Source organism: Bradyrhizobium betae (genome assembly GCF_004123905.1).
GTDB classification, from domain to species: Bacteria; Pseudomonadota; Alphaproteobacteria; order Rhizobiales; family Xanthobacteraceae; genus Bradyrhizobium; species Bradyrhizobium betae_A.
Genome location: NZ_MZXW01000020.1, coordinates 57,387 through 113,914, shown reverse-complemented (window position 1 = coordinate 113,914; position 56,528 = coordinate 57,387). Strand labels below are relative to the sequence as shown.

Annotated in this window: 53 protein-coding genes (2 of these 53 cut by a window edge); 17 read left to right on the top strand and 36 right to left on the bottom strand. The window is 64.4% G+C overall.

Going from position 1 to position 56,528, the window contains the following annotated elements; translation table 11 throughout:
* Positions 1 to 1,492 carry the 5' portion of an arginine--tRNA ligase gene (gene argS / locus B5V03_RS17790; RefSeq protein ID WP_129271704.1) on the bottom strand. Its footprint begins 299 nt before the window's first position, so 1,492 of the gene's 1,791 nt are visible here — the first part of the coding sequence; the start codon lies at positions 1,490 to 1,492; the stop codon falls past the left edge of the window.
* A 9-nt stretch (positions 1,493 to 1,501) separates the two neighbouring features.
* Complete coding sequence (locus B5V03_RS17785) at positions 1,502 to 2,710, bottom strand: deoxyguanosinetriphosphate triphosphohydrolase (protein ID WP_129271703.1); 1,209 nt, start codon at positions 2,708 to 2,710, stop codon at positions 1,502 to 1,504.
* Positions 2,711 to 2,820: 110 nt separating this feature from the next.
* On the opposite strand from B5V03_RS17785, the gene erpA reads away from it, so the two are divergent.
* Entirely contained in the window at positions 2,821 to 3,150 is a 330-nt protein-coding gene (gene erpA, locus B5V03_RS17780) for an iron-sulfur cluster insertion protein ErpA (protein WP_129271702.1), read from the top strand.
* Between the two features lie 63 nt (positions 3,151 to 3,213).
* Here the strand turns inward: erpA and B5V03_RS17775 are convergent, their stop codons facing one another.
* Positions 3,214 to 5,544, bottom strand: coding sequence for a hybrid sensor histidine kinase/response regulator (locus B5V03_RS17775; protein WP_129271701.1), 2,331 nt, complete (start codon positions 5,542 to 5,544; stop codon positions 3,214 to 3,216).
* A 132-nt stretch (positions 5,545 to 5,676) separates the two neighbouring features.
* Here B5V03_RS17775 and xth point away from each other — a divergent pair, with 132 nt between their 5' ends.
* A complete protein-coding gene (gene xth / locus B5V03_RS17770; RefSeq protein WP_164988094.1) occupies positions 5,677 to 6,474 on the top strand; it encodes an exodeoxyribonuclease III in 798 nt (265 codons plus the stop codon).
* 61 nt (positions 6,475 to 6,535) lie between these two features.
* Here xth and B5V03_RS17765 read toward each other — a convergent pair whose 3' ends face one another.
* The 9 genes from B5V03_RS17765 to B5V03_RS17730 form a co-directional block, all read right to left on the bottom strand.
* Positions 6,536 to 7,363, bottom strand: coding sequence for a tetratricopeptide repeat protein (locus tag B5V03_RS17765; RefSeq protein WP_129271700.1), 828 nt, complete (start codon positions 7,361 to 7,363; stop codon positions 6,536 to 6,538).
* Positions 7,350 to 9,074 carry a dihydroxy-acid dehydratase gene (gene ilvD / locus B5V03_RS17760; RefSeq protein WP_129271699.1) on the bottom strand — a complete coding sequence of 575 codons (1,725 nt, stop codon included), beginning with the start codon at positions 9,072 to 9,074 and terminating at the stop codon, positions 7,350 to 7,352. Before ilvD ends, B5V03_RS17765 begins: the two co-directional genes overlap by 14 nt.
* A gap of 448 nt (positions 9,075 to 9,522) precedes the next feature.
* Complete coding sequence (locus B5V03_RS17755; RefSeq protein ID WP_129271698.1) at positions 9,523 to 9,921, bottom strand: MerR family transcriptional regulator; 399 nt, start codon at positions 9,919 to 9,921, stop codon at positions 9,523 to 9,525.
* A 175-nt stretch (positions 9,922 to 10,096) separates the two neighbouring features.
* Complete coding sequence (locus B5V03_RS17750; protein ID WP_129271697.1) at positions 10,097 to 10,675, bottom strand: hypothetical protein; 579 nt, start codon at positions 10,673 to 10,675, stop codon at positions 10,097 to 10,099.
* A gap of 87 nt (positions 10,676 to 10,762) precedes the next feature.
* Complete coding sequence (locus B5V03_RS17745; RefSeq protein ID WP_129271696.1) at positions 10,763 to 10,984, bottom strand: hypothetical protein; 222 nt, start codon at positions 10,982 to 10,984, stop codon at positions 10,763 to 10,765.
* A gap of 70 nt (positions 10,985 to 11,054) precedes the next feature.
* Positions 11,055 to 11,252: a hypothetical protein gene (locus tag B5V03_RS17740; protein WP_245502252.1), complete on the bottom strand. Its 198-nt coding sequence runs from the start codon at positions 11,250 to 11,252 to the stop codon at positions 11,055 to 11,057.
* 173 nt (positions 11,253 to 11,425) lie between these two features.
* Positions 11,426 to 11,638: a hypothetical protein gene (locus tag B5V03_RS17735; RefSeq protein ID WP_129271694.1), complete on the bottom strand. Its 213-nt coding sequence runs from the start codon at positions 11,636 to 11,638 to the stop codon at positions 11,426 to 11,428.
* 253 nt (positions 11,639 to 11,891) lie between these two features.
* On the bottom strand, positions 11,892 to 12,068 hold the full coding sequence (locus B5V03_RS41510) for a hypothetical protein (RefSeq protein ID WP_164988093.1): 177 nt from the start codon (positions 12,066 to 12,068) through the stop codon (positions 11,892 to 11,894).
* Positions 12,069 to 12,198: 130 nt separating this feature from the next.
* A complete protein-coding gene (locus B5V03_RS17730; protein WP_164988092.1) occupies positions 12,199 to 13,935 on the bottom strand; it encodes an adenylate/guanylate cyclase domain-containing protein in 1,737 nt (578 codons plus the stop codon).
* Positions 13,936 to 14,259: 324 nt separating this feature from the next.
* Between B5V03_RS17730 and B5V03_RS17725 the strand changes: the two genes are divergently transcribed.
* Positions 14,260 to 16,449, top strand: a complete 2,190-nt coding sequence (locus B5V03_RS17725; protein WP_129271692.1) for a lytic transglycosylase domain-containing protein — start codon at positions 14,260 to 14,262, stop codon at positions 16,447 to 16,449.
* Positions 16,450 to 16,534: 85 nt separating this feature from the next.
* Here B5V03_RS17725 and B5V03_RS42345 read toward each other — a convergent pair whose 3' ends face one another.
* Positions 16,535 to 16,699 (bottom strand): hypothetical protein, encoded by a 165-nt coding sequence (locus B5V03_RS42345; RefSeq protein WP_245502251.1) that lies wholly within the window; start codon positions 16,697 to 16,699, stop codon positions 16,535 to 16,537.
* A gap of 396 nt (positions 16,700 to 17,095) precedes the next feature.
* On the bottom strand, positions 17,096 to 17,494 hold the full coding sequence (locus B5V03_RS17710; protein ID WP_245502250.1) for a hypothetical protein: 399 nt from the start codon (positions 17,492 to 17,494) through the stop codon (positions 17,096 to 17,098).
* A 703-nt stretch (positions 17,495 to 18,197) separates the two neighbouring features.
* On the opposite strand from B5V03_RS17710, the gene B5V03_RS17695 reads away from it, so the two are divergent.
* The 3 genes from B5V03_RS17695 to B5V03_RS17685 all read left to right on the top strand — a co-directional run bounded on the left by B5V03_RS17695 (position 18,198) and on the right by B5V03_RS17685 (position 21,780).
* On the top strand, positions 18,198 to 20,633 hold the full coding sequence (locus B5V03_RS17695; protein ID WP_129271689.1) for a PAS domain-containing sensor histidine kinase: 2,436 nt from the start codon (positions 18,198 to 18,200) through the stop codon (positions 20,631 to 20,633).
* A complete protein-coding gene (locus tag B5V03_RS17690; protein WP_129271688.1) occupies positions 20,630 to 21,307 on the top strand; it encodes a response regulator transcription factor in 678 nt (225 codons plus the stop codon). The genes B5V03_RS17695 and B5V03_RS17690 overlap by 4 nt, the downstream gene beginning before the upstream one ends.
* Before the next feature lie 86 nt (positions 21,308 to 21,393).
* Entirely contained in the window at positions 21,394 to 21,780 is a 387-nt protein-coding gene (locus B5V03_RS17685; RefSeq protein ID WP_129271687.1) for a response regulator transcription factor, read from the top strand.
* Between the two features lie 29 nt (positions 21,781 to 21,809).
* Here B5V03_RS17685 and B5V03_RS17680 read toward each other — a convergent pair whose 3' ends face one another.
* The 11 genes from B5V03_RS17680 to B5V03_RS17630 all read right to left on the bottom strand — a co-directional run bounded on the left by B5V03_RS17680 (position 21,810) and on the right by B5V03_RS17630 (position 33,309).
* A complete protein-coding gene (locus tag B5V03_RS17680; RefSeq protein WP_129271686.1) occupies positions 21,810 to 22,781 on the bottom strand; it encodes a tripartite tricarboxylate transporter substrate binding protein BugD in 972 nt (323 codons plus the stop codon).
* Between the two features lie 85 nt (positions 22,782 to 22,866).
* Positions 22,867 to 24,108, bottom strand: coding sequence for a threonine synthase (locus B5V03_RS17675; RefSeq protein WP_129271685.1), 1,242 nt, complete (start codon positions 24,106 to 24,108; stop codon positions 22,867 to 22,869).
* A 203-nt stretch (positions 24,109 to 24,311) separates the two neighbouring features.
* A complete protein-coding gene (lpdA, locus tag B5V03_RS17670) occupies positions 24,312 to 25,733 on the bottom strand; it encodes a dihydrolipoyl dehydrogenase (protein WP_129271684.1) in 1,422 nt (473 codons plus the stop codon).
* 136 nt (positions 25,734 to 25,869) lie between these two features.
* Positions 25,870 to 27,213: a pyruvate dehydrogenase complex dihydrolipoamide acetyltransferase gene (locus tag B5V03_RS17665; RefSeq protein ID WP_129271683.1), complete on the bottom strand. Its 1,344-nt coding sequence runs from the start codon at positions 27,211 to 27,213 to the stop codon at positions 25,870 to 25,872.
* A gap of 62 nt (positions 27,214 to 27,275) precedes the next feature.
* Positions 27,276 to 27,728, bottom strand: coding sequence for a nucleoside deaminase (locus B5V03_RS17660; RefSeq protein ID WP_129271682.1), 453 nt, complete (start codon positions 27,726 to 27,728; stop codon positions 27,276 to 27,278).
* 2 nt (positions 27,729 to 27,730) lie between these two features.
* Entirely contained in the window at positions 27,731 to 28,033 is a 303-nt protein-coding gene (locus B5V03_RS17655; RefSeq protein WP_129271681.1) for a DUF5076 domain-containing protein, read from the bottom strand.
* A 3-nt stretch (positions 28,034 to 28,036) separates the two neighbouring features.
* Positions 28,037 to 29,419, bottom strand: a complete 1,383-nt coding sequence (locus tag B5V03_RS17650; protein WP_129271680.1) for a pyruvate dehydrogenase complex E1 component subunit beta — start codon at positions 29,417 to 29,419, stop codon at positions 28,037 to 28,039.
* Positions 29,420 to 29,448: 29 nt separating this feature from the next.
* Entirely contained in the window at positions 29,449 to 30,471 is a 1,023-nt protein-coding gene (pdhA, locus tag B5V03_RS17645; RefSeq protein WP_129271679.1) for a pyruvate dehydrogenase (acetyl-transferring) E1 component subunit alpha, read from the bottom strand.
* A 255-nt stretch (positions 30,472 to 30,726) separates the two neighbouring features.
* Positions 30,727 to 32,115 carry a glycerophosphodiester phosphodiesterase family protein gene (locus B5V03_RS17640; protein WP_245502249.1) on the bottom strand — a complete coding sequence of 463 codons (1,389 nt, stop codon included), beginning with the start codon at positions 32,113 to 32,115 and terminating at the stop codon, positions 30,727 to 30,729.
* A 138-nt stretch (positions 32,116 to 32,253) separates the two neighbouring features.
* Complete coding sequence (locus tag B5V03_RS17635) at positions 32,254 to 32,571, bottom strand: FtsB family cell division protein (protein WP_129271678.1); 318 nt, start codon at positions 32,569 to 32,571, stop codon at positions 32,254 to 32,256.
* Between the two features lie 186 nt (positions 32,572 to 32,757).
* Positions 32,758 to 33,309, bottom strand: coding sequence for an NADPH-dependent FMN reductase (locus B5V03_RS17630; RefSeq protein ID WP_129271677.1), 552 nt, complete (start codon positions 33,307 to 33,309; stop codon positions 32,758 to 32,760).
* Between the two features lie 72 nt (positions 33,310 to 33,381).
* Between B5V03_RS17630 and B5V03_RS17625 the strand changes: the two genes are divergently transcribed.
* On the top strand, positions 33,382 to 33,663 hold the full coding sequence (locus B5V03_RS17625; protein ID WP_129271676.1) for a hypothetical protein: 282 nt from the start codon (positions 33,382 to 33,384) through the stop codon (positions 33,661 to 33,663).
* Here B5V03_RS17625 and B5V03_RS17620 read toward each other — a convergent pair.
* Complete coding sequence (locus B5V03_RS17620; RefSeq protein ID WP_129271675.1) at positions 33,647 to 34,780, bottom strand: zinc-binding dehydrogenase; 1,134 nt, start codon at positions 34,778 to 34,780, stop codon at positions 33,647 to 33,649. The two genes, B5V03_RS17625 and B5V03_RS17620, sit on opposite strands and share 17 nt — an antisense overlap.
* A gap of 33 nt (positions 34,781 to 34,813) precedes the next feature.
* Positions 34,814 to 36,097, bottom strand: a complete 1,284-nt coding sequence (gene eno, locus B5V03_RS17615) for a phosphopyruvate hydratase (RefSeq protein ID WP_129271674.1) — start codon at positions 36,095 to 36,097, stop codon at positions 34,814 to 34,816.
* A gap of 126 nt (positions 36,098 to 36,223) precedes the next feature.
* Between eno and queF the strand changes: the two genes are divergently transcribed.
* Entirely contained in the window at positions 36,224 to 36,700 is a 477-nt protein-coding gene (gene queF, locus B5V03_RS17610) for a preQ(1) synthase (protein WP_129271673.1), read from the top strand.
* Positions 36,701 to 36,716: 16 nt separating this feature from the next.
* A complete protein-coding gene (locus tag B5V03_RS17605) occupies positions 36,717 to 37,499 on the top strand; it encodes a substrate-binding domain-containing protein (RefSeq protein ID WP_164988091.1) in 783 nt (260 codons plus the stop codon).
* 34 nt (positions 37,500 to 37,533) lie between these two features.
* Here B5V03_RS17605 and glsA read toward each other — a convergent pair whose 3' ends face one another.
* From glsA to B5V03_RS17580, 5 genes are all read right to left on the bottom strand, one after another.
* Positions 37,534 to 39,408: a glutaminase A gene (glsA, locus tag B5V03_RS17600; protein ID WP_129271671.1), complete on the bottom strand. Its 1,875-nt coding sequence runs from the start codon at positions 39,406 to 39,408 to the stop codon at positions 37,534 to 37,536.
* 141 nt (positions 39,409 to 39,549) lie between these two features.
* Positions 39,550 to 41,643, bottom strand: a complete 2,094-nt coding sequence (locus B5V03_RS17595; RefSeq protein WP_129271670.1) for a methyl-accepting chemotaxis protein — start codon at positions 41,641 to 41,643, stop codon at positions 39,550 to 39,552.
* Between the two features lie 145 nt (positions 41,644 to 41,788).
* Positions 41,789 to 43,000: an MFS transporter gene (locus B5V03_RS17590; RefSeq protein WP_129271669.1), complete on the bottom strand. Its 1,212-nt coding sequence runs from the start codon at positions 42,998 to 43,000 to the stop codon at positions 41,789 to 41,791.
* Positions 43,000 to 43,851 carry a 3-deoxy-8-phosphooctulonate synthase gene (kdsA, locus tag B5V03_RS17585; RefSeq protein WP_129271668.1) on the bottom strand — a complete coding sequence of 284 codons (852 nt, stop codon included), beginning with the start codon at positions 43,849 to 43,851 and terminating at the stop codon, positions 43,000 to 43,002. The genes B5V03_RS17590 and kdsA overlap by 1 nt, the downstream gene beginning before the upstream one ends.
* A gap of 124 nt (positions 43,852 to 43,975) precedes the next feature.
* Positions 43,976 to 44,302, bottom strand: coding sequence for an NIPSNAP family protein (locus tag B5V03_RS17580; RefSeq protein ID WP_129271667.1), 327 nt, complete (start codon positions 44,300 to 44,302; stop codon positions 43,976 to 43,978).
* Between the two features lie 195 nt (positions 44,303 to 44,497).
* On the opposite strand from B5V03_RS17580, the gene B5V03_RS17575 reads away from it, so the two are divergent.
* The 3 genes from B5V03_RS17575 (at position 44,498) to B5V03_RS17565 (ending at position 47,321) form a co-directional block, all read left to right on the top strand.
* Positions 44,498 to 45,172 (top strand): response regulator, encoded by a 675-nt coding sequence (locus tag B5V03_RS17575; protein WP_129271666.1) that lies wholly within the window; start codon positions 44,498 to 44,500, stop codon positions 45,170 to 45,172.
* A complete protein-coding gene (locus B5V03_RS17570; protein ID WP_129271665.1) occupies positions 45,169 to 46,545 on the top strand; it encodes a sensor histidine kinase in 1,377 nt (458 codons plus the stop codon). The genes B5V03_RS17575 and B5V03_RS17570 overlap by 4 nt, the downstream gene beginning before the upstream one ends.
* Before the next feature lie 113 nt (positions 46,546 to 46,658).
* Positions 46,659 to 47,321 carry a class I SAM-dependent methyltransferase gene (locus B5V03_RS17565; protein WP_164988090.1) on the top strand — a complete coding sequence of 221 codons (663 nt, stop codon included), beginning with the start codon at positions 46,659 to 46,661 and terminating at the stop codon, positions 47,319 to 47,321.
* 4 nt (positions 47,322 to 47,325) lie between these two features.
* Here the strand turns inward: B5V03_RS17565 and B5V03_RS17560 are convergent, their stop codons facing one another.
* The 3 genes from B5V03_RS17560 to tpiA all read right to left on the bottom strand — a co-directional run bounded on the left by B5V03_RS17560 (position 47,326) and on the right by tpiA (position 50,405).
* The gene (locus B5V03_RS17560) at positions 47,326 to 48,957 is read right to left on the bottom strand and encodes a CTP synthase (protein ID WP_129271663.1); all 1,632 of its coding nucleotides are present in this window, start codon (positions 48,955 to 48,957) and stop codon (positions 47,326 to 47,328) included.
* Between the two features lie 166 nt (positions 48,958 to 49,123).
* Entirely contained in the window at positions 49,124 to 49,510 is a 387-nt protein-coding gene (gene secG / locus B5V03_RS17555; protein WP_129271662.1) for a preprotein translocase subunit SecG, read from the bottom strand.
* A 139-nt stretch (positions 49,511 to 49,649) separates the two neighbouring features.
* On the bottom strand, positions 49,650 to 50,405 hold the full coding sequence (gene tpiA / locus B5V03_RS17550; protein WP_129271661.1) for a triose-phosphate isomerase: 756 nt from the start codon (positions 50,403 to 50,405) through the stop codon (positions 49,650 to 49,652).
* A 270-nt stretch (positions 50,406 to 50,675) separates the two neighbouring features.
* Here tpiA and B5V03_RS17545 point away from each other — a divergent pair, with 270 nt between their 5' ends.
* From B5V03_RS17545 to moaC, 4 genes are read left to right on the top strand one after another with little or no spacing between them, the layout of a single operon-like run.
* Complete coding sequence (locus tag B5V03_RS17545) at positions 50,676 to 52,574, top strand: peptidylprolyl isomerase (RefSeq protein ID WP_129271660.1); 1,899 nt, start codon at positions 50,676 to 50,678, stop codon at positions 52,572 to 52,574.
* Between the two features lie 14 nt (positions 52,575 to 52,588).
* Entirely contained in the window at positions 52,589 to 53,602 is a 1,014-nt protein-coding gene (gene trpD / locus B5V03_RS17540) for an anthranilate phosphoribosyltransferase (RefSeq protein ID WP_129271659.1), read from the top strand.
* Positions 53,603 to 53,609: 7 nt separating this feature from the next.
* Positions 53,610 to 54,428: an indole-3-glycerol phosphate synthase TrpC gene (gene trpC, locus B5V03_RS17535; protein WP_129271658.1), complete on the top strand. Its 819-nt coding sequence runs from the start codon at positions 53,610 to 53,612 to the stop codon at positions 54,426 to 54,428.
* A complete protein-coding gene (moaC, locus tag B5V03_RS17530) occupies positions 54,428 to 54,940 on the top strand; it encodes a cyclic pyranopterin monophosphate synthase MoaC (RefSeq protein WP_129271657.1) in 513 nt (170 codons plus the stop codon). Before trpC ends, moaC begins: the two co-directional genes overlap by 1 nt.
* 103 nt (positions 54,941 to 55,043) lie before the next feature.
* On the opposite strand, the gene B5V03_RS17525 is transcribed toward moaC, so the two are convergent.
* Positions 55,044 to 55,208, bottom strand: coding sequence for a Flp family type IVb pilin (locus tag B5V03_RS17525; RefSeq protein ID WP_129271656.1), 165 nt, complete (start codon positions 55,206 to 55,208; stop codon positions 55,044 to 55,046).
* A 312-nt stretch (positions 55,209 to 55,520) separates the two neighbouring features.
* On the opposite strand from B5V03_RS17525, the gene B5V03_RS17520 reads away from it, so the two are divergent.
* Positions 55,521 to 56,528, top strand: the 5' end (the start) of a protein-coding gene (locus tag B5V03_RS17520) for a bifunctional diguanylate cyclase/phosphodiesterase (RefSeq protein WP_164988107.1). It continues 1,725 nt past the right edge of the window; the window shows 1,008 of its 2,733 coding nt (coding positions 1-1,008); it begins with the start codon at positions 55,521 to 55,523; its stop codon lies beyond the right edge, outside the window.

Below are 56,528 nucleotides of genomic sequence, written 5' to 3'. Positions count from 1 at the left end.
CCACCGCCGACTCACTGAGCCAGGCGATGCGCTTGTCCGCATCCTCCGGGAGTTCCGGGAACACCTCAGCCCGCGCGTTGCGGAAGATCGAGTGGCCGCGGGCGTGGCCGTACTGGACGTAGAACACCGGGTTGTCGCGCGACTGTTCCATGACCTTGGCGAGGTCGAAGTCGAGCACCGCGTCGTTCTTGCGGTAGAGCATCATGAAGCGGACAGCGTCCTGGCCGACTTCATCCACCACCTCACGCAAGGTGACGAAGTCCCCGCTCCGCTTCGACATTTTCACCGGCTCGCCGTTGCGCAGCAACTTCACGAGCTGGACGATCTTGACGTCGAGCGCGCCCTTGCCTGAGGTCGTCGCCCTCACCGCCGCCTGCATCCGCTTGATGTAGCCGCCATGGTCGGCGCCCCAGACGTCGATCATCTCCGCAAAACCACGGTCGAACTTGTTCTTGTGGTAGGCGATGTCGGAGGCGAAGTAGGTGTAGGAACCATCCGACTTGATCAGCGGACGATCGACGTCGTCGCCGTAAGCGGTTGCCTTGAACAGCAGCTGCTCGCGATCTTCCCAATCCTCGACCGGCGCGCCCTTCGGCGGCGGCAGGCGTCCCTCGTAGATGTCGCCCTTGGCTTTCAGAAAGTCGATGGTCTCGGCAACCTTGTTGTTGCCGGTCTCGATCAGCGATCGCTCCGAGAAAAACACGTCGTGGCGGATGTTGAGGGCGGCGAGATCGCCCTTGATCTCGTCCATCATCATCGCGATCGCCGTGGCGCGCACGGTCGGCAGCCATTGCGCCTCGCTCATCGCGAGGAGCTTGTCGCCATGCACTTTCGCGAGCGCCGCGCCGACCGGCTTCAGATAGTCGCCGGGATAGAGCCCTTCCGGGATCGCGCCGATGTTTTCGCCAAGCGCCTCGCGATACCGCAGGAACGCAGAGCGCGCGAGCACGTCGACCTGCGCGCCGGCATCGTTGATGTAATACTCGCGCGTGACGTCATGGCCGCCGAACTGGAGCAGGCTCGCCAGCGCATCGCCGAACACGGCGCCACGGCAGTGGCCGACATGCATTGGTCCGGTCGGATTGGCCGAGACGTATTCGACGTTGACCTTGGAGCCGCCGCGGACGCGGCCGTAATCGGCGCCCTCGCGCAGCACCGTCCGCAGCGCCTCGGCCCAGGCGGCCGGCTGCAGCGTCAGATTGATGAACCCGGGACCGGCGACGTCGACCTTGGCAATCAGCGCGTCTGCGCGCAGCCGCTCGGCGATCTGCTCGGCGAGGTCGCGCGGCTTTGCCTTTGCCTCTTTCGCAAGCACCATGGCGGCGTTGGTCGCCATGTCGCCATGGGTGGCATCGCGCGGCGGCTCGACCACCACGCGCGAGAAATCGATGCCCTCGGGCCAGTTGGCGTCCGCCGCGAGCGCGCGGCAGGCGGCGTGCACGCGTGCGAGCACGTCGGCGAACAAATGCGGTGCTGAGGATGTGTCGGGCATGGTCGCCGCCTAACGCAAATCCGGGGTCGAGTCAAAGAGCCGCTGGTGCTCGGTCAGGGCGAAACGGTCGGTCATTCCCGCAATGAAATTGCCGATCCGCCGGGCTCGGTCGCCCTCATTATCAACCTCCGCCCCCAGCAACCATTCCGGCGGCAGGTCGGCGGGAGACTTCAGGTATTTTGCGAACAGGTCGAACAGGATCTGCTCCGCCTCCCCCATCACCCGCATCACCCGCTTGTGGCGGTACATGTGCTGGTACAGGAAGCGCTTGATGGCGGCCTCTTCCTCGGCGACGGCGGCCGGGAATGCGACCAGCGCCCGGCTCTGCTGGCGCACGTCCTGGGCCGATTGCGGTTTCACGGCGGCGAGGTTCCTCTCGGCCTCCGCAAACACCGCGCCGATCAGATGCGAGATCAGCTCGCGCACCAGCTCGGCGCCGCGCCTGACATCTTCGAGATCGGGATAATGCGCCGAGGTCTCCGAGATGATCTCGGCGGTCAGCGGCATCACCTTGAGATCGTCGAGATGGAACAGCCCGGCGCGCAGGCCGTCGTCGATGTCATGCGCATCATAGGCGATGTCGTCGGCGATCGCGGCGACCTGTGCTTCGAGCGAAGCAAAACTCCACAGTTCGAGATCGTAGGTCTTGATGTAGTCGGCGATCCCGACGGGAATGCCGTGCTCGCGATAGCGGCCGACCGGCGCGCCGCTGCGGTCGGTCAGCGGACCGTTGTGCTTGACGATGCCCTCTAGCGACTCCCAGGTGAGGTTCAGCCCGTCGAATTCAGGGTAGCGGTGCTCCAGCGAGCCGACGACGCGGAGTGCCTGGGCGTTGTGGTCGAAGCCGCCGAAATCCTTCAGGCAGGCGTCCAGCGCCCGCTCGCCGGCGTGGCCGAACGGCGGATGGCCGAGATCATGGGCGAGCGCCAGGGTTTCAGTGAGGTCCTCATCCAGCCCGAGCTGCCGCGCCAGCGCGCGGGCGATCTGGGCCACCTCCAGCGAATGGGTCAGCCGGGTCCTGTAGTGGTCACCCTCATGGAACACGAACACCTGGGTCTTGTACTTCAGGCGTCGGAACGCGGTGGAATGGATCACGCGGTCGCAATCCCGCCGGAACGGGCTGCGGGTCCGGCTCGGGGGCTCGGCCACCAGCCGGCCGCGGCTGCGGTCGGGATCGCAGGCATAGGGCGCGCGGGGAGCTGCCATTCCGACGGACACGACGAATTTAGTCCCTATCCATTTGATTCTGCGTATTCTTGCACTTAACTATGCCGGACGCGGGCTACCAAATGAATTTGGTATGACCGCGGGCCTATCGGAGACGAGCCATGACGACTGACGTGACCATCAGTGACCGCGCCGCACGCCGGATTGGGGAGATCCTCAAGGGCGAAGGCACAGGCGCGATGTTGCGCATCTCCGTCGAGGGCGGCGGCTGCTCCGGCTTCCAGTACAAGTTCGACATCGACCGCGACCGTACCGACGACGATCTCGTGATTGAGCAGGAGAACGCGGTGGTGCTGGTCGATTCCGCGTCCCAGCCATTCCTGGCGGGCTCTCAGGTCGATTTCGTCGACGACCTGATCGGCGCCTCGTTCCGCGTCAACAATCCCAACGCGACGGCGTCCTGCGGCTGCGGGACCAGCTTCTCGATCTAAACACACTTTAGTTGTGACGCGTTTTCTTTACGCAAACCGGTATCCACTTCGCTCGAAAACGCTCTACGCGCCGGTCATCTGCCTTTCCTCGTCCGTCCATTCCACGTCGACCGGCATCAGCTCCGGCTGAAGCGGCGCGTCCTCTGACATCACGTGGCCGTCCAGCGCGCGCAGCAAGGCTGCGGCCAGCGCCGGCTTGCGCAGGGGCTTTGCCAGGAAGTCGGACATGCCCGCCTCGCGGCAGATCTTGACGTCCTCGGGGAAGGCGTTGGCGGTCAGTGCGACGATCGGCAAGGTTTCGAAGCGGCCGGCTTGCGCGCGGATCGCGCGGGTGGCGGCAAGGCCGTCCATGTCGGGCATGCGCACGTCCATCAGCACGACATCGTAATCGCCCTCCGAGGCCGCCTCGACGACCTGGACGCCGTCGGTCACGACACGAAGCTCGACGTCGAAGGCGCCGAGCATTTTGCTGACGACCATGCGGTTGACGGCGTCGTCCTCGGCGACCAGTACCTTCAGCGGCCGATCGAGGCTTGCGATGCGGGCCTTGAGATCGTCGGCCTCGTCGCGGCCGGCGGACTGGTCCGAGGCCGGCGCCTGGCTCCAGGGCAGCACCAGCGTGAAGCGGAAGGTCGAGCCCTCACCCGGCGTCGAGGTGACGCCGATGGTGCCGCCCATCTGCTCGATGATACGCCGGGAGATCGCGAGGCCCAGCCCGGTGCCGCCGAAGCGGCGGCTGATCGAGGCGTCGGCCTGGGCGAAGTCGCTGAAGAGCTGCCCGACCTTCTCGGGCGCGATACCGATGCCGCTGTCGGTCACGGCCCACTCGACGGTCGCGAGCCGGTCGCGGCGCGCCTGACACGTCGCTGAGATCGTCACCTCGCCTTCGTCGGTGAACTTCACCGCGTTGGAGGCGAGGTTGAGCAACACCTGCCGGATGCGCGCGACGTCGCCGCGCAGCGTCGGCGGCAGGCTCGGATCGAGCTCGACCTTGACCGCGAGCCCTGTGCTCTTGGCGCTCGCGCGCACGACGGTCGCGACCGTCTCGACCAGCGTCTGAGGCGCGAAGTCGATCGCCTCGAACTGGAAGCGGCCGGCCTCGAGCTTGGAGAGATCAAGGATGTCGTTGAGGATGCGCTGGAGATTGTCACCGGACTCGCGGATCGTGGTGACGGCCTCGTGCTGCTCCGGATCGAGTTTTGTCTCCAGCAGCATGCTGGCGAGCCCGAGCACGCCGTTCATGGGCGTGCGGATCTCGTGACTCATCACGGCGAGGAAATCCGATTTGGCGCGGCTCTCGGCCTCGGCCTTTTCGGCGCGCCAGCGCTCGGTGACGTCGCGGCCGAAGCCGCGATAGCCCAAAAATTGCCCGTCGCGGTCATAGGCCGGCTTCGCCGTCAGCGACCACAACCGCGCCTCACCGCCGGCGACGACCTTGAGGTTCATCTCGTGCAGCGGCTCGGCATGTTCCATCAGCCCGACGACGTTGTAGGCGGCCGCCTTGTCCTCGGGACAGAGCATGTCGAGCACGTCGGCGAAATGCGAGCCCTTCAGCAGCGGGAGCGGCAGTTGCGCGACGTCGGCGAAACGTTCGGGCACGTCGACCAGATGCCCTTCGGCGTCGGTCTGCCACAGCCAGTCGCTGGCGTTCTCCTGAAAATCCTTCAGCAGCAGCGAGATGATCTCAGTCTGGCGTTCGAGCTCGAGCTGGGCCTTGAGATTGCCGAGAAACAGATTGCCTTGCGAGACGATGTTGCGCGCCATGAAGAATGCGAACAGCAGCAGGAACACCGCCGTCACCAGATACGGCCCGGTGCCGCACAGCAACAGCGCGCCGGTGCAGGCGACCGTCACGGTGGCGAGATAGACGAGGCCGGCGCGCGGGAAGGTCGAGAGCGTGAAAGCGCCGCCCGACATCATGCCGACCATCAGGCAGGCCAGGATCAGCTGGCTGGTCGGCTCGACCCGGCTGAACAGCGCCAACGGCAGCGTGCCCCAGATCGCTGCGAGGAAAAACGCCTGCCGCATCATCTGCCGCGCGGCGCGCGGCGCGGCTTCCTGCGGCGGCTTTTGGTGCGACCGTCGCCACGCGCGCACCGCGAGCGAGCCGGTGGCGGCAAGCGTCATGCCCCAGACCGCGAGGAAGTCGTTCCAGCCCCTGCCCCAAAACAAGATCAGCACGATGGCGACGTTGAGCATGGTGACGGCCATCGTCACCGGGATCAGTTGCGTCACCGCGTCGATCTGCTTGGCGCGAATCCGGCGCAGCTCGCGCTCGCTGAGATCGGCGGTCAAGCCGTCCTCGATCTCGAAGCCGCCGAGCCAGTACAGGAATGCGCCAACCAGCCCGTCGCGCGGCTCGCTTGGCTTCATGGATTTGTCCGGCCATCCCATTCGAAAAACCTTTTCCGCATCAATGGCCCAGGCCCGGCTTAAGCCGGGTTAATTTTGTGGGAGATTTTGCGGCGTCCTTGACGGGTAGGTTTGCATTTTGTTCTAACGATTGCCCCTGCCGGAGCCTGCGACATGCCCATCAGAGTTGCCACCTGGAACGTCAATTCGGTCCGGCAGCGGATCGACCTCCTGCTGACCTGGCTCAGGGAGTGCCAGCCGGACATCGTCTGCCTCCAGGAGATCAAATGCCTCGACGAGGCCTTCCCGCGGCTGGAGATCGAGGCGCTCGGCTACAACGTGGTCACGCACGGGCAAAAGACGTTCAACGGCGTCGCCCTGCTCTCCAAGCTCAAGTTCGACGAGACCAAATCGGGGCTCGCCGGTGACGACGAGGATGCCCATGCCCGCTTCCTTGAGGGCGTGGTGACGCTCAAGTCCGGCGTGCTGCGCATCGCCTGCCTCTATCTGCCCAACGGCAATCCGGTCGGGACCGAGAAATATCCCTACAAGCTCAAATGGATGTCGCGGCTTCTTGAGTATTCGAAGGAGCGTCTTAAGACCGAGGAACCGCTGATCCTGGCAGGCGACTTCAACGTCATCCCGCATGCCCGCGACGTCCATAATCCCGCCGCCTGGACCGAGGACGCCCTGTTCAAGCCCGAGACGCGGGAGAGCTTTCAGTCCCTGCTCGGCCTCGGCCTGACCGACGCCTTGCGGGCCGTCACCGATGAGCCCGGGCTCTATACCTTCTGGGATTACCAGGCCGGCGCCTGGCAGAAGAACCACGGCCTGCGCATCGACCATCTGCTGCTGTCGCCGCAGGCCAGCGACAAGCTCGCCAATGTCGGGATCGACAGCTATGTGCGGGCCTGGGAGAAGCCGTCGGACCACGTGCCGGTGTGGGCGGATCTGGATCTCGAGGCGGCGTAAGCGGGCGGCGAGACGGTGGGTACGGCGCCGAGGCGCATTTACCCGCCCTGCGGGACCGAGCCTATTCGCGGCGACCCTGCACCCACTGCTCCAGCATTTGCAGGCACATGGCGCGATCGTCGTCGGAGGCCTTGGAGAAGGCGCGGTTGTAGCTTTCCTTGATCCAGATCTCTTCGCTGCCGGCGCTGTCACGGGCCAGCGTCAGCCACATCAGGCCGCGCGCGGCCTGCCGCGGCAGCCGGTCGCCATTGAACAGCATCTGGCCGAGCAGCGCCTGCGCCTCATGCTGGCCCTTCTGGGCCGCAAGGCCAAGCCAGCGCGCGCCATAGCGGAAGTCCTCGCGGGAGGCGTCCGGCGTCTTCAGGTACAGCCGGGCAAGATCGTACTGCGCATCCGCATTGCCGAAATAGGAGGCTGCATAGGAGAACATCTCCCGCGCCCGGTCCTGGTCCGGCTTGATCTTCGAGTTCGGGATGCCGCTCAGATAATAGCGGCCGAGCGCGACGAAGGCGTTGGCCACGACCTGAGCCTGCGGCGCCGACGGGCTGTCATCGGCATGCGCATTGGCGATCCGGTTGAAATAGTCGAACGCGCGCATATCGTCCTGGGCGACGCCGTCGCCATTGGCATACATGCGGCCGAGCTTGAACTGGGCGCCGGGATGACCGCCCTCGGCGGCGTATTGCAGGGCGCTGAGCGAGGTTTCCTGGGGTGCGGTGGCCGGCGCTGTCCTGCTGCGCACGGTCCCCGCAGCGCCCGGCAAGGTCGTCACGACAGGGATGGTGGCGTCCTTGTTGTTGACCGGCGCGCCGTCGAAGGCGACCGCCGGCGCGGCCAGCGCACTGGCCCCCAACACAAACGCGACTATTGTACGCCTAGATGTCCGCATAGCACTGTTTCTCGTGCGCGCCGCCCGGATGGGTCACTGCCCCCCCGACCGCGGGTCCAACCTGTTGAGCATATTTCCAGAGCGCGCCCGTCGTGTGGTTAGTCGCGCGAGCGGTCCATTTGGTCTTGCGTTGGGCAAGCTCCTGGTCGCTCAATTTTACGTTAAGGGTGCCGTTGTCCGCGTCGATCTCGATGATATCGCCGTCCTCGAGCAGCCCGATCGGGCCGCCGACGGCGGCTTCCGGCCCGACATGGCCGATACAGAAGCCGCGGGTGGCGCCGGAGAAGCGGCCGTCGGTGATGAGCGCGATCTTGCCGCCCATGCCCTGGCCGGTCAGCGCCGCGGTGGTCTGGAGCATCTCCCGCATGCCGGGACCGCCCTTGGGGCCCTCGTAGCGGATCACGATGACTTCGCCTTCCCGATAGGTGCGCTTCTGGACCGCCTCGAACGCGTCCTCCTCCCGGTCGAAGCATCGCGCCGGACCGGTAAACTTGAGGTTGGACATTCCCGCGACTTTCACGATCGCACCTTCTGGCGCCAAATTGCCCTTCAGACCGACCACACCGCCTGTCACGGTGATGGGTTTGTCTGCCGGGTGCACCACATCCTGGTGCGGATTCCATTTCACGCTTTTGAGGTTTTCGGCGATCGTTCGACCGGTGACCGTAATGCAGTCGCCGTGGAGAAATCCGTTGTCGAGCAGCGTCTTCATCAGAAGCGGTATGCCACCTACTTCAAACATGTCTTTGGCGACATAACGGCCACCCGGCTTCAAATCCGCGACATATGGTGTCTTTTTGAAGATTTCGGCGACGTCGAACAGGTCGAACTTGATACCGCACTCATGCGCGATCGCAGGCAGGTGCAGTGCAGCATTGGTCGAGCCGCCGGAGGCGGCGACGACGGCTGCGGCATTCTCCAGCGCCTTGCGCGTGACGATGTCGCGCGGCCGGATGTTCTGGGCGATCAGGTCCATGACCTGCTCGCCCGCGGTCATGCAGAAGGCGTCGCGGATTTCATACGGTGCCGGAGCACCAGCCGAGTAAGGCAGCGCCAAGCCGATCGCCTCGGAGACGGTCGCCATGGTGTTGGCGGTGAACTGCGCGCCGCACGCGCCCGCCGAGGGGCAGGCCACGCGCTCGATCTCGTCGAGGTCCTCGTCCGACATGGCGCCGACCGAGTGCTTGCCGACCGCTTCGAACATGTCCTGCACGGTGACCTGCTGCCCGCGGAAATTGCCGGGCAGGATCGAGCCGCCGTAAATGAAAATCGAGGGCACGTTGAGGCGGACCATCGCCATCATCATGCCCGGCAGCGACTTGTCGCAGCCGGCAAGGCCAACAAGCGCGTCATAGGCATGGCCACGCACGGTCAACTCGACCGAGTCGGCGATGCATTCGCGCGACGGCAGCGAGGAGCGCATGCCGTCATGGCCCATGGCGATGCCGTCGGTGACGGTGATGGTGCAGAATTCACGCGGCGTGCCGCCGGCCGACGCGACGCCCTTCTTCACCGCCTGCGCCTGGCGCATCAGCGAGATGTTGCAGGGGGCGGCCTCGTTCCAGCACGAGGCGACGCCGACGAAGGGCTGATGGATCTGCTCGGTGGTCAGACCCATGGCGTAGAAGTAGGAGCGATGGGGCGCGCGCGTCGGGCCTTCCGTCACATGACGGCTCGGCAGCCTGTGCTTGATGTTGGTCTTCGCGTCCATCGCGACCAGTTTCCTTGGCGAACCCTTGTCAGACCCGGAAAATCACACCCAAGATTTGAATCGACCTTGGGATTTCCGTCACCGCCTGGGGACCGCCGCTGCTCTAAAACATTAGAGCGATTTTATTCATGTTCGGGTGTGGCTAAAAAGCGGCGCAGATGCGAACGACCGGTGATGAGGGTTAAAACTGCCGTGAGTGTTGCGGGGACAGCACAATCGTTACCGGGAAGACACGGAGAAGGCTACTGCGATACCGCCGCGAAGATGACAATCCACAACTGAAGATTTCGCGACGGGGGCAGCGCGCCCAACTTGGCCCGATGGAATGCACGGCGAGTGAGTCGCGGCCGACGCACCATCTCTCCCCGTCGCCCTTCGAGGGCCGCTGAAGAAGCGGCCGCCTTCAGGATGACGGTGATAGAGCGGTGCTTCCTCCACGCCGTCCGGGCTATGCGCTTCCACACCCCGGCTGCAAAATCACGCAATCCGGCGCGGCACTGCCGCAGCATGTCGTCTCGCAGCCGCTGACCAGCGCGGCCACGGTCGCTTCCAGCGCGCGCAGCTCCGCGATTTTCATCCTGATCGCGCCGAGGTGCTTCTCCGCAAAACTCTTCGTGTCGCTGCACGGCAGCCGTCGCTGCACCGAGGCGAGGATGTCGCGGATCTCGTCGATCGAGAAATCGAGCTCGCGGCAGTGCCTGACGAGATTGAGCGCCTTGAGGGCTTCGCCGCCGTAGATGCGCTGGCCGCGCTGGCGCGCCGGTGGCGCGAGAAGACCGATGCTCTCGTAATAGCGGATGGTCGGGACCGATACGCCGGCCGCTTTGGCGAGGACGCCAATTCTCATGGAAGCTCTCACTTTGCGCTTGAACCTCAAGTGGCTTGAGGGCGTAGCGATCGCCCTCAGCGCCGTCAAGAAGCCGAAGCCGCCGGCGAGCTGATGGACGCCCTTCAGACCATGACTGGACCTCAGTCCCGTAGCCGGGATGGAGCGCAGCGTAATCAGGGTTACGGGAGGCAGCTCAGGCGCTCTGCACCTTGCGACCGAACGGATCGACGAGCCGCACGATCTCACAGGCGGCGACGAGGCCGGCGAGCCAGATGGCGCTGGTCAACCCGATGCGTGCGACGATGGCCGCAGTGAAGGCGCCCTCTCCGCCAAGAAACGGCGTCGCCGCGAGCAGCGCGAGCTCATAGGCCGCGTAGGCGGCGACGAACGTGATCGCCAGCATCAGCGGCGTGCGGCCTTGCGGCAGCATGCGGAGAACGGTGCACGAAACGGCGGTCGCAAGAAGTGCAGCCGCGCCGATGACAAATCCCCAGGCGATGGTGCTGCCGTCGACGGGATAGTGCAGCACACTGAATCCGATGGTCTGGTTCACGAGCCAGGCGCCGGCGACGACGAGAGCGGCCTGACGCAGCGGCAGCATCGCGGCGGCGACGACGGCGAAGGCCGCGAACGGCGTTGCGCAGGCCAGCGTAAAGCTCGCGAGCGCGCACGCCACCGTCAGCAGCGCAAAGCCAAACATCGGCGCAAGGCGCGGCGTTACCGGGTCAAGGCGGAGACGATCGGCATGAGGCGAAGGCATGTCAGCAGGCATCGTGGATCTCCCGGCTGCGACCCTAGCACACTTGCCTGGCGGCCTCGATATGACATGCGCGCGAGCAGTGCACGCAGCGGATCCTGGCTAGACCGGCTCCCGCTCCCCATGCGTCCGGATCATCGCCCGCTCGCCGGCGTCGACGAGCTGGCCAATTCCGGTCCTGCCGGTGAGCGCGCAGCGGATGATGTTTTCGGCAACCGACCTGCGGAAGCCATGATCCTCGCCGCGGGGGCGACTGCGGCAGACCCGGTCCAGCGCCAGCTTCATGTTGATCCGTGTGCGGGTGTCGAAATGCTCACTGATCATGCGCGCGGCCTTGATACGTTGATGTCGGGGCGGAAACGCTTCGGGAAAGGCAGGGTTCCAAATGGGGATCTTACGTTCGTCCTCGCGGGCGCTGGGCCTGCGCCCAGGCCATGCTGACATCGCGCGGCGGGACGTCCAGGCGCCGGATCGGCGTCAGCTCGCCAGAAGCCGAGACGATCGCGGTCTCCTCGCGGCGACAGCGCGGACATACGAAACGAACCTCGTGCGGGGACGCCGACCAGCTCGAACGCTTCACATTGGCAGCCATGGGCCAAGCCTCGCAATGCGAGCATGACACCAGAAAGCGACCGGGATCGAGCATACCCATTCCATCGGACTCCGCGTCTTGCCCGCTCCCTCAATGATCAAGTCATATGAATCGTTCCGGTGCCCCGGCACCGTCAGCTCACGAGGCAACGGTTCTGGCAACCCGCCGGCCGCTCAACGTGCGCCCTTGAGGGTGCAGGCGGTGGTGCAGGTCACGGTGTTGCCGTGGTCACACGCCTTGCAGGCGGCTACGCACTGGTTCATGTCGCGGGGATTGTAGGCGCTGTAATTCCGCGCCAGGCAGGCTGCGGTCGAGCCCGTGATGTCCTGCTCCTGATTGCAGGCCGCGGTCATGAGCGCGAGGATGAGAACCGCAACGACACGCATGGGATCGCCCTGCAAAAGCCAACGTCAAAACGACGTTTCCAAGGGCACGTTGCGCCGCAACGAGCCCCGGCATTCCCATTGCGAGGAACGACGCCGGATGGCGTGCCCCGCATCCCGATCAAGGATGCGCGCGAAACGTTAAAAACGGCTTTCAACCGCGCGGCTCTGCAATGGTTCCACGCATCGTGCAGCGGTTTGCATGCCCGAGGCTTACGTCACGCCTCGAGCAGCCGCCTTTTAAGCAGCAGCCTTCTCAAGCCGCAGCCCTGGTCGCGATCGCCTGCCGCATGTCCAGCGCAAGCTGGCGATACTGCTCCGAGAGCTTCAGGTAAAATTCGCGCTTGGTGCTGTCGGTGGCGAGCTTGGCGATCAGCTCGCATTCGGCGGTGAGCGTCTCGAACCGTTCCAGCCTGTCCTCAAGTTCTGTCATCGGCGTGTCCCCATCAAACGCCTCAAGGACACCTAACGTAAGCCCGGGAAATAGGTCACGGCCAACATCGTTATGAGGTAGAATCAATTATTCCAGGACATGCTCCAAGACAGCTTCCAAGCCGGCCCGGCTATTTGCTGTCCATCCGCCAGGCGCCGTCCCAATCGGCCGCCGGCCGGTTCGCCTCGAACTGCGCGATACGCGCGAGCATGGTGCGCGACGGACCGTCGCCGGGGACGCTCTCCAACGCCGCGTTGAACGCGGTGCGCGCATTGTCGAAGCGCTGCGCGCGATAGGCAGCAAGGCCCTCGGCGTAGTGCGCGCGCAGGCTTTCCTGCGGGACGCTAAGCCCGTGCGCCTTGCTCATCACCTCGAAGATCGCCTGCGGCACGCTCTGGCCGGCAACCGTCAGGCGATCGATCTCGCGCAGCTCGAGCTGCGAGCCGATCGCATCCGCGGTAGCCTGCGCGATCAGGATGCGGGTACCGTAGACCTTGTTGACGGCTTCCAACCGCGAGGCAAGGTTCACGGCATCGCCCATCACGGTAAAGCTCATCATCAGCTCGGAGCCGATGCTGCCGGTCAGGACCTCGCCGGTGGCGATGCCGATGCGCAGGTCGCACGGCGCGGGCATGGCGCGGATGCCGAGCAGGTCGGGCAATTGCTTCTGCAGCGCGGGCACCTGGTCGGCCATGTCGATTGCCGCGATGCCGGCAAGGAGTGCCGGCTCGTCCTCCTCGATGAAGGGCGGGCCCCAATAGGCCATGATGGCGTCGCCGATATATTTGTCGATGACGCCGCGGTGGTTCCTGATCGGAGCGGACATGACGGTGAAATAGTGGTTCATCACCTTGACGAGGCCGCGCGGCGTCATGCCCTCGCTCATCGAGGTGAAGCCGCTCATGTCCGAGAACATGATGGTCATCACCCGGCGCTGGCCTTCGATGGCGACCTCCGGCCGGTCGATCAACCCCTGCACCACCTTCGGATCGATGTAGCGGCCAAAGGTCTCGCGGATGCGCTCGTTCTGGCGCAACTGCTCGATCATGCGATTGAACGCGGCCGCGAGCTCGCCGATCTCGTCCTGGGTCGAGACATTGATGGCCTTGTCGAAGTGGCCCGCCTCGACCTCGCGGGTGCCTGCGAGAAGCAGCCGTACCGGCCGCGTGATTCCGCTCGAGACCATCAGCGCAAAGACAAAGCCGACGACCGCCGCGAGGACGGTGACGATTCCTGAGATGATGATCGCCTGATGCTGGTGACCGATCACCGTCGACGTGCTCGCGAAGACCTGCTTGAGCATGTCGGTGCGGATCCCGTCGATGTTCTGGTTGAACCGGTCGCGCAGCGCATCGAGATGCTCCAGCGTGCCGCGCGCGTCCGCCATCTGCTTGGCATCGATCTGCTTGAGGAGTTTTGCATGGTCCTCGGTCATGGCACGGCGCAGCTCGGAGACGGCGGTCTCGATTCGGATGTCGATCCGCGCCAGCGCGGCATTGTCGGACGGCGTCCTGGTATCGTCGATGATCGCGTTGATGAGTTTTCGCGCGCCCGAGGTCTCCTCCTCGATCCTGCGGTCGGCCTCCTCGAACTCTTTCAGGCGCGCAGCGTACGCCTCCTCGTCCGAAGATTCCTGCATCTTCATCATCACCATCCGCCGCAGCGCCACGGATCGCTCCAGCGAGCGGATGTTGGCGCGCGCAAGGTCGCCATAGGCCGGGATGTAACGGTTGGTCAGCTCGTCCAGGAGGACGCCGACCTGGCTCGACATCACCATCGACAGGATCGCGGTGACGAGCATCAGGACGATCAATCCGAGGGCGATGCCGACGATCTTGCGCCGGATCGACTGGTTGAAAAGCGGCATGGGTGCCCGGGCAAAGGCTGAAAGGACGGATTGGAACCTCAATACACCGGATTTGACTGCGGGAACACGCGCAATCTGGCCATTTGCGGCCCCTCTGACCGCACACAACCGTTGGGCGAGCCCTCTTCGTTAACAAAGGTTAAGACCCCGCTTCTTCCGCTATTTCGGAAGTTCCCCAGTTCCAATCCGTATTTTGCCGCATTGTTGAAGGAGCGTGAGGAATGGGAAACGATGTCATGGCATCGTTTTGGTGTCGCCTTTGATTCTCAAGCCGCATGTCGTCGCGGACCTTGGTTTGTAGTGGTTTCGCAGGGGGACCATCGAATGAACCAGTGCCTACGCTCGCTCGCGTGTGTCGTGGCCGTGGCCGCATTGGCCCTCCTCCCGACGGAGTTGGCAGCGAAGAGCAGTCACAAATCGTCCGCGTCGAAGAAGACGCATGAGGCGAAAGCCGGCGGCAAGCAGCGTCATGCTGCTTCGAAGTCGCGCCACGGCAAGAATGCCGATGCCAGGCGCAAGTCGAAGAAGCAGGATGACGAGCCCGCGGACAAGCCGGCAGCCCCGCCGCTCACCGGCGACCTCGCCGCGCTGAAGGATGCGATCGATCTCGCGCGCAAGGGCAAGACCGACGATGCGACCGCCGCACGCGAGCGCATTACTGACCCCGCCGCGCAAAAGCTCGCCGACTGGTTCATGCTGCGCCATTCCGAGAGCACGGCACCTTTCAAACGCTACGCCGCCTTCCTCGCCGCCAGTCCGGACTGGCCGAGCAGCGCACTTTTGCGCCGCCGCGCCGAGGCGCGGCTGTGGCAGGAGAAGAGCGACGCGGCCACCGTGCACAAATTCACGATGGACCGCCCGACCAGCGCCAAGGGCAAGTTCGCGCTCGCCCGCGTGCTGCTGACTGAAGGCGACAGCGAAAGGGCTACGCGCCTCGTACGCGAGGCCTGGCGCACGGAGGAATTGTCGGAGCGCAGCGAGGAGGATTCCTACGAGGCGTTTCGCGATCTCCTCACTGCTGAGGATCACCGCGCTCGCATGGACAAGCGGCTCGGCGCCAAGGACTATGCCGGCGCAAGGCGCGCCGCAAAACGGCTCGGCGAGGATGCGCTCGCAATCGTGAAAGCCTGCTCCGCCGTCACCGGCAAGGCGAGCAAGGCCAAGGACTATCTGGATGACGTCTCGACCGAGGCGCGCCGCGATCTCGGCTATGTCCTCTGCCGCGCGCAATGGCATCTTCAAAACGACCGCATCGACGACGCGGCCGAGGTGATCCTGGCCGCCGCACCCGACATGATGGCGGCGCAGGACACCGACGCGTGGTGGCGCGAGCGCCGCCTGCTGGCGCGAAAACTGCTCGACCAGGGTAAGTTCAAAACGGCTTACGACGTGGTGCGCGCCGCAGCGATCCCGGCGATGGAGGTCTACCGCGTCGACTACCATTTCATGTGCGGCTGGATCGCGCTGCGCTATCTCGACGATCCCAAATCGGCGATGGTGCATTTCGCCGCGGTCGACGAAGGCTCGGCCAATCCGATCGCGCTGTCGCGCGCGCATTACTGGCGCGGCCGCGCAGCCGAAGCGATGGGCGCGACCGCCGACGCCCGCATGAGCTATCAGACCGCAGCGCGCTATCCGACCGCCTATTACGGCCAGCTCGCCCGCGCCAGGCTCGGCCTCGACCGGATCGAGCTGCGTCCGCCCTCGCCCGTGCTGGCTGCAGCCGACACGCTGCCATCGGACGAACGCGTGCGTGCCGCCGACATGCTCTACGGCGTCGGCGAGCGCGACATGGTGTTCTACTACGCCGAGGATTTCGCCAAGGAGAGCACCGACGTCGCAGCGCTCGAGGCGCTCGGCGAGCTTGCCGGCCGGCGCAACGATGCGCGCGTGATGCTGGAGGTCGGCAAGTCGGCGCTCGCGCGCGGGCTCGCGCTCGATCATTACGCCTTCCCGACCATCGGCATCCCTGAACACAAGCAGGTTGCGCCCGCGATCGAGACCAGCGTGATCTATTCGGTGGCGCGCACCGAAAGCTCGTTCGACCAGCGCGACAAGTCGGCTGCGAATGCGGTCGGCCTGATGCAGGTGACGCCGGAAGCGGGCCGCGATACTGCAAAGCGCTTCGGCCTGACCTACGATTGGGACAAGATGGTCTCCGATCCCGTCTACAACACGCAGATGGGCGCGGCCGAACTCAGCGCGCTTCTTTCGGAATATCGCGGCGACCAGATCATGACCTTCGCCGGCTACAATGCCGGCCGCGGCCGGGTGCGCGAATGGGTGCAGGCGCGCGGCGACCCCCGCGACCCCAAGGTCGATCCGGTCGACTGGGTCGAGCGCATTCCACTGTCAGAGACGCGCAACTACGTCCAGCGCGTGATGGAGAACGTGCTGGTGTATCGCGCAAGGTTCGAGGGCAGCGGCGTGGCCACGGCGAAGTCCGAGCAGCGCGTCACGACGCATGAAGTGAGCGCGGTGCCGACGGCATCGGCCGCAGCCCCCGCGCCCTAGCCTCGCAACGCCGGGGCTGGACGCCGCGCGAAGCTGGATGCAGTGACTGCGGCCGACTTCTCTGCGCGGCCTGCATTTTGGTCAGCTAGCCGTCACCTCCTTCCGGGGTCAGAAGATCGTGCGCACGCAGATATGCCTCGGTCAGCGAGCGCGACAGCGCGCCCATCTGCATCATCCAGCTCCAGCTCGAAATGGCCACTAACACCGTGATCATTTCGAGCGAACTGCGGTAAGGCCAGAGCGCTTCCATGGTCGTCTGCTGATATCGGCGGTAGCAATCATACTCGCAGTATCGCCGTTGCGTGGACACATGCCGGACGTAACTCGAGCCCAGCGGCTGGGCGCACGCGCTGCAGGTGACGCCATGACGAGGATGGCCCTGATTGACAAGCATGAACCTCAATGTCCTGTCCTCCCGTGCCGGCAGCCGCGTCCGCGATGCGCCTCGCCCACCCGTCTGCTCAAGACGCCGCTTGCGCTCGTCTTCCGATCAACGGCGCTGCTTCGTGATGGAGTTCGTAACACTCGTAGCCGCAGTAGGGCAGCAGCGTCTTCGCGTCGCGCAGATAGCCGCCACTGATCTCCTCGCAGCACCATAGGCAGAAGGTCTTGCGAAAAGGGGTCCTGCCGTTCACCAATATGAATCTCACGTGGCACCTCCCAACGCGAAGCAGTAGACCGTGTCGACCAGAGAGGCGGACGGCGGCGGCGCGCAAAGGTGGTTGCGGCCGTCGGGATTATCCCTGTTTCGCTCCACCTTCTGGGACGGGATGAGAATGTACTTCCCGTCTTCCCGGCGCCGCGCGTGGATCTTGCCGTCGATGTACCGTATCTCGGTCGGATAGCAATCCGCGCTGTTGCAGCAACTCAGCACCGGATTGTCGGGCATGTGCCAGCTTGAATAGAATTTCTCGTGCAGGAGCTGATCCTGGAGCGGATGATGCCGATGCGAACCATCCTGTCCGACCTCATCGGCCTTTGCACCCGTCATCAGTGGAAGCGGCAGCGCGATCATCAGGAGGAGCTTGCAAGCACGGTTCAGCACGCAGCCTCCTGTTCAGAATTGCCGAATGGAGCCGATCGAAGGGCTAATCCTCATGCCGCCTGAAATCGAAACAACCATCGGCGGTCGCGTTCGCGGCGCGCCCTGAAGCGATCGAGACATTTTCGGGAGCACAGCGGCGTTCGCCAGGAGTAATACCGGATCAGGCCGAACTTGCCGCTACAGACGGCACAACCTTTTGCAGCAGGACCACGCTCGGAGTGTTCAGGCGTATCGCACATCATCCTCTCCTCTGGGCTCTCATGATCGTGGCTACGCGCGTACGCTTATGCACGGCCATCCACGCTCGTTATTGAAATGCGGCCTCTCAATCGTGACTCGCTCATCATGCGGCAGTCGGGGCAACGGACGCGGGGTTCGGCGCTCTGAGCTCGAGCTAATCGCCGGCTTATGCCTCGCCATCGCGTCCCTCGATTGATCGTGAGACTAATCCGCATGCAACGGATCGCTCAATTGTACGGAGGTTAATGTGCGCTATGACTAGGAATGCGCGAGCTATACGTAGGTTTGTCCCGTAGTTTTCCGGACCTTCGCCGCGCGCCTTCGCAACGAGACGGCGCAAGGCCGGCAGGCTGCACGGCGACCGCGAGTTTCGGTGCGGAGTTCTACTTTGGTCGCAGGGAATTGCTCCCCTTGTTGCAAAGTGCTCTACTCGCTTCGACCCTAGCGAGCCGGGACGCCTGCGATGATGCCTGGCCAAATCGCGAAATTTGGCAATTCGGCCGCGCAATTGCTGCTCGGCGGCCTCGCGGCGCTACGATCTTTCGGCAACGGCGAGAAGGACAGCCCCGCGGTCGGAGATAACTCGCGACAAGACGCCGTCGGTCTACGCGACGCCGTGAAGCAATGGCGCGAGGTGTTCGAGCACAATCCGGTCATGTACTTCATGGTCGATCCGGCCGGAACGGTGCTCAACGTGAATACATTTGGCGCCGCACAACTGGGCTACACGACGGCCGAGCTGATCGGCAAACCCGTACTGAACGTCTTCTTCGAGGAAGACCACGACTTGGTTCGTCAATGCATCGCCTTGTGCCTTACGACCGTGAACCAGTCGCATACCTGGGAGATTCGCAAGTTCCGGAAGGACGGCTCGGTGCTCTGGGTCCGAGAAAACGCCAAGGCGATGCTGCGCGGCGACGGCATGCCGATCCTGCTGGTCGCGTGCGAGAATATTACCCAGCGCAAGGAGGCAGAGGATGCGCTGCGGCAAAGCGAGGCCTATCTCGCCCAGGCTCAGGAATTAAGCCACACCGGCAGCTTCGGCTTGAGCCTCGCGACCGGCGAGGCCATCTGGTCGCAGGAGACGTTTCGTATCTTCCAATGCGACCTGGCGACGAAGCCGACCCTGAACTTCGTCTTTCAACGCATCCATCCGGAAGATCGCGATATGGTCCGCAGGACCCTCGATCGGGCCTCGCGCCTGGCGGAGAATTTCGACCACGAATACCGCCTGCTGATGCCGGACGGTTCGGTGAAATATCTCCATTCCGTGGCACGCGCGGTCCGACGCGCATCCGGGCATATCGAGTTTGTCGGGGCTATATCCGATGTCACAATTGCGAAGGAATCGGAACAGAGGCTGCGTCGCAGCGAAGCCTATTTGGCAGAGGCCCAACGCCTCAGCCAGACCAGCAGCTGGGCCTGGGACGTTGATCGTCAGCAGTTCGCCTACCGCTCGACTGAACTCTATCGCCTGTTCGGGTTTGAGCCGGACCAGGTCGATGTGCCGGCCCGGGCTTTTCAGCAACGCATCCTCCCGGAGGATTTCCAACGGATCGTCGAGGTGGAACGTCAGGCCGTCCTCCGGAAGGAACCTTTCGAAGTTGACTTTCGTATTGTCCGCCCGGACGGATCGATCCGACGAGTCCATACCGAGGGACATCCCGTCGTCGGCAGCGACGGCGAAGTGAGGGAGATCATCGGTACCCACGTGGACGTCACCGAGCGGGTCGCAGCAAAAGAGGCCCTGCAACGGGCATTTGATGAACTCAAGACATCCGAGCAGCGATTCCGCGACTATGCTGAAACTGCATCGGACTGGTTTTGGGAGAGCGGGCCGGATCATCGCATCACGCAGATATCGGAACACACCGATGCGGCCGGTGCTGCGCCGACGGGGTTGATCGGCCTGACCCGTTGGGACATTCCGCCCGATGCCGAACTCGACCCCGGGAAGTGGGAGCAGCATCGCGCGGCGCTTGACGCCCACCTCCCGTTCCGCGATCTGGTTTACCGCGGCAGAGATCGCAACGGATCTCCCATTTACGTGCGCACCAGCGGCAAGCCGTTACATGACGCGGACGGGCATTTTCTCGGCTATCGGGGCGTCAGCAGCGACGTGACTGCGGCAATCCGCGCCGAGCAGGCTGAAGAAGCGCTGCGCATAGCGCAGGCCGAGCTCGCCCATGTCACGCGCGTCACGACACTCGGCGAACTCACCGCCTCGATTGCCCACGAAGTCAACCAACCTCTTGCAGCCGTGATCTCCAATGCGGACGCCTGCATCGGCTGGCTTGGTCGCGAACCGGCCAATCTGGATGCCGCTCGCCGTTCCGTGGAATGGATTGTCGAGGACGCCAATCGAGCCAGCGAGGTGATCCGCCGGATCCGGGCGCTTGCGAAGAAGACCGAGATCGAGATGGTTCCACTCGACATCAATCAGGTCGTCAGGGAGGCGATGGCCCTCGTTCGGCACGAGCTCGCGACCCATTCCGTGTCGGTGCGAATGGAGTTATCGTCCGGCCTGCCCAGGATTTGCGGCGATCGGATCCAGCTGCAGCAGGTGCTGATCAACCTTGTCATGAATGGGATCGAAGCCATGCAAGCCAATGTCGACCGTCCGCGCGAGCTGGCGATCCGCTCCACTCGGGTTGACGAGGACGGCGAAGGCCATCTGCTCCTCACCGTGAGAGATCGCGGTGTCGGCCTTGGCAGCGACGTGGCGGACCGCATCTTCACGCCGTTCTTCACCACAAAGTCGGGTGGCCTGGGGATGGGACTATCGATCTGCCGATCGATCATCGAAGCTCACGCGGGCCGGCTTTCGGCCCTCTCCGAAGAGGGGAGCGGTGCAACATTCCGGATTGCCCTGCCCTTCCCGCACGAGGACACGTCGTGACCGACCACGCCAAGCCGATACAGGCGCAGGCACAGGCGAGCGCCGATGATCCGATCGTCCTGATCGTCGATGACGATCCGTCGATGCGACGTGCGCTCACCAATCTCTTTCAATCGGTCGGCCTCAGGGTCGAGGCTTTCGGCTCAGCGGCGGAGATCATGGAAGCCAAGCCGCCGGCGGTGCCCAGCTGCCTCGTGCTCGACATCCGCCTGCCGGGCTCAAGCGGCTTCGACATCCAGGCGGACCTCGCAAAGGCCAACATTCACACGCCCATCATCTTCATCACCGGTCATGGCGATATTCCCATGACCGTCAGGGCCATGAAGAGCGGCGCCATCGATTTTCTGACGAAGCCGGTGCGCGACCAGGACATGCTGGATGCGGTTCAGGCTGCGATCGAACGAGATCGCAAGCGGCGCGATGCCGACAAGTCGGTCGCCGGAGTGCGGTCCCGCTTCGAGGGCCTGACCGCGCGCCAGCGCGACATCCTCGCTCTGGTCGCGTCCGGCCTGATGAACAAGCAAGTCGCAGCCGAGCTTGGACTGGCTGAGATTACCGTCAAGATCTACCGCGGGCAGATCATGCGGAAAATGGGCGCCAAATCATTGGCCGATCTCGTCAGAATGACCGAGGCGCTCGGAGTCCCACACCCTAGGGGAAACGTGCAAACCTAAGTATGCTTTTCAACCTCGCTTAGAGGGCCCACTTTCCGATGGGCGCTGCACCATGATCGGCGGCTCCCCGATCAGGAGCGATCATCTTGTCAGTCCCTTCGATCATTTCCGTCATTGACGATGATCCATCAGTCCGCCTTGCGACCGACAATCTCCTGACGTCGCGGGGATACAAGGTCTACATCTTTGGCTCTGCTCGCGATTTTCTCCAATCGGCCGAACTGAAGACCACATCCTGCGTGATCGCCGATGTGCAGATGTCGGCCATGAGCGGCGTTGATCTGTTGATGCATATGCGTGGCCTCGGTCAACGCACGCCGTTCATCTTCATGACGGCCTTTCCCGACGATGCCGTACGCGACCGCGCGCTGAAAGCTGGCGCCATCTGCTTTCTCGCGAAGCCGTTCTCCACGCCAGCTCTGATGCAATGCCTGGAGACGGCCCTGTCGGGGCCCGGTGCAGCTAAAACGTAACGCGGCCGCATACGAAGAGGCATGGTGCCTCAATCCACCTTGATGTTCGCCGCCTTGATCATCGGCCACCATTTTGCGATCTCGGCCTTCTGGCGGGTGCCGAGCGCTTCGGGCGTGAGCTGGTCCTGCGGCGTCATCTCCAGGCCCTGGCTTTCGAGCTGCTTCTTCACCGCGGGATCGTTCAGCGCTTCCACGGCCGCGGCGTTCAGCCTGGTGACGATCTCCTTCGGCGTGCCCTTCGGCACCCACATTCCCGACCATAGCGTCATGTTGAAGCCTTTGAGGCCCGCCTCCTCCGCGGTCGGAATCTCCGGCGCGGAAGCGAGCCGCTTGTCGTCAGTAATAGCGTAGGCGCGGATGGTGCCGGCGCGGACCTGGTTGATGGAGTTGGAAGTCTGGTCGACGATCACGTCGATCTGTCCGGCGATGAGATCGTTCAGCGCGGGCGCGGTGCCGCGATACGGCACGTATTGCAGCTTGATGCCGGAGACGCTCTCGAAATAGACGCCGGCGATGTGGCTGCCGGAGCCTGCGCCGGCGGTGCCGGCGGTCGGCGGCGACGGGCGTGATTTCAGCCATTCGATCAACTCTTTCAGCGAGGTCGCGGGCACGGCGGTCTTGCTGACGACGATCATCGGGTTGCTCGGCAGCAGCACCACCGGCTCCAGATCGGCGACGAGGTCGTATTTGAGCTTGTAGACGGCGCCGTTGGCGACGTGGGTGCCGAGATGGCCGAAGGAGATGGTGTATCCGTCCGGCGGTGACTGCACGGCACGGCCGACGCCGATCGAGCCGCCCGCACCGGTAACGTTCTCGATCACCAGCGGCTGGCCGAGCGAGGTCCGCATTCGCTCGGCGAGCACGCGCGCCATCGCATCCGACGGGCCGCCGGCCGCGAAGGGAACGATGATGGTGATGGGATGCGAGGGATAATCTTCGGCGCGCGCGGCGCCCGTGAGAGCGAGAATACCGACCAGCCCGGCCCAGATGGCCTTCTTCATTGTCGTCTCCCTGCGATGTATTCTTGTTTTTGTCTCTTCCCGCGTACGGGAAGAGGGATCGTTCGTGAAGAGACGAAATGACGCGCTAGAACTGCGTGTAGTCGATCGGCTTGTGGCGATCGAGCGCGCGGTCGACCTTCGGCAGCGGGTACTTCAGCCCGGTCGCGCAGTTGAACAACATCACGCGGTCACCCTTCGAGACGCGGCCGTCGGCGAGGCTGTCCTTGTAGGCGGCGTAGGTCGCGGCGCCCTCGGGGCACAGCAACAACCCCTCCTCGCGCGCGACCTCGCTCAGCGCCTCCGAGATCTTGTCGTCGTCGACCGCAATGGCAAAGCCCTTGCTCTCGCGCACGGCGCGCAGAATGAGAAAATCGCCGATCGCCTGCGGCACGCGGATGCCCGACGCAATGGTGTGAGCGTCCTCCCAGCGCGTGGCGTGCTCGGTGCCGGCGTCATAGGCGCGCACCATCGGCGCGCAGCCGGAAGCCTGGACAGCGACCATGCGCGGGCGCTTCGAGCCGATGAAGCCGATCTTCTCCAGCTCGTCAAAGGCCTTCCACATGCCGATCAGGCCGGTGCCGCCGCCGGTCGGATAGAAGATCACGTCGGGCACATCCCAGCCGAGCTGCTCGGCAAGTTCGAGGCCCATCGTCTTCTTGCCTTCGATGCGGTACGGCTCCTTCAGCGTGGACGTATCGAACCAGCCGACCTTGGCCTTGCCCTCGCCGACGATCTTGCCGCAATCATCGATATAGCCGTTGACGCGGTAGACGGTCGCGCCCTGCAGCTCGATCTCGCTGACGTTCACCTCCGGCGTATCGGCCGGGCAGAAAATCGTGGTCTTGATGCCGCAGGATGTCGCATACGCCGCGAGCGCCGCGCCGGCATTACCATTGGTCGGCATCGCCATGTGCTTGATGCCGAGCGCCTTGCCCATCGACACCGCCATCACCAGGCCGCGCGCCTTGAACGACCCGGTCGGCAGCCGTCCCTCATCCTTCACGATGATCTCGCCGCCGCCGAGCTTCTTCCCGAGCTTGGGCAGCCGGATCAGGGGCGTCGTGACCTCGCCGAGCGAAACGATGTCCGCGCATTTGCGCACCGGCAGCAGCTCGCGATAGCGCCACATGTCGGCGGGACGCTGGCTCAGTGCGTCCTTGGTCAGCGCCTTCTTCACGCCCGCGAGGTCGTAGCGCACCAGCAAGGGCTTGCCGGCCTTGGAGAGGTTGTGAACCTGGTCGGCGGCGTAATGATCGCCTTCCATCGCGCATTCGAGATGGGTGACGAAGGTCGGGCGTTCGATGGTGAGGTTGTCGTTGTCTTGCATGGGTTCTTCCCTCGTTCTTGTTCTCGTGTTTCGCTATTAGACCCGTCACCCTGAGGTGCGAGCCATGCGGCGCAACGCGCGGTATGGAGAGCCTCGAAGGGCGACGAGCCCGGCTGCTGCATCGCGGCCGTTCATCCTTCGAGGCTCGCCGAAGGGGCGAGCACCTCAGGATGACGGGTCGGGAGCGGCGCAGCCAACTCCCGTCAAATATTCAACACCCGCCCATACGCATCCAGCACCGCTTCCTTCATCATCTCCGACAGCGTCGGATGCGGGAACACCGTGTGCATCAGCTCCTCTTCCGTCGTCTCCAGATTCATGGCGACGACGTAGCCCTGGATCAATTCGGTCACCTCCGCGCCGACCATGTGGGCGCCGAGCAGCTGGCCGGTCTTCTTGTCGAAGATCACCTTAACCAGACCCTGGTCCTCGCCGAGCGCGATGGCCTTGCCGTTGCCGACGAAGGGGAAGCGGCCGACGCGGATCTCGCGGCCGTTCTCCTTGGCCTTGGCTTCCGTCAGACCGACCGAGGCCACTTGCGGCTGGCAATAGGTGCAGCCCGGGATCATGTTCTTGTCCATGGGATGCGGATGCAGGCCCTTGATCGCCTCGACGCAGATCACGCCCTCATGCTCGGCCTTGTGCGCCAGCATCGGGGGACCCGCGACGTCGCCGATGGCGTAGATGCCGGGGACATTGGTCTTGCCGTAGCCGTCGATCACGATGCAGCCGCGGTCGGTTTTGACACCGAGCTTTTCGAGGCCGAGATTCTCGATGTTGCCGACCACGCCCACCGCCGAGATCACGCGCTCGAACTCGGTGGTGACGGGCTTGCCCTTGCCGTCGTCGATGGTGGCGACGACGCTGTCGGCCTTCTTCTCCAGCTTCGTGACCTTGGTCGAGGACATGATCTTGATGCCCTGCTTCTCCAGCCGCTTGCGCGCGAGGCCGGCGATCTCGGCGTCCTCGACGGGCAGGATCTGCGGCAGCACCTCGACCACGGTGACGTCGGAGCCCATGGTGTGGAAGAACGAGGCGAACTCGATGCCGATCGCACCGGAGCCGACCACCAGCAGCGATTTCGGCATCTTCTCCGGGACCATCGCTTCAAAATAGGTCCAGATCAGCTTCTTGTCGGGCTCGAGCCCCGGCAGCACGCGTGGCCGCGCGCCGGTTGCGACAATGATGTGTTTGGCCTGATAAGCCCCCTCGCCGAGCGCGCCTTTGGGCGCATCGACGTCGGATTTCTTCACGGTGACCTTGCCGGGCGCGTCGATCGAGGCCGCGCCCCAGATCACGCTCACCTTGTTCTTCTTCATCAGGAAGCCGACGCCGTCGTTCAACCGCTTCGAGACGCCGCGCGAGCGCTGCACCACGGCCTTCGGATCGAACGAGACATTGTCGGCCGAGAGGCCGTAATCCTTGGCGTGCTGCATGTAATGGTAGATCTCGGCGGAGCGCAGCAGCGCCTTGGTCGGGATGCAGCCCCAGTTCAGGCAGATGCCGCCGAGATAGGATTTCTCGACGATCGCGACCTTGAAGCCGAGCTGGGCGGCGCGAATGGCCGTGACATAGCCGCCGGGGCCGGAGCCGATGATGATGACGTCGAAGGATGTGTCGGCCATGCCTAGCGCTCGTTCTCGTTTCAACCGGCCTCAATCTTCGAGACCGTCATTGCGAGGAGCTCTTGCGACGAAGCAATCCAGTCTGCCGGTTACGCCCTGGATTGCTTCGCTTCGCTCGCAATGACGACGCGATTTATCACACCATCATCATGACGGGGTTTTCGATCAGCTGCTTGAAGGCGCCGATCAGCTCGGCGCCGAGCGCGCCGTCGATGGCGCGGTGATCGCAGGACAGCGTCACGCTCATCATGTGCGCGATCTCGATCTTGCCGCCGCGCACGACGGGACGCTCCTCGCTGGTGCCGACCGCAAGGATGGTCGCATGCGGCGGGTTGATCACGGCGGTGAAGTGGCTGATGCCGAACATGCCGAGGTTGGAGACGGCCGTGGTCCCGCCCTGGTACTCTTCCGGCTTCAGCTTGCGCGAACGCGCGCGCGCGGCAAAGTCCTTCATCTCGTTGGAGATGGTGGAGAGCGTCTTGGTCTCCGCTTTCCGGATGATCGGCGTGATCAGGCCACCGGGCATCGCGACCGCAACGCCGACGTCGGAATGATGGTGCTTGACCATGCCGCTTTCGGTCCAGCTGACGTTGCAGTTCGGGATCTTCTGCAGCGCCACCGCCATCGCCTTGATGACGAAGTCGTTGACCGAGATCTTGTAGAGCGGCTTCTTCTCCTTGTCCTTGGGCGCAGCCGCGTTGATCTCCTCGCGCGCTGCGAGCAGTTTTCCGATGTCGCAGTCAATGGTGAGGTAGAAATGCGGGACGTTCTGGATCGACGCGGTCAATCGTTGGGCAATCGTGCGGCGCATGCCGTCATGCGGGACGACCTCGTAGGAGCCGGGCTCGAACAGCGACAGGATCTGCTTGTCCGACATGGTCGGCGCGATCGAGGGCGCACCAGATGGCGCCGCGGCGGGCGCCTTGAGGCCCTTGCCGGACTTGGCCTGCTCGACGTCGCGGGCGACGACGCGGCCGTGCGGACCGGTGCCGGTGACCATCGACACATCGATGCCGGCGTCCTTGGCGAGACGGCGCGCCAGCGGCGATGAGAACACGCGGCCGGCATGGCCGTTGCCCTGCGCGGCCGGCGCTGCGGCCTGCGGCGCCGGAGCAGCGGCGGGTGCCGGTGCAGCCTTGGGCGCAGCGGGGGTCGGCGCAGCCGCGGGAGCTTCAGCGGCTTTCGGTGGTGCGGCCGACGCGCTGGGCTTGGCGCTACCCGCAGCCTTGACGTCCTCGCCCTCGCCGGCGAGCACCGCGATCACGTCGTTGACCGGGACATCCTGCGTGCCCTCGGGCACGAGAATCTTCGCGATCGTGCCCTCGTCGATGGCCTCGACCTCCATGGTCGCCTTGTCGGTCTCGATCTCGGCGATGACATCGCCGGATTTGACCTTGTCGCCCTCCTTCTTCAGCCACTTGGCGAGGTTGCCCTTCTCCATCGTCGGCGAGAGAGCGGGCATCAGGATGTTGATGGGCATGCTGACCTCAAGAAGAACTTTGCAAAAATTCGTCCCCGAAAGTGAGAACGAACAGACCAGGTTTAGTTGCCGATGTCGCCTTGCCACAGGCGCTCATTGGCCGGAACGGAACGCCAATTCTTCATCATGGTGATGGAGCGGTCGTCGGCAAGGTCGATCCAGGGGATGCCGAACTTGTCGAGAATGTCCTTGGATCCCTCGAAGGTGACGGATTCCCCGATTACCACCAGCTTCACCTTGAACAAAGCGAGCGCGCCGGCGCACATCGAACATGGCGACAGCGTGGTGTACATGATCGTGTCGTGGAACGAGATCGCGCCGGCTTCGCGCAGGCAGCTCATCTCGCCGTGCAGGATGACGTTGTTCTCCTGCACGCGGTTGTTGTGACCGCGGGCGATGATCTTGTTGTCACGCGTCAACACGGCGCCGATCGGCAGGCCACCCTGCGCAATCGAGTCCTGCGCCTCGCGGATCGCCTCGAGCATGAAATCGAAATGATAGGCTTCGATCGCCATGGTCAGTGCCCCTTCCCGCGCGGCGTCGTGGTGCCGGTATCGGTCGGACGCTCGATCTCGGCCTGGAACATTTCCAGGATCCGGTTCAAGGCGTCTTCCTCGGTATATTCGCTCTCGCGCGCATAGGCGCGCGCGGCGTGGCGGGCGAGATCAACCAGCAAGAGCCCCCACATGTCGGGCTCCTCGAAAGCCCGCTGGAACGCCATCGACAGCCCGCCATCCAGCACGAACACGCGCAGGATCTCGACCGCATCATCGCGGGCGAGAACGTCGGGTGGCAATGGCTGCTCCTTCGGGCCCGTCATGGCCTACCTGTAGCAGACGGCTTTGGCGGCCTCGACCACTTCCGCGGCGGAGGGCAGCGCAAGCTTCTCCAGGTTCGCTGCATAGGGCATCGGCACATCCTTGCCCGAGACGCGCGCAACCGGCGCATCGAGATAGTCGAAGGCGTTCTCCATGATGCGCGCGGCGATTTCGGCGCCGACGCCGCTCTGGGCCCAGCCCTCTTCCACCGTGACGGCACGGCCGGTCTTCTTGACCGAGTTGATGATGGTCTCGGTATCCATCGGGCGCAGCGTGCGCAGGTCGATCACCTCGGCCTCGATGCCCTCCTTGGCGAGTTCGTCGGCGGCCTTGAGCGCGTAGCTCATGCCGTTCGACCACGAGATGATGCTGACATGGCTGCCGGAGCGCACGATGCGCGCCTTGCCGATCGGGATCACGAAATCGTCGAGCTTCGGCACTTCGCCGGTGTGCCCGTACAGCATTTCGTTCTCGAGGAAGATCACCGGATTGGGATCGCGGATCGCGGCCTTGAGCAGGCCCTTGTAATCGGCGGCCGAGAACGGCGCGACGACTTTCAAACCGGGAACGCTCGAATACCAGGCCGAGTAGTCCTGGCTGTGCTGGGCGGCGACGCGCGCGGCGGCGCCGTTCGGCCCGCGGAACACGATCGAGCAGCCCATCTGACCACCGGACATGTAGAGCGTCTTGGCCGCCGAGTTGATGATCTGGTCGATCGCCTGCATGGCGAAGTTGAAGGTCATGAACTCGACGATCGGCTTCAGCCCCGTCATGGCGGCACCGACGCCGACGCCGGCAAAGCCGTGCTCGGTAATCGGGGTGTCGATGACACGCTTGGCACCGAATTCCTGGAGCAACCCTTGCGTCACCTTGTAGGCGCCCTGATATTCCGCGACCTCTTCGCCCATCACGAAGACGTCGGCGTCGCGGCGCATCTCTTCGGCCATGGCGTCGCGCAGCGCTTCGCGAATGGTCTGGGTGATCATCTCGGTGCCGGCGGGCACTTCCGGATCGGGCTCGGCGACAGCCTGCGGCGCGGGCGCAGCCTTGGGTGCGGGCGCTTCAGCCTTTGCAGCGGCGGGCGGCGCGGACTCCGCAGCCTTCGCGGCCGGCGCGGGCGCCTTGGCGAGATCAGCCGCGCTCTCGCCGTCGGCGAGAATGGTCGCGATCGGCGTGTTCACCGCAACGTCTGCGGTCCCTTCCGGGATCAGGATCTTGCCGAGCGTACCCTCGTCGGTCGCCTCGACCTCCATGGTCGCCTTGTCGGTCTCGATCTCGGCGATCACGTCACCCGACTTGATCGTCTCACCCTCTTTTTTCAGCCACTTGGCAAGGTTGCCCTTTTCCATCGTGGGCGACAACGCGGGCATCAGCACTTGAATTGGCATATCGGCTCCAAAAGAAAGCTTGCGCGCGTTCAGCGGTAAACGTCGGTCCAGAGCTCGGCGGCTTCCGGCTCGGGATCATGCTGGGCAAAGTCGGCGGACGCGTTGACGATGTCGCGCACCTCGGCGTCGATCGCCTTGAGATCGGCCTCGCTGACCTTGGCCGCCAGCAGGCGGTTGCGCACCTGCTCGATCGGGTCCTGGTCATGGCGGACCTTCTCGACCTCCTCGCGCGTGCGGTATTTTGCAGGGTCGGACATCGAGTGGCCGCGGTAGCGGTAGGTCTGCATTTCCAGAATGTAGGGACCCTTGCCGTCGCGACACCAGGCGGCGGCCTCGTCGCCCGCCGCCTTCACGGCACGAACGTCCATGCCGTCGACCTGCTTGCCGGGAATATTGAAGGACGCGCCGCGCTTCGAGAAATCCTGCTGCGCCGAGGCGCGCGAGACCGAGGTGCCCATGGCGTAGCGGTTGTTCTCGATGACGTAGATCACCGGCAGCTTCCAGAGCTCCGCCATGTTGAAGCTCTCATAGACCTGGCCCTGGTTGGCCGCGCCGTCGCCGAAATAGGCGACGCTGACATTGTCGTTACCACGATAGTGGTTGGCGAAGGCCAGGCCCGTGCCGAGCGAGACCTGGGCACCGACGATGCCGTGACCGCCGTAAAAGTGCTTCTCCTTGCTGAACATGTGCATGGAGCCGCCCTTGCCCTTGGAATAACCGCCGCGGCGGCCCGTGAGCTCGGCCATGACGCCGTTGGCGTCCATGCCGGTGGCCAGCATATGGCCGTGATCGCGATAGCCGGTGATGACCTGATCACCCTGCTTCAGGGCCATCTGCATGCCGACGACCACGGCCTCCTGGCCGATATAGAGATGGCAGAAGCCGCCGATCGCACCCATGCCGTAGAGCTGGCCGGCCTTTTCCTCGAACCGCCGGATCAGGAGCATCTCGCGGAGTGCCTTCAGCTCCTGCTCCTTGGTGAATTCCGGGGGCGAACCGCCGTCAATCTTGTCCTGTGCAGCGCCTGCGGCGGCTTTCTTGGGTGCGGCCATGGGAATTCCGGGTCAGAGAAAACTTCAGCCCTCTCTAACCCAAGTCAAACGCCCTTGGAAAGCACCGCAACGGAATAGCACGATTTTCATTATGCCGCAGTGCAACGTGGCCGAAACTTTGCAAAACCTTTGGGCTTGATTAGGCAACATTTGCTCCCCGCCAGCAGAGCGGGGAGCAAGAAGCCAATGCAAAAAAATCAGACACGCTGTCGTTGGTATCAGAGGCGAGATCTCGCCTCCGATTCGCCGTTCCGACTACCAGCCGAGCTCGCGCAAATATGTTGCGCGGGCGGCAACGCCGGTATGCGTGAAATCGGTGAAGACCCCGTCGACGCCGAGACGGAAGAATTTGAGATATTCAAGGCTGGGATCGCCGCGATAATCGGCAGCCAGATATTTCTTCTCGTTCCGGAACGTGAAGACGTGCACGAACAGGCCGAGCTTGTGCGCGTCGGCGATCAGGCTGGTCGCGCCCTGCGTCGAAGCGTCCGGCGTTGATCCCTTGTAAGGCGTGCCGTCGGCGTTGCTGTCCTTCCACGGCGCGATCTTGAGCGGAACGATATAGGCCTTCCACGGACCGATACCGTCGGCATAGGTCTTGATCTCGGCCAGGCCCTCAGGCGTCAGCATCGCATCATACAGGCGCGCATCGCCCGCAACTGTCCAGTCGAACGGACGGGAGTTGGTGATGTTGTTGAGCAGAACTTTTCCAGTCTTGAAGTCGATGCCGTTGCCGTCGATGAGCTGCACCTGCCGCGTCTGAAGGCCGTGGCTGCGCATATATTTCAGGCTGCCGGGCTCGAAGCTCTGAACCAGGATCGGCGCCTCCTTGGTGTTGAGACCGTTATCCCCAATGATCTTGATCAGGGCATCTTCGAGCGGATGGCTGCCGGCGGCGCCGCAGCCATTCGCAATCGCCTGGGCATTGTTCCAGGTCGGGTTCTTGGTCTCGGGATAGACCAGGATGGAACGCCCGGTCTCCTTGCTCCTGGCCTTGGCGATGTCGATGACGTCCTGGAAGCTGATGACCGGGAATTTGCCGTTGAAGACTTTTGGCCGCTCGTTGGCCGCATCATAGGTGGTGCCGCCGATCCAGCCCTTCAGCTCGGCCATGGTGAAATCGGTAATCGACCAGTCGTTGGTGTGGTCCTCACCATCGACGACCAATGACTTCAACACTGATTTGGGGTCGGAGGGATCGGTGAGATCCGTGAGATAGTCGGCAGGCACGCCGGACGCAGACGGGGCCTTGACGCGCACGCCTGATACTGTGCGCTTGCGCGCCGCCACGGCCGCATTGGTCTTTGCGACCTCGGCAACGTTGGTGTTGTCGCTCAGCCAGGGGTTATGACGCACGACCAGGACGCAATCCTTGGTCAGGTGCAAATCCTCTTCGAGCGCGTCGGTCCCGAGCGCAGCGGCGAGCTCATACGACGCCTCGGTCTCTTCAGCGACCAGCCCCGGCACGCCGCGATGTCCGAGGATCAGCGGCGCCTTGCCATCGACGGTCAGGAAGGGTTTTGCGGCTGACGGCGCCGGGCCGGTCTGTGTGAAGGCCGACGATAGCGGGACGAACGCCAAGGCAGCCGCACCGAGCAGCATAGCTCCCATACGCACCGTCGGTCGTGAACGATTGTCCCGCATAACTAGTCTCCGTCTTTGCGCAGGATCGCGTCGAATGCCGAGCTTGCCGTCTTGTCCCAATTCTCTGACAGGCGGATGACGAAAAGCGAAGGTGATTTCTCACCTGTATGCTGCGATGCCGGGCTCGCGACGCGTTGATTAGTTCTGCGGGATCATCCGAACCAGATCATGCGGATTGACATAGTCGAGCTGGAACCGGGCCCGCTCGTCCAGCATGTCAGGATCAATCCGTGACGTGCGCAGCAGCGAGACGCGCTGCTCGCTCCGGGCGCGCTCGCGCTTGAGCTGGGCCAGTTCGCTGGTCAGCGCGATGATCTCCTGGTCCAGTTCCTGGCGGGCGTTGAGGCCGTATTTGCCGGTATAGGCGTTGACGCCGAAATAGCCGACGATGGCTGCCGCCATCGCATAGAGGGCAAGGCCGGTCAGGATCGATTTCAGGCGCGCGCGGGAGACCATCTTGGGAAGATGGGGCAGCTTGGTTAAGGGAGTGCTAACTGCGCCATGCCCGCGGGCCGGAACGGGGGCACACTGTCTCCACGCGTCATGGCCGGGCTCGTCCCGGCCATCCACGTCCTCTGCCTGCAATGACGAAGAGCGTGGATGCCCGGGACAAGCCCGGGCATGACGGAGAGCTGGGTGGCCTCAGCCGTGATGCTTCGCCACGTGCGCGGCGAAGGCGTCGATATAGGCCTGGAGCACGGGCTTCAGGGAGTCTTTGGTCAGGTTACCCTCCGCATCGAAGGCGTCGCCGACAGCATTCAGATAGGCTTCCGGCTGCTGCATGATCGGGCCGGAAATGCCCGGCAGGATGTTCTGCAGCGTCTTGGCAGCGCTGACGCCGCCGAGCGGGCCCGGCGAGTTCGAGATGATGCCGACCGGCTTGCCGTTGAACGAGCTCTTGCCATAGGGCCGCGAGGCGACGTCGATGGCGTTCTTGAGCACGCCCGGGATGGCGCGGTTGTATTCGGGCGTCACGAAGATGACGCCGTCGGACTTCTGGAGTTTTTCGCGGAAGGCCAGCCAGTCCGCTGGCGGTGCGCCCTCGAGGTCCTGGTTGAAGAACGAGATGCCCGCCGGCGTCATGACCTCGAGCTTGAGTGAGCTGGGTGCGAGCTTTGCCAGCGCATTGGCGACCTTCAGCGAGAAGCTGTCCTTGCGCAGGCTGCCGGCGATCACGACGATGTTGTAGGCCATGGATTATCCTCGAGGGCTTGAGTGGGAGTGCCGGACGGCACTTAAGCGATCCGGACCGATGGATGCAAGTGCATGAACCGATCGGGTTTGGAAACGCTGAGTTTCGTGAAAGCGGATGGTCGCGCCTGCCCACCATGGCACCATACCCCTGTTTTGCCCGACGGCGCAACTTTTATTCGGTATCACCGAAATCCGGAATCGCTACCGATTTCTACTGTGCATGGGGTTGTTTTCGACATTTTTGTTTGGACAGGCCGTTCCGCAGGATGCCGCGCCCGTAAAAACAATCAGGCCGCCAAGAGGCAGCCTGATCTCCAGCGCAAATCGCACGTCACGATTATTTATTCGGGTTGATGAGGAATTTTTCGCCGGTGGCCCGTTTCGCATACACTGCGATGTTGGCGGGATCGAGCGCCTCTTGAAGCGACACCACCTTGGTGTAGTGGCTCGCAAAGGTGGTCTTCAATTCGTCGACCACGCGCTGGCGCAGTCTGGCGCCGTCCGCCTGCCCGATCTTCATCAGGAACGGAAACAGCAGCCAGCCGCCGACGCCCCAGGCCATGCCGAAGCCGCGCGGCAGCTCGATCGGGCGGATGTCGAGCCCGCCGTAGACATAGACCTGCTTGTGCACGTTGGAGCCGTAACGGCTGTACTCCTTCGCGGTCTTGTTGATCGCGATTTCCATGCAGTTGAGGATGTCGCCGGCAAGCCTGCCACCGCCGATGGCGTCGAAGGCGATGGTGGCGCCGGTCTCGACCAGCGCGGCCGTGAGATCGTCGAGGAAATCAGGTGCGCTGGAATCGACGACGTGCTTGGCGCCGATCTTCTTCAGGATCTCGGCCTGCTCCTTGCTGCGGACGATGTTGACCAGCGCAATGCCGTCCTTGATGCAGATCTTGTTCAGCATCTGGCCGAGATTGGAGGCGGCCGCGGTGTGCACCAGCGCCTTGTGGCCCTCGCGCCGCATGGTCTCGGTCATGCCGAGCGCGGTGAGCGGATTGACGAAGCAGGAGGCGCCTTCCGCCGGCGTGGTGCCTTCAGGCAGCGGCAGGCACTCACGCACTTTCAGGGTACGGTACTGCGCATACATCGCGCCGCCGATCATGGCGACGGTCTTGCCCATCAGCGCCTTCGCGGCATCGGACGAACCGGTGCGGATGACGACGCCCGCGCCTTCGTTACCAACCGGCATGGATTCGTCGAGCCGTGCTGCCATCGCCCGCATCGCGCCTTCCGGCACCTTCGCGGTGATAACAGGGGCATCCTTGCCACCGGAAGCCTTCGCCGTGCTCATGTCGGCCGCGCCGATCAGGAGCCCGAGGTCGGACGGATTGATCGGCGCCGCCTCGACGCGGACGACGACCTCGTCCGGGCCGGGCTCGGGGGTCGGCACGTCGAGCAGAGAGATTTCGAGCTCGCCGCTCTTTTTGATCAGCGAACGCAGTTGCAGGCCGGTCTTGCCGTCGCTCATATCGATCCTCCCTGGTCTTGTTGAAGCGCTGGCTTATGCCAGCGCCTTCAGTGCCGCCTTGCCGCCGTAGAGCGCCTGCTTGCCGAGCTGCTGCTCGATGCGCAGGAGCTGGTTGTATTTGGCGGTGCGATCGGAACGCGCAAGGGAGCCGGTCTTGATCTGACCGCAATTGGTAGCGACCGCGAGGTCGGCGATGGTGGAATCCTCGGTTTCGCCGGAGCGGTGCGACATCACCGAAGTGTAGCCGGCCTTGTGGGCCATCTCGACGGCGGCCAGCGTCTCGGTCAGCGTGCCGATCTGGTTGACCTTGATCAGGATCGAGTTGGCGCGGCCGGCTTTGATGCCTTCGGCGAGACGCTTGACGTTGGTGACGAAGAGATCGTCGCCGACCAGCTGGCACTTCTTGCCGATGAGGTCCGTGATCTCCTTCCAGCCGTCCATGTCGTCTTCCGACATGCCGTCCTCGATGGTCACGATCGGATAGCGGCCGACGAGGTCGGCGAGGTACTTCGCCTGCTCGGAGATCGAGCGGGTCTTGCCTTCGCCTTCATAGACATACTTGCCGTCCTTGAAGAACTCGGTCGAGGCGCAGTCGAGGCCGATGACGATGTCGGTGCCCGCCTTGTAACCAGCCTTGCCGATCGCGTTCATGACGAATTCGAGCGCGGCATCAGCCGACGGCAGGTTCGGGGCAAAACCGCCCTCGTCGCCGACATTGGTGTTGTGGCCGGCCTTCTTCAATTCGGACTTCAGCGTGTGGAACACCTCCGCGCCGTAGCGCAGGCCCTCGGCGAAGGAGGACGCGCCCACGGGGAGGATCATGAACTCCTGGAAGTCGATCGGGTTGTCGGCATGCACGCCGCCATTGATGATGTTCATCATCGGCACCGGCAAGAGGCGCGCCGAGGTGCCGCCGACGTAACGGTAGAGCGGCATGTCGAGCGAGTTCGCGGCAGCCTTCGCGCAGGCGAGCGACACGCCGAGGATGGCGTTGGCGCCGAGCCGGCTCTTGTTGGGCGTCCCGTCGAGGTCGATCATGATCTGGTCGAGCTGGGCCTGCTGCTCGACATCGAGACCGCTCAGGGCCTCGAATATCTCGCCGTTGACGGCGCCGACCGCCTTGGTGACGCCCTTGCCGAGATAGCGGGCCTTGTCGCCGTCGCGCAGTTCCACCGCCTCATGGGCGCCGGTCGAGGCGCCAGACGGCACCGCAGCGCGGCCGAGCGCGCCATCTTCCAGCACGACGTCGACCTCGACGGTGGGGTTGCCACGGCTATCGAGAATTTCGCGGCCGATGATGTCGATGATGGCGGTCATGGGAGCCTCTTTCCGGGGAACAAGGGGGGCAGTTGGCGCTGCTTCTACCGCAATGCATCGAAGTGGAAAAGGCCGGGTGACGGCCGCCCGATGATTGGCTAAGAGGGCCGCACCGGAGGCGGCCTCATGTCGAAAAAACCCAGCAAATCGAACAATTCCCCTGCTCTGCAGCTTGGCCGCGCCGTGGAATGGCCCGATACGCCCGAGAAGGCCAAGCTCGACCGCGTGCCCAATCCGCAAGCGGACACCGACTATCTGGTCCGTTTCACCGCGCCGGAATTCACCTCGCTCTGCCCGGTCACGGGCCAGCCGGATTTCGCCCATCTGATGATCGACTACGCGCCGGGCCAATGGCTGCTGGAGTCGAAATCGCTCAAACTCTACATCGCGAGCTTCCGCAATCATGGCGCCTTCCACGAGGATTGCACCGTGATGATCGGCAAGCGCATCGCAGCCGAGATCAAGCCGAAATGGCTGCGCATCGGCGGCTACTGGTATCCGCGCGGCGGCATCCCGATCGACGTGTTCTGGCAGACCGGCCGCGTGCCGAAGGGCATGTGGGTGCCCGAGCAAGGTGTCGCGCCGTATCGCGGGCGGGGTTAGTTGGAGACAAATGACGATGACATCGACATCAGCAACATTCCGCAACCTCGCCTTGGGCCTGCTGGGTCTCGTGTGGCTCACCGGCGCGTCCGACGCTGCCGAAGTCCGGGTGATGATTTCAGGCGGCCTGACGGCGGCCTATCAGGCGCTCGTGCCGGAATTCGAGAAAGCCACCGGCAACAAGGTGCTGACCGCCTACGGGCCGTCGATGGGCACCACCACCAATGCAATCCCGGTCCGGCTCGATCGCGGCGAGGCGGCCGATGTGTTGATCATGGTGGGCTATGCCCTCACCGATCTCGCCGGCAAGGGCAAGGTCGTTGCCGGCAGCCAGGTTGATCTCACCAAATCGCCGATCGGAGTTGCCGTGAAATCAGGCGCGCCGAAGCCGGACATCAGCTCGGTGGAGGCGGTCAAGCGCGCGCTGCTCGCGGCGAAGACCATCGCCTATTCGGACAGCGCCAGCGGCGTCTACGTCTCGACCGAGATGTTCGAGAAGCTCGGCATTGCCGATGTCATGAAGGACAAGGCGCGCAAGATTCCGGCCACTCCGGTCGGCGAGATCGTCGCGCATGGCGAGGCCGAGCTCGGCTTTCAGCAGATCAGCGAGCTGAAGCACGTCAAGGGCATCGACATCGTCGGACCGCTGCCGAACGAGTTGCAGAAGATCACGATCTTCTCGGCGGGGATCGCCACCGGTTCGAAGGAGCCCGAGGCCGGCCGGGCCTTGATCAAATTCCTCGCCTCCCCCGCCGCGCGCGATACGATCATCGCGAGCGGCATGGAGCCGATTCCCTGAGCGAATTGGCGCAGCCCGCTGTGTGGTCGCGTCCTTAGTACGCGCTCAGCAGGTCAACCTTGGCGTTGGCGGCGACCAGCCGGCGCGCCAGGATCGCGGCAAGGTTGCGCATGATCTTCAGCGACGTCTCCGGATGCACGCGCCGATAGTCGGCAAAACTGTCGAGCGGCAATTCGAGGCAACTGACGGGTGTGTCGGCGACGACGTCGGCGCTGCGGCTTTGCTCCAGGATCGCCATCTCGCCGAATGCCATGCCGGGCCCGAGTGACGCAAGGCGCACGCCGCTCGGCAGCTTCACGCTGACCATGCCGCTCTGGAGGAAGAACAGCGAATTGGCGGGCTCCCCGGCGGCGATGATGCGCTGGCCGGCGCCGTAGTTGCGCGTGGTGGACAGCTTGATGATCGCGGCGATCTCGTCGGCCTCGAGCTCGCCCAGCAGCGCCTGTTCGCCGAGATGGGCGCTCTCCTTGACATCGGTGAAGCCGCCGAAGCGGTAGATCACCTGGTCCTCGGCCCATTCGATGGCATCGTCGAGCAGCGCAAACCGCCGCAGCCGTCGCGGCTCCGGCGTGCGTGCCGAAATCGCGGCCCACACCGCAGACGTCTGTTCGAAGCCCGACAGAATGGTGATGACGCCGGCATTGCCGAGCGCAGTCAACGTCTCGCCGAGCAACTCGGCGCCGGCCGCGGTGATGTCGGGGACGCGGCGGAAATCGATGATCAGCAGCGGCGCGTTCGGCGGCTCGCTGGTGAGCCTTCGCGTGACGTAGTCGATGGTGCCGAAGTTCATCGCGCCGACCAGCTCGAGCACGCGGATGTCGCTGTGGCGCTCGTCGAGGATCTGCTGCTCGCGCGGCTGGCGGCTGCGGCGCGACGAGATGCCGTAAATGTCGTAATCCGCCATGATGCTGGTGCGGACGTCGGCATTGCGGTTGAGCATGTGCAGGTCGAACCGCGCCGACAGCGCTTCGCAGACCTTCAGGCCCCGCGCGCTGTTGAAATGGTTGTCCAGCAGCGGCGAGAAGGTGCCGAGCCCGAGCTGCGAGGGCAGCGCCGCCACGATGCCGCCGCCGACACCGCTCTTGGCGGGGATGCCGACGCGATAGGTCCACTCGCCGGCATAGTCGTACATGCCCGAGCTCGTCATCACCGACAGCGTACGCGCAACGATGTGCGGCGTGATCACCTGCACCCCCGTCACCGGATTGATGCCGCGGTTGGCGAGCGTCGCCGCCATCACCGCGAGATCGCGCGCGGTGACCAGGATCGCGCATTGGCGGAAATAGACGTCGAGCACGGCATCGACGTCGTCGGGCAGCACCGCGTAGTTCCGCAGCAGCCAGGCAATCGCCCGGTTACGATTGCCTGTTGCGGTCTCCGACGCGTGCACGGCCTCGTCAACGCCGAGCTCGCGGCCGGCGAACGCGCCGAGCTTTGCGCGGACGCGCTCGAAGGCGCCCTTCCCGTCGACCTCGTAGATCAGGCCCGAGCAGGCGATGGCGCCGGCATTGACCATCGGGTTGAACGGACGGTTGTCGTTGGTGAGCCGGATCGAATTGAAGGCCTCGCCGCTCGGCTCGACGCCGATAGTGGCCGCCACCCGCTCCTCGCCGACCATCTCCAGCGCCAGTGCGAAGACGAACGCTTTCGAGACCGACTGGATCGTGAACGGTACCGCGCTGTCGCCGACCTCATAGACATGGCCGTCGATGGTAACGAGCGCGATGCCGAAATGGTCGGGGTTGGCACGCTGCAGCTCGGGGATGTAGTCGGCGAGCTCGCCCGAATGATCGGTACGGAATTCCGCGTGGCAATCGGTCAGGAAACGCCGGAGCGGTGGCTTGGTGGGATATCCGGTCGATCGGCGCGCGCTGGCGGCACTGGGCGAACGGCTGGTCTGGGCGTCCACGATCTCACACCTCGATTCGCCCAAAATCGAAGCAATTCGTGTGCCATGTATACCGGAGGCCAACGTGACACGGTGACGCGAGAAGGCCCACTGCAGCCTGATTGCGACGGACCCTCGGAATTACCGCCCCTCTCGCCAGGCTTACGCGACCGCCCTTACCTGGCTGATGAAGCCGTCGACCTCCGACGTCAGCGAAGACGACTGGCTGGACAGATTGGCTGCGGCCTTCAGCACGCCGGAGGCGGCGCGGCCGGTCTCGTCGGCTGCCGACGAGACGCTGGCGATGTTGCGCGTCACGGTCGAGGTCGCTTCCGCCGTGTGCTGCACGGTGTTGGCGATCTCGGCGGTGGCCTTGTTCTGCTCCTCGATGGCCGCGGCGATGACGCGGTTTATGCTCGAGACTTCCTCGATGGTCTTGACGATGCCGTCGATCGCCGAGACCGCCCTCTGCGTCGCACCCTGGATCTCCGTGATCTGGGCGCTGATCTCCTCAGTGGCCTTCGCCGTCTGTGAGGCCAGGTTCTTCACCTCGCTCGCCACGACCGCAAAGCCCCGGCCGGATTCACCGGCGCGGGCGGCTTCGATGGTTGCGTTCAGCGCCAGCAGATTGGTCTGGCCGGCGATCGAGGTGATGAGGCCAATGACCTCGCCGATGCGATCGGCGCCGTCGGCGAGCGCGCGCATGGTGCTGTCGGTCTCCTTGACGGTGACCACGGCCTGCTCGGTGGCCCGCGTCGCCTGCTCGACCTGGCGGTTGATCTCGCGAATGGAAGCGTTGAGCTCTTCGGCCGCAGCCGCGACTGTCTGCACGCCGCTGCCGACCTGATCGGCAAGGGTCGAAGCCGAGCCGGCCTGGGTCTGGGCTTCGGCTGCCGTGCCCGACATCGAGCGCGCCGTCGTCTCCAGCTCGCCCGATGCGCTCGACAGCGCCTGCACCATCTGGCCGATGCGGCTTTCGAACTGCCGCACGAGGCCGGACATTTCGGATGCCCGCTTCTCCTTGTCGGCGCGCTCGACGGCCTGATCGCCGGACAGGCGCTCGGCATTGATCATGGCGTCCTTGAAGACTTGCAACGCGGCGGCCATGCGGCCGATCTCGTCATTGCGGTCGAGGCCCGGCACTTCGCCGGCAAAATCATGCGCAGCGAAACGGGTCATGATTCCGGTGATCGCGGTGAGCGGACGCGTCACCCGGTTACGCATCAACATCATCCCGCCGATCGTCAGCGCCAGCGAGGCCGGCACCAGCAGGCCGAACAGGATCAGCGTGACGCGGGCGCGCGAGGCGCCGTCCTCGGCCCGTGAGATCATGTTGGCGAGCGCGGTCTGCGTGACGATGACGACGTTGTTGGCGCCGACAAGCTGGCGATCGCGGTAGTCGATGCCGGCGACGCCGGCGGGCTCACCCGCCAGCAGCTTGGTGGCAATGGCATTGCGCTCGTCGCTGAGCGCGCCGGAGATTTCCGGCTCCGCGTTACGGATCGCCTGGAGCAGTTCGGGCGAGGCCACATTCGGGCTGAGGTCACGCACCACGAGCCAGGACTGCTGGATGCGGCCGCGGAGATCGGCGAACAGGACACCATCGGCAGCGGTCCAGGTCTTGTTGGCGAGGATCGAGGAGAACTGAACGAGAATGGTCTGGCCGGCATTGGCACGGGCCTGCCAGGAGGCCTGCTTGGCGATCAGGAGACGATCGACCACGGGATCGATCAGCGTCATCGCATTGTCGACATGGGCGGTGACGTCGCCGATCGCGTCCATATAAGCGTCGCTGACCTTGGCCCAGCCCGGCGTCAGGTTGGCTTCACGCGCGCTCTTCTCCTGCTTCAGCGCAGTGATCGCGCGCGGCCGCAGCTCCTCGAGCTGCGCCCAGATGCCGCGGAGCTTGTCGAGCTTCTCGGTGAGGCCGGGCGCATCGACCGAGGCGAGGCTCTGCAAAGCCTGCGCGTAATTCTTCGTCACAGTCGCGCGCTGCTCGGCGAGGCTGCTCATGACGCTGTCGGGCGCGGGAGCGGCCGCCGCGAGATAGCTCAGCGTGTCACCGCGCTCGAGGCGAAAGATCACCAGCGTGTTGGTCAGGTCGCGGCTGGCGACGGCGAGCGAGACGATGCGGTTGCTGTCCGCATAGCGCGCCACCGCCAGCTTCAGGGCGTAGGTGCAGATGACGACAAGGATGAGGCCGAGAGACCCAACCACCGCCCCGAGGATACGGGCGACCGAACGCTGCTTTTGCATCTGACGATCCGATTGCGTGATGCCGCAACCGGCGGCTTGCGGGCACTCTAGGAATCGAAGGATGAGATTTGATTTAAGATTGAACGGACTTGGCTACCGTTCCTCCACGGGGAAACTACGGGTAATCGGTAATTTGATACTTCCGTCAGGCCCGCGCGTCCGACGGTGCTCGCGGCTTGAGCAGCCGGGACCAGACCAGACCCAGCACCAACATGATCGCAGCGCTCGTGAACAGGGTCGGCCCCTTGCCGGCATGCGCAAGCCCGAAACCATAGGCGAGCGGCCCGACCGTCTGGCCCATGAAGAAGAAGAAAGAGTGCAGCGACATCGCGGTCGCACGCGCCTCGATCGTCAGCTCGCTGGCGAACACCTGCAAGCAGCCATGGATCATGTAGAAAGCCCAGCCCATCGCCAGCATGCTGGCGAATTGCAGCTTCCAGCCGGGACCGAAGGCGAGCAGACCAAGCTGGAGCGCCACGATGCTGCCGCCCGCGATCATCATGCCCTTGACGCCGAGCCACGGCAGCATGCGCGACACCGTAAAGGTGTAGAGCAATCCGCCGACCGCAAAACCTGCGATCACAATGCCCGCGATCGACAGCGACTTCTCGCCGAGATCGAACAGGAACGCGGCGATGAAGGGAAACAGGCCCAACACGCAGCAGCCCTCGATGAATACGGCGGAGTAGCAGTAGCGTGTGTTGGGATTGGCGAAGATGGTGCGATAGCCCTGCCGCAGGGTTTTCAGGTCGGTCTTCGGCGGCGGAGTCAGCGCGGCGCCGCGAAAGCCTGCCGCAACCGCAACAGCTGCAATCAGGCCGAGCGCGCCGAGGATCACGAGCACGCCGCGCCAGCCGATGAAATCGCCGATGATGCCGCTGGCGGATGCGCCGAGCAGATTGCCGGTCATCGACCCCGCCATCGTGCGCCCGATTGCGACCTGCCGCTTGGCGGGCGCGACGAGGTCGGCAGTCAGGCCGAGCGCGACGGGAAACACACCGCCGGAGGCGATACCGGCCAGGATGCGGGTCGCGAACAGGCCCGAGAAGGACGTGGCGAGCGCACCCAGAATACAGGCGACGCCGAGCAGCGCCAGGCACAGCGTCATCAAGCGCGCCTTGCCGAACAGATCAGCGGCCGCGCCGATCGCCGGCTGCACCAGCGCGTAGATCAAGGCGAAGCCGGCCGCGATGCTCGCAGCCGTGGTGATGCTGATCGAAAAATCCTCCGCGACATGCGGCAGCACGGGATCGAGTGCCCGTGTCGACAAGGCGGCGGAGAATCCGGCAAGCGCGATGATGTTGATCGCCGGCGGAAACTTCTGGTCTTGGGACGGCTTGGTCACCGGCTGGTGCATCAGCGCGTGGTGCCTTTCGCCAGCGCGTCGAACGCCATCAGCCTGGCGATCAGTCCCTCGAACTCACGCAACGGCACCATGTTGGGACCGTCGGACGGCGCGCGATCAGGGTCGGGATGGGTCTCGATGAAGACACCGGCGACACCGACAGCGACAGCCGCGCGCGCCAGCACTGGCACGAATTCGCGCTCACCGCCCGACGACGTCCCCTTCCCGCCCGGCTGCTGCACCGAGTGGGTCGCATCGAATATCACGGGCGCACCGGTGGTGCGCGCCATGATTGGCAGCGCGCGCATGTCCGAGACCAGCGTATTGTAGCCGAAGGAGGCGCCGCGCTCGGTGACAAGCACGTTGGGATTGTTCGCAGCCGTGATCTTGGCGACGACATTGGCCATGTCCCAGGGCGCCAGGAACTGGCCCTTCTTGACATTGACGACCTTGCCGGTTGCAGCCGCCGCCAGCAGCAGATCGGTCTGCCGGCACAGGAAGGCGGGGATCTGAAGGACGTCCACGGCCTGCGCCACCTCGGCGCATTGCGCGGCATCATGCACGTCGGTCAGCACGGGCAGGCCGAGCGAGGAACGGATCTCGGCGAAGATCGGCAGCGACTGCGCGAGCCCGAGGCCGCGCGCCGCGGAGGCGCTGGTGCGGTTGGCCTTGTCGAACGAGGTCTTGTAGACGAGGCCGATGTTCAGCCGCGCGGCGATCTCCTTCAGCGCGGAGGCCACCTCAAGCGCATGCTGGCGGCTTTCGAGCTGGCAGGGCCCGGCAATGATCGAGATCGGCAGATCATTGCCGAACTTGATCGTGCCAATGCTGACGACCGGCGCGGCGGATGTCGAAGAGCTCAAGGCAAATCCCTCGTTTCGGCGCGACCATAGCCACCATCAGGGTCGGATCAACCCCATTCGCCCCGGGCTGCCAGAATATCAGGGTTGCGCCGGGGTTCCCCGGCGCGCCGTGAGACGGGAGCTGCTACTTGACCGAGGAGAAGGCCGTCGGCGTCAGGAACTGGCTGACGATGTTGCCGACGATCTGGCCGTCGGCTTCGCTCTCGGCACGCGCTTTCATCCAGTCCGGGTCGGTCATGAACTTGCCCCACTTCGCCTCGCGCTCGGCAAGCGACTCCCAGGCCAGGAAATAGGTCAGCTCCTGGTTGGACTCGCCGATCAGCGTGGTGAAGAACCCGGCCTGCTTGATGCCGTGCTTCTCCCAGATCTTCAACGTCGCCGTCTCGAACCGCTTCAAGAGCGCCGGCAGGCGGCCGGGCACGCAGCGATAGATGCGCATTTCGTAGATCATTTTCGTTTCCTCCCTGAACAGGTCGGGCGGTTATAACGGCTGACCATGATGGTGTCTTGAGCCCTGCCCGGCCGCCCCTGTGGCGTTTTGCGCATGGCTGGGCGGGCTCCGGCAACGCGCCGCGTCCGGCTCCCGCAATGCTGCCGCAATGATCGGGCCGCTAGAATGGCTCAGTTGCGGTTCAGGTGCCCGATCATGCGGATTTTACTCGTTGAGGATGAGGCGGAGATGGCCGGCGCACTGGCGTCGGCGCTGAAGCGCTACGACATGGTGGTGGACCATGCCCCCACGCTTGCGGACGCGGAAGAGGCTATTTCCGCCGACGTCCATGCCGCCGTTCTGCTCGACCGCCAGCTTCCTGACGGCGACGGCCTCACGTTGATCCCGAAGCTTCGCGCGCGCGCCGACGGCGTGCCGATCATCGTCCTCACCGCGCGCGGCGAGCTCGCCGACCGCATCGCCGGGCTCGACAGCGGCGCCGATGATTACCTAGCCAAGCCGTTCGCAGTCGAGGAGTTGCTGGCGCGATTGCGTGCGGTGCTGCGGCGGCCCGCCGGCCTTTCGCCCGATGTCATCCGCGCCGGCCGCCTCGCCTTCGATGTCGGCCATCGCGAAGCCAGCATCGACGACCAGCCGTTTGAGCTGCCGCGCCGCGAACTGCTGGTGCTCGAAGCCCTGATCCGCCGCATGGGCCGAACCGTGCTGCGCTCGGCGCTGGAAGAGGCCGTCTACAATTTCGACGACGAGATCCAGTCGAACGCGCTGGACACCCACATCTCACGGCTGCGGCGCAAGCTCGCCGAGGCAGATAGCGGCGTGGAGATCCACGGCATTCGCGGTGTCGGCTATCTCCTCAGGAAGTTGCCGTGAGCAAGCACGCCGATCCCTATTGCCTGCGCTCGCGCCTGAGCTGGCGCCTGCTCTCGCTCCAGGCCGCAATTCTGGTCGCGCTGATTGCGGCGGTCCTCGCCGGGCTATGCGCGTCCGGCTTCATGCTCGCCGAGCGGGACGAGGATCGCGTGATCGAAATCGTGCAGCGCGCACTCGCGCGTAATGCGCAAGGTGACCTGATCGTACGCCAGACGCCCGAGTTGAAGCAGTTGCGTGCTGAAACACCTGATCTCTGGTTCCTGGTCCGCGACAAGCAAGGACATTCGCTCAGCGAAGGTCCTGTGCCGGCCGAATTCGCCGCGATCGGCGGCGGCCTCGACCAGATCAGCCAGGCACGGCTCGGCTGGCAGATGTTCGAGGACGATCCGCGCAAGCCGGCGGCGCGGCTGAAGCGGGTCGATACCGACGCCGGCAATGTGCAGATCATCACGGCGACGCAGGGACGGCTGACCGGTGCCAAGGCGCTGTTCACGACGTCACTTGCGTTCCTCGGCATTGCCCTGCCCGGCCTGCTGATGATGGGAACGGCGACGTTCATTGCGACACCGATGATCGTGCAGCGCGCGTTCAGGGGCCTCGATACCACGGCGGACGAGGCGCGGCGCATCGATATCCACCAGCGCGGTGCGCGGCTCTCGGTCGAGGGAATTCCGCTGGAGGTCGTGCCCTTAGTGACCGCGATCAACGACGCGCTGGCGCGGCTCGACCAGGGCTATGCGCGGCACAAGCGCTTCGTCGCCGACGCCGCGCACGAGCTGCGCACGCCGATCGCGATTCTGAACACGCGACTTGAATCGCTTGCCCCCGGACCGGACAAGACCCGCCTGCTGGAGGATGCCGCGCGGCTGGCGACGCTCGCCGAGCAATTGCTCGATATCCAGCGCCTCGACCGCTGCGGCCACCCCTTCACGAACGTCAATCTCGCCGCGGTTGCGCAAAGTGTCGCCGCCGATCTCGCACCGCTGGCGATTGCCGCCGGCTACGAGCTGGCGCTCGATGCGCCGGAGACGCCGATCGAGACGATCGGCGATGCGGCGGCGTTGGAACGCGCACTGACCAATCTCGTGCAGAACGCGATCCAGCACGGCCCTCGCCGCGGCACGATCGGGATTCGCGTCAGCCGAGCCCCGAGCATCGAGGTCACCGATGAAGGCGCCGGCATTCCCGCCGATCAGCGCGAACAGATCTTCGAGCCGTTCTATCGGCTGACGCCGCTCGATCGCGGTGCCGGCCTCGGCCTCAACATGGTGCGCGAGATCGTGCTGCTGCATGGCGGCCACGTCTCGGTCGCGGACGGGCCGGATGGCGGGGCCTGTTTCAGGATGACGCTGCCGCCGATACGACAGAGTTGATTCAATCCGCAATCCGCCTCCGACAGCGCAATGCTGTCGCAATGCGCTCACGCGACACTGCATCCGTCTCACCTCTGGTCTCTGGAGGTGCAAACCAAGATGCCGGAGTGCGCATGCCCAACGATTTTCTGTCGTTCTTCCTGTCCTGGATGTCGTCCCCGCGCCGGGTCGGCGCGATCGCACCATCGGGTGCGGCGCTTGCCGATCTCATCACGCGCGAGATCACGACGACGACAGGTCCGATCCTCGAACTCGGTCCCGGCACCGGCGCATTCACTTACAAGCTGCTCAAACGCGGCGTCCGGCCGCAGGATCTCACGCTGATCGAATACGGATCCGACTTCACGAAGCTCCTGCAAATGCGCTTTCCCGGCGCGCGCGTGCTATGGATGGACGCGTCGCGGCTTGCGTCAGAGCGCCTCTATGACGGTGCACCGGTCGGCGCGGTCGTGAGCGGCCTGCCGCTGCTCAACATGTCGACGCGCAAGGTGATCTCGATCGTCGGCGGTGCGTTCAGCTATGTCCGCCCGGGTGGCGCGTTCTACCAGTTCACCTACGGTATGAGCTGCCCGATCCCGCGACCCGTGCTCGACCGGCTGGGCCTGCGTGCCAAGCTCGTGGACCGCGCCCTGCTGAACGTGCCCCCCGCCGCCGTCTACAGGCTGACGCGACGGCCGCAGATGAAGCTGATCGCAGGATCGGTTGCGCCTGAACCGTCCAAGCGCGTCGCGCTAGAACCGATGCATCTCGCGCGCGGTCATTCCAGCGCGCGCTGAGACGTCACACCAACCGGCTCTGCACCATCGCCGCCTGGATGAACGAGGCGAACAACGGGTGCGGCTCGAACGGCCGCGACTTCAGCTCGGGGTGGAACTGGACGCCGATGAACCAGGGGTGATCCTCGTACTCGACGATCTCCGGCAGCACGCCGTCGGGCGACAGGCCTGAGAACTTCAAGCCGTGCTGCTCGAGGCGATCCTTGTAGGCGGTGTTGACCTCGTAGCGATGGCGGTGGCGCTCGGAAATCTCGGTCGCGCCGTCATAGACCTGCGAGACCCGGCTGCCGCGGTTGAGCGCGGCCGGATAGGCGCCGAGCCGCATCGTGCCGCCGAGATCGCCGGCCTGGTTGCGCTTCTCGAGCTCGTTGCCGCGCAGCCACTCCGTCATCAGGCCGACCAAGGGCTCCTTGGTCGGGCCGAACTCAGTGGAGTTGGCGTCCTCGATGCCGACGAGGTTTCGCGCAGCCTCAATCACCGCCATCTGCATGCCGAAGCAAATGCCGAAATACGGTACGCGACGCTCGCGCGCGAACTGCGCCGCCCTGATCTTGCCTTCGGCGCCGCGCTGGCCGAAGCCGCCGGGCACCAGGATGCCGTTGACGTGCTCGAGGAACGGCGCCGGATCTTCCTTCTCGAAGATCTCGCTCTCGATCCAGTCGAGATTGACCTTCACCTTGTTGGCAATGCCGCCATGCGAAAGCGCCTCGATCAGCGACTTATACGCATCCTTCATGCCGGTATATTTGCCGACGATGGCGATGGTGACGTTGCCCTCGGGATTGCGGATGCGCTCGTTGATTTTCTGCCAGCTCTGCAGCACCGGCGGAATCCGCGAGCCGATACCGAAAGCGGCGAGCACTTCGTCGTCGAGGCCCGCGTTGTGATAGGCTTCGGGCACGGCGTAGATGCTGTCGGCGTCGCGCGCCTCGATCACGGCGCTTTCGCGCACGTTACAGAACAGGCCGAGCTTGCGCCGCTCCTCCTTCGGGATCTCGCGGTCGGTGCGGCAGAGCAGGATGTCCGGCTGGATGCCGATCGAACGCAGCTCCTTGACCGAGTGCTGCGTCGGCTTGGTCTTCAGCTCACCGGCGCTCGGAATGTAGGGCAGCAGCGTGAGGTGAATGTAGATGGCATGATCGCGCGGCAGCTCGTTCTTGAGCTGGCGGATCGCCTCGAAGAACGGCAGCCCCTCGATGTCGCCAACGGTGCCGCCGATCTCGACCAGCACGAAATCGTAGTCGTCATTGCCGTCGAGGACGAATTCCTTGATGGCGTTGGTGACGTGCGGAACCACCTGGATGGTCGCGCCGAGATAGTCGCCGCGGCGCTCCTTGGAGATGATGTCCTGGTAGATGCGCCCCGTGGTGATGTTGTCCTGCTTGGTCGCAGGCCGACCCGTGAAGCGCTCGTAGTGACCGAGATCGAGATCGGTCTCCGCGCCGTCATCGGTCACGAACACTTCGCCGTGCTGGTACGGCGACATCGTGCCGGGATCGAGGTTGAGATAGGGGTCGAGCTTGCGGAGGCGGACCTTGTAGCCCCGGGCCTGCAACAGGGCACCGAGTGCCGCTGAAGCCAGACCCTTGCCGAGCGAAGAAACCACGCCGCCGGTGATGAAGATGTACCGCGCCATGGGGCTTAACCTCTAATCCCTCGAATTCGATTCGCCAAAGCGATTCGTATTCCGCCCCAAAGATTTTGCGGGCCTGTGGGTGAGCCAAAACTAAGTGTGGTGACAGTATCTTGATGGGGATTGTTGATGCAGGACGCTAGAAGCCGCCCTGCATGGCCCCCCTGCTTTATTGCGAGCGTGGTACCTGCGGGCCGCTCGGAGCCGGCGCCTGTTGCTGCTCGTCGGCCTTCTTCAGCGAATCCAGGATGCCGCCTGAGGTCGGCGGCGCGAGCGGCGATCCGCCGGCCGGCTGGCCCTGCGACGCGGGCGTCCCAATGATCGACGAGGGTGCACGGTTGTAGCCGGCGTGCCAGGACAGGAACAGGCTGGTCAGGAAGAAGCCAGCAGCCAGAATCGCGGTGGTCCGCGTCAAAAGGTTCGCAGTGCCGCGGCTCGACATGAAGCCCGCGCCGCCGCCCATGCCGAGGCCGCCGCCTTCCGACTTCTGGAGCAGGACGGCGCCAATCATGACGGAGACGATCATGAGGTGAATGACGATGACAACGGTCTGCATAATGTCCTTCCGTCACAAGCCGACAGCGCCGAGACGGCGGCCGATCGTGCTTCGCGGGTTTTCCTGAAGTTGCGCGGTGTTACACGATCGGGAGGGGCATTGCCACCCCCGATCGGCTCCGGCCGCGCTTTGCGATTAGCTAGGGACAGCCTTTGGCAATCGCAAGGAAATCGGCCGCTTTCAGGCTGGCGCCGCCGACCAGCGCACCGTTGACGTTCTTGACCGCCATCAGCTCGGCCGCGTTCGAGGGCTTCACCGAGCCACCATAGAGAATCCGCATCCTGGCGCCGTCGATCTTGAACCGGGACTTCAGGAACTCCCGGATAAAGCCATGAATTTGCTCAACATCCTGGGCCGTCGGGGTCAGGCCGGTGCCAATCGCCCAGACTGGTTCATAGGCCACGACCAGATTCGCGGCGGTCGAGGCATCCGGGAGCGAGCCATCGAGCTGGCCGCGCAGGATGTCCAGGGTCTGTTCGGCGTCACGCTGGCTTTGCGTCTCACCAATGCAGACGATCGCGATCACCCCGGCGCGCCAGGCGGCTTCGGCCTTCTGCCTGACAAGGGCATCGCCCTCGCCGTGATCGGCGCGGCGCTCGGAATGGCCGACGATGATCGCGGTCGCGCCCGCATCCGCCAGCATTTCGGCGGCGATATCGCCTGTATGGGCGCCGGAGGCCTTGGGGTGGCAATCCTGGGCCCCCACCGCGACCGTCTTGCCGCGCGCCTTGTCGGCGAAGGCCGCAACCAGGGTCACCGGCGGGCAGACCAGCAGGTCGGCCTTCGCGGCGACGTCTGCCGCGCCATTGAGCATGGCGTCGAATTCGGCAGCCGAGCCCTTCAGCCCGTTCATTTTCCAGTTGCCGGCGATCAGCGGTCGGATGGCGTCGGTCATGTCAATTTCCAGCAGAATGAGGTTTGTGCAGCGCTAGCAGAGCTGCCGCGGCAGTTCCAGATTCTTGTTTTGACGCGTTTTCTTGATGCGAACCGGGGTCCACTTCGCTGGAAAACGCTTTGGGGCTTTTAACCGCAGGACCGGCGACCTGCCTGACCTGAGGTTGCGGGGGGAAAGCCGCCACTTTATGATGGCATATCAATTTGGTGACGCGCGGAATCTGCATTAAGACGCGCTCCCGTTCCCCTCCTGCCAAACAAGTTGGACCAAATGCTTCGAGGAATGCGCAAGGCCTCATCAAACTGGGTCGGCAAGACCATCATGGCCATCGTGATGGGCGTGCTGATCATCAGTTTCGGCGTTTGGGGCATCGCCGACATCTTCAAGGGGTTTGGGCAGTCCACCGTCGCCAAGGTCGGCGGCACCGAGATTTCGCTGAACGAGTTCCGCCAAATCTACACCGACCGCCTCCAGCAGCTCGGCCGACAGTTCGGCCGTCCGCTGACGCCCGAGCAGGCGCGCGCCTTCGGCCTCGACCGTCAGGTGCTCCAGCAGACCATCGCGGAAGCCGCCCTCGACGAAGAGGCACGCCGGCTCGGGCTCGGCCAGTCCGACGACCAGATCCGCCAGTTCATCATGAACGACCCCAACTTCAAGGGCGTCAGCGGCAGCTTCGATCCGAACCGCTTCCAGGCCGTGATCCGCAATTTCGGCTACACCGAGCAGCGCTACGTCTCCGAGCAGCGCAAGGTATCGCTGCGCCGGCAGATCACCGGCACGATCGGCGCCGGCCTCGAGCCGCCGAAGGCGATGCTCGACGTTCTGACGCGCTTCCAGAACGAGCAGCGCGCGATCGAGTTCGTCAGGCTCGACGCAGCCCAGGCCGGTACCATCGAGGCGCCCTCGCCCGAGGCGCTCGCCGCCTATTTCGAGGATCACAAGATTCAGTTTCGCGCGCCCGAATATCGCAAGATCGCCTTCGCCGTGATCTCGCCGGAAGAGATCGGCAAATGGACCGAGGTTTCCGACGAGGACGCGAAGAAAGTGTTCGAGCAGCGCAAGGACCTGCTCGGTAAGCCCGAGAAGCGCCAGATCCAGCAGCTCGTGTTCCCGAACGCGGCCGAGGCGCAGGCCGCACGTGAGCGCCTCGTCGCCGGGACCTCGTTCGAGGACCTCGGCAAGGAGCGCGGGCTCAGCGCCTCCGAAGTCGACCTCGGGCTCGTGACCAAATCCTCGCTCGATCCCGCGGTCGGCGATGCCGCCTTCGCGCTTCCCGCAGGCGAGATCAGCCAGCCGATCCAGGGTGCTCTCGGCACATCGATCGTCAGGGTCGACAAGATCGAGCCGGGCAATGAGGCGAACTACGCCAGCCTCGCCGGCGAGATCAAGCGCGGGATCGCCACCGAGCGCGCGCGCGTCAAAGTCGCCGATCTCCGCGACAAGATGGAGGACGAGCGCGGCGGCGGCGCCAGCGTGATCGACGCGGCGCAGAAGCTCGGCCTCACCGCCGTCACCATCGATGCCGTCGACCGCTCCGGCCGCGCGCCGAACGGCCAGCCGGTCGCCAACATCCCGCAGGGCCTCGATGTGGTGTCGCAGGCCTTCAACACCGATGTCGGCGTCGACAATGACGCGATCTCGTTCAAGGGCGGCTATGTCTGGTACGACGTGCTCGCCATCACGCCCTCGCGCGACCGCAATCTCGACGAGGTCCGCGACCAGGTCGAGGCGCGCTGGCGCCAGGACCAGATCGCGACCAGGCTGAAGACCAAGGCGACCGAGATCGCACAGAGGCTCGGAGCAGGCGGCAAGCTCGCCGATGAAGCCGCCGCAATCGGCGCCAAGGTCGAGACCGCAACCGGCTTCAAGCGCGACGATACGCCCGCCAGCGTGCCCGCCGCCGTCGTGGCCGCGGCCTTCCGCACCGCCAAGGACGGTGTCGGACAGACGCCGGTGACCGGCGGCACCGAGGTGATCGTCTTCCGCGTCACCGACATCGTCGATCCCGCGGTCGACGCCGCCTCCGAAGCATTCAAGAAGCTCAAGGGCGGCATCGACCAGGCGCTGACAGAGGAGCAGGTCGCCTCCTACGTCAACAAGCTTGAAACCGACATCGGGACCACCATTAATCAGGCCGCCTTCGCGCAGGTGACGGGCGCGAACCAGTGAGTTGAAAGCACGCGATGGACGACCTGAAATCGATCATTGGAAAAGTGGCGACCGGCGCCAGCCTGTCGCGTGAGGAAGCTGCTTCCGCTTTCGACGCCATGATGTCGGGCGAGGCCACGCCCTCGCAGATGGGCGGCCTGTTGATGGCGCTCAGGGTGCGCGGCGAGACCGTGGACGAGATCACCGGCGCGGTCACGGCGATGCGCTCCAAGATGCTGACCGTGACGGCACCGCCTGACGCCGTCGACATCGTCGGCACCGGCGGTGACGGCTCCGGCTCGGTCAACGTCTCGACCTGCGCCTCCTTCATCGTCGCGGGCACAGGCCTGCCGGTCGCCAAGCACGGCAACCGCGCGCTGTCGTCCCGCTCGGGCGCCGCCGACGTGCTGGCTTCGCTCGGCGTGAAGATCGACCTCAGGCCGGAGCAGGTCGGGCGCTGCGTGCGCGAATGCGGCATCGGCTTCATGTTCGCTCCTGCGCATCACCCCGCCATGAAGAATGTCGGCCCGACCCGGGTCGAACTCGCCACCCGCACGATCTTCAACCTGCTCGGCCCCCTCTCCAACCCGGCCGGCGTGAAGCGGCAGATGGTCGGCGTATTCTCCAGGCAGTGGGTGCAGCCGCTGGCGCAAGTGCTCAAAAACCTCGGCGCCGAATCCGCCTGGGTCGTGCACGGCTCCGATGGCCTCGACGAGATCACCCTGACCGGCCCGACTTTCGTATCCGCGCTCCACAATGGCGAGATCCGGAATTTCGAGGTCACGCCGGAGGACGCGGCCCTGCCGCGCTGCGAGGCCGGAGCGCTGAAGGGCGGCGACGCCGACGCCAATGCGATCGCGCTGCAAAGCGTGCTCGACGGCAAGCCGAGCCCCTATCGCGACGTCGCCCTGATAAACGCCGCCGCCGCGCTGGTCGTGGCGGGTCGCGCCAAGGACCTCAGGGAAGGTGTTGCGATCGGCGCAAAGTCGCTCGATAGCGGTGCTGCCAGCGCGCGGCTCAAGCATCTGATCGCAGTCTCCAACGGCTGAGCCTGACATGTCGGACATCCTGACCAAGATCGAAGCGTACAAGCGCGAGGAGATTGCAGCCGCCAAGCGCGCGCAGCCGCTCTCTTCCGTCGAAGCGGCGGCCAAGGCGCAACCCGCGCCGCGCGGCTTCGTACGCGCCATCAGGGCCAAGCACGCCAATGGCGATTACGCGCTGATCGCCGAGGTCAAGAAGGCCTCGCCGTCGAAAGGGCTGATCCGCGCGGATTTCGATCCGCCACAGCTCGCCAGGGCTTATGAGGCCGGCGGCGCCGCCTGCCTTTCCGTGTTGACGGATACGCCCTCGTTCCAGGGCCATCTCGACTTCATGGTGGCCGCGCGTGCGGCGACGTCGCTGCCGGTGCTGCGCAAGGATTTTCTGTTCGACACCTATCAGGTGGTCGAGGCACGCGCGCATGGCGCCGATTGCATCCTGATCATCATGGATGCGCTCGATGATGCCACCGCCAGGGATCTGGAAGACGCCGCCATTGCCTACGGCATGGATGTGCTGATCGAGATCCACGACCGCGCCGAACTCGACCGCGCGCTAAAACTGCGTTCGCCGATGATCGGCGTCAACAACCGCAATTTGCGCACTTTCGAGACCACGCTTGCGACCAGCGAAGCGCTGGCGCCACTGATCCCAAGCGAGCGGCTGATGGTCGGCGAGAGCGGCATCTTCACGCCCGCGGATATCGCCCGGCTCGAGCGGGTCGGCATAACGACCTTCCTGGTCGGCGAAAGCCTGATGCGGCAGGCCGACGTCACTGCCGCCACGCGCACGCTGCTCGCACGCGAGACGACGCGCGCCACAGGCACGCGCTGATGGCGCGCAAGCCGGCAAAGACCAGGCCATCCAAGGCCGGCCCTGCCCTCACCCATATCGGCGCCTCCGGCGAGGCGCGGATGGTCGACGTCTCGGACAAGGCGGCGACCGAACGGCTTGCGGTCGCGGAAGGCCGCGTCGTCATGACCAGGGCGACGCTCGATCTGATTGTCTCGGGCAATGCCAAGAAGGGCGACGTACTCGGCACCGCACGCATCGCCGGCATCATGGCCGCCAAGCGTACCTCGGAATTGATCCCGCTCTGCCATCCCCTCGCGCTGTCGAAGGTCACGGTGGACATCGAGCCCGACACCAAGCTGCCGGGCTGCCTGGTCCGTGCAAGCGTGAAGGTCACAGGTCCCACCGGCGTCGAGATGGAGGCGCTGACCGCGGTGTCGGTCGCCTGCCTCACCATCTACGACATGATCAAGGCAGTGGAGCGCGGCGTGCGCATCGAGGGCATCCATCTCGTCGAGAAGCTCGGCGGCAAGTCCGGCCATTACCGCGCCTAGAGGCCCGTTCCGATTGCATCGGAACGGCACTCTAGGTTTTGTTTTGACGCGTTTTCTTGACGCGAACCGGTACCCACTTCGCTCGAAAACGCTCTGATCGCGATTATTTCAGCGACGTGCTGATCGATCCGAATTTCAGCTTCAGCGTCGAGCCGAGATTGTTGACCACGGCGATGATCGCAAGCGCGATGCCGGCAGCGATCAGGCCGTATTCGATGGCGGTCGCACCGGATTCGTCGGCAACGAAATCCTTCAAAACGTTTTTCATAATCGTATCCTCTCCGTGTCGTTGGCAAGCGTGATCGCAAATCACGTGCCAATGCCGACGTCAGGATCGTCAGCATGTTAGATGGTTAAGCCCTGGTTGACCATCGCGTGACCGGCAGGAATTGACCGGCATCGCGGAGGCCGTGCGGCAATTCCTGCACGTCTTGAATCCCGCGCATCGATTGCTTTTGTTCGTTTCAATTCATGTCGCATTAACCGCGCTTCCTAACTTTGCCTCCACATCGTTTCCGTAAACCAACGGGTGTTGTGGGGATCAAGAATCGATCCTGACGTGTGCACGGCAATTATCGACATGATGACGAAATACGGTAGTCGCCTTTTTGACCAGGCGTTCGCACGCAACGGACCGATCCGCTGGCTGGTGGTCGGCGGCACGCTGCTGATCGCGGCAATCGCCATCGGCTCAGTCCTGATGGCGCAGAATTTCCGCGAGCGCGCGCTGCGCAACTCCGGCCGCGAGCTGGAAAACACCGTGCTGATGCTCGCCCATCATTTCGATCAGCAATTGCAGGATTTCGCGGTCATCCAGAAGGATTTCGTCGACCACGTCCGCGCGATCGGCGTTGCCAGCACTGACGACTATCGTAAGCGCCTTTCCGGCCAGGACATCCACCGGCTGCTGCGCTCGAAGATCGAGGCGTTGCCCTATATGGGCGGGGTCAACGTCATCGATGCCGACGGCAATCTGATCAACTCGTCGACAACGTGGCCGGCCCCGAAAGTGAACGTCGCCGATCGCGCCTATTTCCGTACCTTCCGGTATGATCCTAATGCGCCCGACGTGCTGATCGAACCGCTGCACAGCCGCATCTCCGGCGAATGGACCATTCTGATCGTCCGCAAGATTGTCGGACCGAATGGCGAATTCATGGGTGTGGTCGGGCGCGGCATCGAACCCACCAATTTCGAGAAATTCTTCGAGTCGGTCGTGCTCGGCGAGGGCGCGACGATCTCCATGCTGCATCGTGACGGCACGCTGCTCGCCCGCTATCCGCATTCCAGCGAGCTGATGGGACGGAATTTCAGGAACGGCCCGTTCGAGCAGCAGCGGGTCTTCGGGCTCGACCATTTCGCCGGACGCTTCATGAGCCCGGTCGACGGCGAGGACCGCCTGATCTCCTCGCGCGCTCTGCCCCACTTCCCGATCCTGATGATGGCCACCACGACGCGTGCGGCGGCCCTGACGGACTGGCGCGAGCAGATCGGCATCCTGATCTCGGTCGCCGCCTCGTCCGCGCTCGCCATCGCCGGTGTACTGATCGCGATCGTGCGCAAGCTTCTGGAGCAGCACCGCCTCTCG

Coding starts and splice junctions, on each gene's coding strand:
- B5V03_RS17605 (WP_164988091.1), top strand. CDS start 36,717: ATGACATCGACATCAGCAACATTCCGCAACCTCGCCTTGGGCCTGCTG.
- trpD (WP_129271659.1), top strand. CDS start 52,589: ATGGACGACCTGAAATCGATCATTGGAAAAGTGGCGACCGGCGCCAGC.
- B5V03_RS17565 (WP_164988090.1), top strand. CDS start 46,659: ATGCCCAACGATTTTCTGTCGTTCTTCCTGTCCTGGATGTCGTCCCCG.
- erpA (WP_129271702.1), top strand. CDS start 2,821: ATGACGACTGACGTGACCATCAGTGACCGCGCCGCACGCCGGATTGGG.
- B5V03_RS17640 (WP_245502249.1), bottom strand. CDS start 32,115: ATGCGGGACAATCGTTCACGACCGACGGTGCGTATGGGAGCTATGCTG.
- B5V03_RS17525 (WP_129271656.1), bottom strand. CDS start 55,208: ATGAAAAACGTTTTGAAGGATTTCGTTGCCGACGAATCCGGTGCGACC.
- B5V03_RS17680 (WP_129271686.1), bottom strand. CDS start 22,781: ATGAAGAAGGCCATCTGGGCCGGGCTGGTCGGTATTCTCGCTCTCACG.
- pdhA (WP_129271679.1), bottom strand. CDS start 30,471: ATGGCCGCACCCAAGAAAGCCGCCGCAGGCGCTGCACAGGACAAGATT.
- B5V03_RS17595 (WP_129271670.1), bottom strand. CDS start 41,643: ATGCAAAAGCAGCGTTCGGTCGCCCGTATCCTCGGGGCGGTGGTTGGG.
- B5V03_RS17755 (WP_129271698.1), bottom strand. CDS start 9,921: ATGAGAATTGGCGTCCTCGCCAAAGCGGCCGGCGTATCGGTCCCGACC.
- B5V03_RS17560 (WP_129271663.1), bottom strand. CDS start 48,957: ATGGCGCGGTACATCTTCATCACCGGCGGCGTGGTTTCTTCGCTCGGC.
- B5V03_RS17620 (WP_129271675.1), bottom strand. CDS start 34,780: ATGAGCGACGGCAAGACCGGCCTGCAACTGCGTTCGCTGATCAAAAAG.
- B5V03_RS17580 (WP_129271667.1), bottom strand. CDS start 44,302: ATGATCTACGAAATGCGCATCTATCGCTGCGTGCCCGGCCGCCTGCCG.
- B5V03_RS17655 (WP_129271681.1), bottom strand. CDS start 28,033: ATGACGGGCCCGAAGGAGCAGCCATTGCCACCCGACGTTCTCGCCCGC.
- B5V03_RS17590 (WP_129271669.1), bottom strand. CDS start 43,000: ATGCACCAGCCGGTGACCAAGCCGTCCCAAGACCAGAAGTTTCCGCCG.
- B5V03_RS17635 (WP_129271678.1), bottom strand. CDS start 32,571: ATGGTCTCCCGCGCGCGCCTGAAATCGATCCTGACCGGCCTTGCCCTC.
- B5V03_RS42345 (WP_245502251.1), bottom strand. CDS start 16,699: ATGGAAGCGCTCTGGCCTTACCGCAGTTCGCTCGAAATGATCACGGTG.
- B5V03_RS17545 (WP_129271660.1), top strand. CDS start 50,676: ATGCTTCGAGGAATGCGCAAGGCCTCATCAAACTGGGTCGGCAAGACC.
- trpC (WP_129271658.1), top strand. CDS start 53,610: ATGTCGGACATCCTGACCAAGATCGAAGCGTACAAGCGCGAGGAGATT.
- B5V03_RS17775 (WP_129271701.1), bottom strand. CDS start 5,544: ATGGGATGGCCGGACAAATCCATGAAGCCAAGCGAGCCGCGCGACGGG.
- moaC (WP_129271657.1), top strand. CDS start 54,428: ATGGCGCGCAAGCCGGCAAAGACCAGGCCATCCAAGGCCGGCCCTGCC.
- B5V03_RS17725 (WP_129271692.1), top strand. CDS start 14,260: ATGAACCAGTGCCTACGCTCGCTCGCGTGTGTCGTGGCCGTGGCCGCA.
- B5V03_RS17575 (WP_129271666.1), top strand. CDS start 44,498: ATGCGGATTTTACTCGTTGAGGATGAGGCGGAGATGGCCGGCGCACTG.
- B5V03_RS17625 (WP_129271676.1), top strand. CDS start 33,382: ATGAACCGATCGGGTTTGGAAACGCTGAGTTTCGTGAAAGCGGATGGT.
- B5V03_RS41510 (WP_164988093.1), bottom strand. CDS start 12,068: ATGACAGAACTTGAGGACAGGCTGGAACGGTTCGAGACGCTCACCGCC.
- B5V03_RS17745 (WP_129271696.1), bottom strand. CDS start 10,984: ATGATCAGTGAGCATTTCGACACCCGCACACGGATCAACATGAAGCTG.
- B5V03_RS17765 (WP_129271700.1), bottom strand. CDS start 7,363: ATGCGGACATCTAGGCGTACAATAGTCGCGTTTGTGTTGGGGGCCAGT.
- eno (WP_129271674.1), bottom strand. CDS start 36,097: ATGACCGCCATCATCGACATCATCGGCCGCGAAATTCTCGATAGCCGT.
- tpiA (WP_129271661.1), bottom strand. CDS start 50,405: ATGACCGACGCCATCCGACCGCTGATCGCCGGCAACTGGAAAATGAAC.
- xth (WP_164988094.1), top strand. CDS start 5,677: ATGCCCATCAGAGTTGCCACCTGGAACGTCAATTCGGTCCGGCAGCGG.
- B5V03_RS17660 (WP_129271682.1), bottom strand. CDS start 27,728: ATGGCGATCGAAGCCTATCATTTCGATTTCATGCTCGAGGCGATCCGC.
- secG (WP_129271662.1), bottom strand. CDS start 49,510: ATGCAGACCGTTGTCATCGTCATTCACCTCATGATCGTCTCCGTCATG.
- B5V03_RS17675 (WP_129271685.1), bottom strand. CDS start 24,108: ATGCAAGACAACGACAACCTCACCATCGAACGCCCGACCTTCGTCACC.
- B5V03_RS17630 (WP_129271677.1), bottom strand. CDS start 33,309: ATGGCCTACAACATCGTCGTGATCGCCGGCAGCCTGCGCAAGGACAGC.
- B5V03_RS17650 (WP_129271680.1), bottom strand. CDS start 29,419: ATGCCAATTCAAGTGCTGATGCCCGCGTTGTCGCCCACGATGGAAAAG.
- queF (WP_129271673.1), top strand. CDS start 36,224: ATGTCGAAAAAACCCAGCAAATCGAACAATTCCCCTGCTCTGCAGCTT.
- B5V03_RS17665 (WP_129271683.1), bottom strand. CDS start 27,213: ATGCCCATCAACATCCTGATGCCCGCTCTCTCGCCGACGATGGAGAAG.
- lpdA (WP_129271684.1), bottom strand. CDS start 25,733: ATGGCCGACACATCCTTCGACGTCATCATCATCGGCTCCGGCCCCGGC.
- B5V03_RS17695 (WP_129271689.1), top strand. CDS start 18,198: ATGATGCCTGGCCAAATCGCGAAATTTGGCAATTCGGCCGCGCAATTG.
- B5V03_RS17740 (WP_245502252.1), bottom strand. CDS start 11,252: ATGGCTGCCAATGTGAAGCGTTCGAGCTGGTCGGCGTCCCCGCACGAG.
- ilvD (WP_129271699.1), bottom strand. CDS start 9,074: ATGGACGCGAAGACCAACATCAAGCACAGGCTGCCGAGCCGTCATGTG.
- B5V03_RS17750 (WP_129271697.1), bottom strand. CDS start 10,675: ATGCCTGCTGACATGCCTTCGCCTCATGCCGATCGTCTCCGCCTTGAC.
- B5V03_RS17730 (WP_164988092.1), bottom strand. CDS start 13,935: ATGCCGCTTTTCAACCAGTCGATCCGGCGCAAGATCGTCGGCATCGCC.
- B5V03_RS17735 (WP_129271694.1), bottom strand. CDS start 11,638: ATGCGTGTCGTTGCGGTTCTCATCCTCGCGCTCATGACCGCGGCCTGC.